The organism is Oceanobacillus sp. FSL K6-0127 (assembly GCF_037983385.1).
GTDB classification, from domain to species: Bacteria; Bacillota; Bacilli; order Bacillales; family Amphibacillaceae; genus Oceanobacillus; species Oceanobacillus profundus.
On record NZ_CP150287.1, the window covers coordinates 346,029 to 403,699 of the forward strand.

50 protein-coding genes and 2 pseudogenes (2 of these 52 cut by a window edge) are annotated in these 57,671 nt (G+C 37.2%); 22 read left to right on the forward strand and 30 right to left on the reverse strand.

The features are described 5' to 3' along the window. Positions 1 to 393 carry the 5' end (the start) of a DUF421 domain-containing protein gene (locus MHH64_RS01630; RefSeq protein WP_095310304.1) on the reverse strand. Its footprint begins 468 nt before the window's first position, so only the first 393 of its 861 coding nucleotides appear in the window; it begins with the start codon at positions 391 to 393; its stop codon lies beyond the left edge, outside the window. 95 nt (positions 394 to 488) lie between these two features. On the opposite strand from MHH64_RS01630, the gene MHH64_RS01635 reads away from it, so the two are divergent. Beyond that, on the forward strand, positions 489 to 827 hold the full coding sequence (locus MHH64_RS01635) for a DUF4363 family protein (RefSeq protein ID WP_158586181.1): 339 nt from the start codon (positions 489 to 491) through the stop codon (positions 825 to 827). A gap of 259 nt (positions 828 to 1,086) precedes the next feature. Beyond that, positions 1,087 to 2,184 carry a calcium/proton exchanger gene (gene cax / locus MHH64_RS01640; RefSeq protein ID WP_118888286.1) on the forward strand — a complete coding sequence of 366 codons (1,098 nt, stop codon included), beginning with the start codon at positions 1,087 to 1,089 and terminating at the stop codon, positions 2,182 to 2,184. A 108-nt stretch (positions 2,185 to 2,292) separates the two neighbouring features. Here cax and MHH64_RS01645 read toward each other — a convergent pair whose 3' ends face one another. Genes MHH64_RS01645 through MHH64_RS01655 form a run of 3 tightly spaced genes read right to left on the reverse strand, consistent with a single transcriptional unit; the run spans position 2,293 to position 5,316 of the window. Continuing rightward, positions 2,293 to 2,808, reverse strand: a complete 516-nt coding sequence (locus tag MHH64_RS01645) for a sigma factor (RefSeq protein WP_095310298.1) — start codon at positions 2,806 to 2,808, stop codon at positions 2,293 to 2,295. Between the two features lie 25 nt (positions 2,809 to 2,833). Continuing rightward, positions 2,834 to 4,600 carry a HAMP domain-containing sensor histidine kinase gene (locus MHH64_RS01650; protein WP_118888285.1) on the reverse strand — a complete coding sequence of 589 codons (1,767 nt, stop codon included), beginning with the start codon at positions 4,598 to 4,600 and terminating at the stop codon, positions 2,834 to 2,836. Next, positions 4,597 to 5,316 carry a response regulator transcription factor gene (locus tag MHH64_RS01655; RefSeq protein ID WP_118888284.1) on the reverse strand — a complete coding sequence of 240 codons (720 nt, stop codon included), beginning with the start codon at positions 5,314 to 5,316 and terminating at the stop codon, positions 4,597 to 4,599. The genes MHH64_RS01650 and MHH64_RS01655 overlap by 4 nt, the downstream gene beginning before the upstream one ends. Positions 5,317 to 5,468: 152 nt before the next feature. Here MHH64_RS01655 and MHH64_RS01660 point away from each other — a divergent pair, with 152 nt between their 5' ends. From MHH64_RS01660 to MHH64_RS01680, 5 genes are all read left to right on the forward strand, one after another. Then, positions 5,469 to 6,647, forward strand: coding sequence for a DUF418 domain-containing protein (locus MHH64_RS01660; protein ID WP_118888283.1), 1,179 nt, complete (start codon positions 5,469 to 5,471; stop codon positions 6,645 to 6,647). Positions 6,648 to 6,989: 342 nt separating this feature from the next. Further along, positions 6,990 to 7,994 carry a TRAP transporter substrate-binding protein gene (locus MHH64_RS01665; protein WP_187393119.1) on the forward strand — a complete coding sequence of 335 codons (1,005 nt, stop codon included), beginning with the start codon at positions 6,990 to 6,992 and terminating at the stop codon, positions 7,992 to 7,994. Next, positions 7,987 to 8,472 (forward strand): TRAP transporter small permease, encoded by a 486-nt coding sequence (locus tag MHH64_RS01670; RefSeq protein ID WP_118888282.1) that lies wholly within the window; start codon positions 7,987 to 7,989, stop codon positions 8,470 to 8,472. Before MHH64_RS01665 ends, MHH64_RS01670 begins: the two co-directional genes overlap by 8 nt. Continuing rightward, positions 8,472 to 9,767, forward strand: a complete 1,296-nt coding sequence (locus tag MHH64_RS01675) for a TRAP transporter large permease (RefSeq protein ID WP_118888281.1) — start codon at positions 8,472 to 8,474, stop codon at positions 9,765 to 9,767. The genes MHH64_RS01670 and MHH64_RS01675 overlap by 1 nt, the downstream gene beginning before the upstream one ends. A 319-nt stretch (positions 9,768 to 10,086) precedes the next feature. Next, positions 10,087 to 10,410 carry a nucleoside triphosphate pyrophosphohydrolase gene (locus MHH64_RS01680; RefSeq protein WP_095310284.1) on the forward strand — a complete coding sequence of 108 codons (324 nt, stop codon included), beginning with the start codon at positions 10,087 to 10,089 and terminating at the stop codon, positions 10,408 to 10,410. Positions 10,411 to 10,457: 47 nt separating this feature from the next. Here MHH64_RS01680 and MHH64_RS01685 read toward each other — a convergent pair whose 3' ends face one another. After that, a complete protein-coding gene (locus MHH64_RS01685) occupies positions 10,458 to 11,108 on the reverse strand; it encodes a YdeI/OmpD-associated family protein (protein WP_340002556.1) in 651 nt (216 codons plus the stop codon). A gap of 194 nt (positions 11,109 to 11,302) precedes the next feature. Between MHH64_RS01685 and MHH64_RS01690 the strand changes: the two genes are divergently transcribed. Next, entirely contained in the window at positions 11,303 to 11,674 is a 372-nt protein-coding gene (locus tag MHH64_RS01690; RefSeq protein ID WP_340002557.1) for a VOC family protein, read from the forward strand. A gap of 81 nt (positions 11,675 to 11,755) precedes the next feature. On the opposite strand, the gene MHH64_RS01695 is transcribed toward MHH64_RS01690, so the two are convergent. Together MHH64_RS01695 and MHH64_RS01700 are read right to left on the reverse strand one after the other, a co-directional pair. Then, on the reverse strand, positions 11,756 to 12,151 hold the full coding sequence (locus MHH64_RS01695) for a VOC family protein (RefSeq protein ID WP_095310280.1): 396 nt from the start codon (positions 12,149 to 12,151) through the stop codon (positions 11,756 to 11,758). Between the two features lie 226 nt (positions 12,152 to 12,377). After that, on the reverse strand, positions 12,378 to 12,764 hold the full coding sequence (locus MHH64_RS01700) for a PepSY domain-containing protein (protein ID WP_118888278.1): 387 nt from the start codon (positions 12,762 to 12,764) through the stop codon (positions 12,378 to 12,380). Between the two features lie 509 nt (positions 12,765 to 13,273). On the opposite strand from MHH64_RS01700, the gene MHH64_RS01705 reads away from it, so the two are divergent. Further along, entirely contained in the window at positions 13,274 to 13,924 is a 651-nt protein-coding gene (locus tag MHH64_RS01705) for a FusB/FusC family EF-G-binding protein (RefSeq protein ID WP_095310276.1), read from the forward strand. A gap of 68 nt (positions 13,925 to 13,992) precedes the next feature. Here MHH64_RS01705 and MHH64_RS01710 read toward each other — a convergent pair whose 3' ends face one another. Beyond that, complete coding sequence (locus MHH64_RS01710) at positions 13,993 to 14,535, reverse strand: GNAT family protein (protein ID WP_095310331.1); 543 nt, start codon at positions 14,533 to 14,535, stop codon at positions 13,993 to 13,995. Between the two features lie 118 nt (positions 14,536 to 14,653). Continuing rightward, positions 14,654 to 15,298 carry a DUF421 domain-containing protein gene (locus MHH64_RS01715; protein WP_118888277.1) on the reverse strand — a complete coding sequence of 215 codons (645 nt, stop codon included), beginning with the start codon at positions 15,296 to 15,298 and terminating at the stop codon, positions 14,654 to 14,656. Positions 15,299 to 15,555: 257 nt separating this feature from the next. On the opposite strand from MHH64_RS01715, the gene MHH64_RS01720 reads away from it, so the two are divergent. The 5 genes from MHH64_RS01720 to MHH64_RS01740 all read left to right on the forward strand — a co-directional run bounded on the left by MHH64_RS01720 (position 15,556) and on the right by MHH64_RS01740 (position 20,732). Continuing rightward, positions 15,556 to 16,530, forward strand: a complete 975-nt coding sequence (locus MHH64_RS01720; RefSeq protein ID WP_340002558.1) for a LacI family DNA-binding transcriptional regulator — start codon at positions 15,556 to 15,558, stop codon at positions 16,528 to 16,530. Between the two features lie 15 nt (positions 16,531 to 16,545). Beyond that, a complete protein-coding gene (gene rbsK, locus MHH64_RS01725) occupies positions 16,546 to 17,457 on the forward strand; it encodes a ribokinase (RefSeq protein WP_340002559.1) in 912 nt (303 codons plus the stop codon). Next, complete coding sequence (gene rihC / locus MHH64_RS01730) at positions 17,450 to 18,370, forward strand: ribonucleoside hydrolase RihC (protein ID WP_095310270.1); 921 nt, start codon at positions 17,450 to 17,452, stop codon at positions 18,368 to 18,370. The genes rbsK and rihC overlap by 8 nt, the downstream gene beginning before the upstream one ends. A 32-nt stretch (positions 18,371 to 18,402) precedes the next feature. Beyond that, the gene (gene dcuC, locus MHH64_RS01735; RefSeq protein ID WP_340002561.1) at positions 18,403 to 19,824 is read left to right on the forward strand and encodes a C4-dicarboxylate transporter DcuC; all 1,422 of its coding nucleotides are present in this window, start codon (positions 18,403 to 18,405) and stop codon (positions 19,822 to 19,824) included. A 491-nt stretch (positions 19,825 to 20,315) separates the two neighbouring features. Beyond that, a complete protein-coding gene (locus MHH64_RS01740) occupies positions 20,316 to 20,732 on the forward strand; it encodes a CBO0543 family protein (protein ID WP_340003249.1) in 417 nt (138 codons plus the stop codon). A 107-nt stretch (positions 20,733 to 20,839) separates the two neighbouring features. Here MHH64_RS01740 and MHH64_RS01745 read toward each other — a convergent pair whose 3' ends face one another. Together MHH64_RS01745 and MHH64_RS01750 are read right to left on the reverse strand one after the other, a co-directional pair. Then, positions 20,840 to 21,481: a response regulator transcription factor gene (locus MHH64_RS01745; RefSeq protein ID WP_251659893.1), complete on the reverse strand. Its 642-nt coding sequence runs from the start codon at positions 21,479 to 21,481 to the stop codon at positions 20,840 to 20,842. Then, entirely contained in the window at positions 21,482 to 22,309 is an 828-nt protein-coding gene (locus tag MHH64_RS01750) for a histidine kinase (RefSeq protein ID WP_095310264.1), read from the reverse strand. A 193-nt stretch (positions 22,310 to 22,502) separates the two neighbouring features. Here MHH64_RS01750 and MHH64_RS01755 point away from each other — a divergent pair, with 193 nt between their 5' ends. The 3 genes from MHH64_RS01755 (at position 22,503) to MHH64_RS01765 (ending at position 25,096) form a co-directional block, all read left to right on the forward strand. Further along, a complete protein-coding gene (locus tag MHH64_RS01755; RefSeq protein WP_340002562.1) occupies positions 22,503 to 23,087 on the forward strand; it encodes a copper resistance protein CopC in 585 nt (194 codons plus the stop codon). Between the two features lie 3 nt (positions 23,088 to 23,090). Next, positions 23,091 to 24,182, forward strand: a complete 1,092-nt coding sequence (locus MHH64_RS01760; RefSeq protein ID WP_340002563.1) for a CopD family protein — start codon at positions 23,091 to 23,093, stop codon at positions 24,180 to 24,182. 143 nt (positions 24,183 to 24,325) lie between these two features. Continuing rightward, complete coding sequence (locus MHH64_RS01765) at positions 24,326 to 25,096, forward strand: SDR family NAD(P)-dependent oxidoreductase (RefSeq protein ID WP_340002564.1); 771 nt, start codon at positions 24,326 to 24,328, stop codon at positions 25,094 to 25,096. A 160-nt stretch (positions 25,097 to 25,256) separates the two neighbouring features. On the opposite strand, the gene MHH64_RS01770 is transcribed toward MHH64_RS01765, so the two are convergent. Next, positions 25,257 to 26,390, reverse strand: coding sequence for a zinc-dependent alcohol dehydrogenase (locus tag MHH64_RS01770; RefSeq protein WP_340002565.1), 1,134 nt, complete (start codon positions 26,388 to 26,390; stop codon positions 25,257 to 25,259). A gap of 504 nt (positions 26,391 to 26,894) precedes the next feature. Continuing rightward, a complete protein-coding gene (locus MHH64_RS01775; RefSeq protein ID WP_340002566.1) occupies positions 26,895 to 27,314 on the reverse strand; it encodes a hypothetical protein in 420 nt (139 codons plus the stop codon). 220 nt (positions 27,315 to 27,534) lie between these two features. Here MHH64_RS01775 and MHH64_RS01780 point away from each other — a divergent pair, with 220 nt between their 5' ends. Continuing rightward, positions 27,535 to 28,101 (forward strand): LemA family protein, encoded by a 567-nt coding sequence (locus MHH64_RS01780; protein WP_339315821.1) that lies wholly within the window; start codon positions 27,535 to 27,537, stop codon positions 28,099 to 28,101. Between the two features lie 4 nt (positions 28,102 to 28,105). Next, positions 28,106 to 29,116 (forward strand): DUF3137 domain-containing protein, encoded by a 1,011-nt coding sequence (locus MHH64_RS01785; RefSeq protein ID WP_340002567.1) that lies wholly within the window; start codon positions 28,106 to 28,108, stop codon positions 29,114 to 29,116. 245 nt (positions 29,117 to 29,361) lie between these two features. On the opposite strand, the gene MHH64_RS01790 is transcribed toward MHH64_RS01785, so the two are convergent. The 8 genes and pseudogenes from MHH64_RS01790 to MHH64_RS01825 form a co-directional block, all read right to left on the reverse strand. Then, on the reverse strand, positions 29,362 to 29,877 hold the full coding sequence (locus MHH64_RS01790) for a LysM peptidoglycan-binding domain-containing protein (protein ID WP_118888272.1): 516 nt from the start codon (positions 29,875 to 29,877) through the stop codon (positions 29,362 to 29,364). 896 nt (positions 29,878 to 30,773) lie between these two features. Next, positions 30,774 to 31,307, reverse strand: a pseudogene (locus MHH64_RS01795) (N-acetyltransferase). 6 nt (positions 31,308 to 31,313) lie between these two features. Beyond that, complete coding sequence (locus MHH64_RS01800) at positions 31,314 to 33,215, reverse strand: endonuclease MutS2 (RefSeq protein WP_340002568.1); 1,902 nt, start codon at positions 33,213 to 33,215, stop codon at positions 31,314 to 31,316. A gap of 484 nt (positions 33,216 to 33,699) precedes the next feature. After that, positions 33,700 to 34,431 carry an ABC transporter permease gene (locus MHH64_RS01805; RefSeq protein WP_095310227.1) on the reverse strand — a complete coding sequence of 244 codons (732 nt, stop codon included), beginning with the start codon at positions 34,429 to 34,431 and terminating at the stop codon, positions 33,700 to 33,702. Then, positions 34,431 to 35,363 carry an ABC transporter ATP-binding protein gene (locus tag MHH64_RS01810; protein WP_340002569.1) on the reverse strand — a complete coding sequence of 311 codons (933 nt, stop codon included), beginning with the start codon at positions 35,361 to 35,363 and terminating at the stop codon, positions 34,431 to 34,433. The genes MHH64_RS01805 and MHH64_RS01810 overlap by 1 nt, the downstream gene beginning before the upstream one ends. Next, positions 35,353 to 36,105, reverse strand: coding sequence for a MerR family transcriptional regulator (locus MHH64_RS01815; RefSeq protein WP_340002570.1), 753 nt, complete (start codon positions 36,103 to 36,105; stop codon positions 35,353 to 35,355). Before MHH64_RS01815 ends, MHH64_RS01810 begins: the two co-directional genes overlap by 11 nt. A gap of 200 nt (positions 36,106 to 36,305) precedes the next feature. Continuing rightward, on the reverse strand, positions 36,306 to 38,429 hold the full coding sequence (locus tag MHH64_RS01820; RefSeq protein WP_340002571.1) for a glycoside hydrolase family 3 N-terminal domain-containing protein: 2,124 nt from the start codon (positions 38,427 to 38,429) through the stop codon (positions 36,306 to 36,308). A 99-nt stretch (positions 38,430 to 38,528) separates the two neighbouring features. After that, entirely contained in the window at positions 38,529 to 40,091 is a 1,563-nt protein-coding gene (locus MHH64_RS01825; RefSeq protein WP_340002572.1) for a glucose PTS transporter subunit IIA, read from the reverse strand. 250 nt (positions 40,092 to 40,341) lie between these two features. On the opposite strand from MHH64_RS01825, the gene MHH64_RS01830 reads away from it, so the two are divergent. Then, positions 40,342 to 41,541, forward strand: a complete 1,200-nt coding sequence (locus MHH64_RS01830; RefSeq protein ID WP_340002573.1) for an AraC family transcriptional regulator — start codon at positions 40,342 to 40,344, stop codon at positions 41,539 to 41,541. Positions 41,542 to 41,844: 303 nt separating this feature from the next. Further along, entirely contained in the window at positions 41,845 to 42,705 is an 861-nt protein-coding gene (locus MHH64_RS01835) for a hypothetical protein (RefSeq protein WP_340002574.1), read from the forward strand. Between the two features lie 173 nt (positions 42,706 to 42,878). Here MHH64_RS01835 and MHH64_RS01840 read toward each other — a convergent pair whose 3' ends face one another. From MHH64_RS01840 to MHH64_RS01850, 3 genes and pseudogenes are all read right to left on the reverse strand, one after another. Then, positions 42,879 to 45,341 (reverse strand): restriction endonuclease-like protein, encoded by a 2,463-nt coding sequence (locus MHH64_RS01840; protein WP_340002575.1) that lies wholly within the window; start codon positions 45,339 to 45,341, stop codon positions 42,879 to 42,881. Continuing rightward, positions 45,313 to 47,816: pseudogene (locus MHH64_RS01845) on the reverse strand (DUF3578 domain-containing protein). The gene MHH64_RS01840 and the pseudogene MHH64_RS01845 overlap by 29 nt, the downstream one beginning before the upstream one ends. A gap of 230 nt (positions 47,817 to 48,046) precedes the next feature. Then, the gene (locus tag MHH64_RS01850; RefSeq protein ID WP_340002576.1) at positions 48,047 to 49,564 is read right to left on the reverse strand and encodes a restriction endonuclease; all 1,518 of its coding nucleotides are present in this window, start codon (positions 49,562 to 49,564) and stop codon (positions 48,047 to 48,049) included. Positions 49,565 to 50,070: 506 nt separating this feature from the next. Between MHH64_RS01850 and MHH64_RS01855 the strand changes: the two genes are divergently transcribed. Then, positions 50,071 to 52,011, forward strand: coding sequence for a DUF2075 domain-containing protein (locus MHH64_RS01855; RefSeq protein WP_340002577.1), 1,941 nt, complete (start codon positions 50,071 to 50,073; stop codon positions 52,009 to 52,011). Between the two features lie 188 nt (positions 52,012 to 52,199). Here MHH64_RS01855 and MHH64_RS01860 read toward each other — a convergent pair whose 3' ends face one another. From MHH64_RS01860 to phnC, 6 genes are all read right to left on the reverse strand, one after another. After that, the gene (locus tag MHH64_RS01860; protein WP_340002578.1) at positions 52,200 to 53,441 is read right to left on the reverse strand and encodes a YHYH domain-containing protein; all 1,242 of its coding nucleotides are present in this window, start codon (positions 53,439 to 53,441) and stop codon (positions 52,200 to 52,202) included. A gap of 319 nt (positions 53,442 to 53,760) precedes the next feature. Further along, positions 53,761 to 54,555, reverse strand: a complete 795-nt coding sequence (gene phnX / locus MHH64_RS01865; protein WP_340002579.1) for a phosphonoacetaldehyde hydrolase — start codon at positions 54,553 to 54,555, stop codon at positions 53,761 to 53,763. Beyond that, positions 54,552 to 55,646, reverse strand: coding sequence for a 2-aminoethylphosphonate--pyruvate transaminase (locus MHH64_RS01870; protein ID WP_340002580.1), 1,095 nt, complete (start codon positions 55,644 to 55,646; stop codon positions 54,552 to 54,554). Before MHH64_RS01870 ends, phnX begins: the two co-directional genes overlap by 4 nt. 28 nt (positions 55,647 to 55,674) lie before the next feature. Continuing rightward, positions 55,675 to 56,517: an ABC transporter permease subunit gene (locus tag MHH64_RS01875; protein WP_340002581.1), complete on the reverse strand. Its 843-nt coding sequence runs from the start codon at positions 56,515 to 56,517 to the stop codon at positions 55,675 to 55,677. Then, the gene (gene phnE, locus MHH64_RS01880; RefSeq protein ID WP_340002582.1) at positions 56,517 to 57,302 is read right to left on the reverse strand and encodes a phosphonate ABC transporter, permease protein PhnE; all 786 of its coding nucleotides are present in this window, start codon (positions 57,300 to 57,302) and stop codon (positions 56,517 to 56,519) included. Before phnE ends, MHH64_RS01875 begins: the two co-directional genes overlap by 1 nt. Positions 57,303 to 57,314: 12 nt before the next feature. Next, positions 57,315 to 57,671: the final stretch of a phosphonate ABC transporter ATP-binding protein gene (phnC, locus tag MHH64_RS01885; protein WP_340002583.1), read on the reverse strand. It continues 408 nt past the right edge of the window; the window shows 357 of its 765 coding nt (coding positions 409-765); its start codon lies off the right edge, out of view; the stop codon is at positions 57,315 to 57,317.

Genomic DNA, 57,671 nt, shown 5'->3' on the forward strand with positions numbered 1-57,671 from the left:
TGATACTTTAAAAGTGCCTTTTTCTCTTAATAGCAATAATAATTCATTGACTGTTAGCAAATTCTTTTTTAAATTCTTATGCAATATCTCCCCGTTCTGTATTAAGATAGTTGCTTTACCGTCTGTAATATTAGAAAAGATTATTGATTTCATACCAACATAGGCTAAAATAATTGGAAATAACCCCCAAATCGTTAAGGACACTAGTCCGTTCACAATTTTAACGTTTTGATCAATTGACAGGGTTGCAGCTATTGAACCAATCGTTATTCCAACACAATAATCAAAAAAAGTAAGCTGTGAAATTTGCTTCTTTCCCATAACCCTAGTCATTAGTAATAATAAAAAGAAAGCAACTATTGACCGAATAAGAATCAAGACGACCTCAGGCATGATCCAATCTCCCGCCTTTCTAAAATTCAAATATATATTCGTATTATGGGCAATCTATGTATAACCATTCATCAAATACGGAGGGGCAATTAGGTATGAAAAAGATAAAAATCCTATTAGCATTTTTAGCTATTCTGCTAGCTGGCTGCACCAATCAAGTCGGAGGAGATTATTTCTTTAACCACATTGATCAGATTGAACAGGAAATAGACCAATCAAATTGGGACAAGATTGCGGTCCAAACAGATGAGTTAAAAAAGATGTACAAAAAAAATAGATGGAAAATACAGCTGCTAGGTGATGAAGGTGAGTATGAGGAACTGCATATAAGCATCAACATTCTAATCGCTGCAGTTCTGGAAGAAGATTCAACAAGCGCTAGACTTGAGCTCGCTACAGTCAGATCAATTCTAGAGGATATTTATTCTTTGTAGATAGTGCCAGTATTTTACCAAGAAAGCCCGATGGTTGATATTGTAAAAGCTGTAATATATCAGATTCCCTATAGCGTAAAAACAGGTCAAACACTGTCACTAGTCCTAAGCTAAGGTATTAAAATCCATTTGGGTTCTCTCTTCTTCTTGCTATAAATATCATCCTCCTTATCCCCCTTATTCATTATCATTCAAAACCACACACTATCTCCGTTTTCCCTAAAACCTTTTCAGAAATAAATTCCAATAAATACGGGTAATCTATAATTATCTAAATAAAGAAACGGAGGTCTTCAACATAAATAAATTATTTGCGATTTTCGTTGTCCTTGGAATACCACTTTCTATCATTGGCTCGATCTTTCATTGGTCTGCCATCATGATGTTTATCATTTATTGTTTGACAATTGTTGCCTTAGCTGGCTTTATCGGCCGTGCCACCGAGAGCCTGGCAATTGTTTTAGGGCCAAGAGCTGGTGGTCTGCTAAATGCAACCTTTGGAAATGCAGTTGAACTTATTATTTCTATTTTCGCATTAAAAGCCGGGCTTATTGGAATTGTGCTCGCTTCGTTAACAGGCTCTGTATTAGGTAACTTACTGCTTGTCGGTGGGCTATCTTTCTTTGTTGGTGGTCTGAAATATAAACGGCAATCCTTTAATATCTACGAAGCACGTCATAATGCAGGGCTGTTAATCTTTGCAGTCATTGTCGCCTTTGTAATTCCTGAGGTGTTTACACATACGATGAATGAGAAAGACACAATGGTTTTAAGTGTTGGGATTTCCATTATTTTAATCGTCCTCTATTTGGCGGCATTGTTATTTAAATTTGTCACCCACCGCGGGGTTTACCAAGCAGATGAAACACAAAGTGAAGTCGTTCATGAGGAAGAACCAGAATGGGGGAAAACAAAAGCAATCGTAATTCTGGCACTTGCAACAGTTGCCGTTGCTTATGTTTCGGAACATTTAGTGTCCACATTTGATATCGTCGGAGCGACATTTGGCTGGTCCGAATTATTTATTGGGATTATTATTGTTGCGATTGTTGGAAATGCTGCAGAGCATGCCTCAGCAATTATCATGGCGTATAAAAATAAAATGGATGTTGCGGTCGAAATTGCCGTTGGCTCCACCCTCCAAGTCGCCATGTTTGTTTTGCCGATTCTTGTTTTGCTATCCCTGTTCTTTCCGACGCCCATGCCACTCGTTTTCACATGGCCGGAATTAATCAGTATGGTGACAGCTGTGTTATTAATGATTACGTTATCCAATGACGGGGATTCCAATTGGTTTGATGGACTTGCCTTACTTGCAGCGTATGTGATTATGGGATTTGGGTTTTACTTTATTTAAGGAATTCAATTTATTTAACAGGCAAAACGTACAAAAGGCCGTAACCTTCATCTAGCTAGGGTTACGAGCCTTTTTCTCGGAAACTTCACACTTTAACTTCAACAATCTCTACCCAATACGAAATAATACGTTCTCTTTTTCAGTAGAATCCATACTCTTTAATGCTTCGCTCAGCTTCTCTCTCGCCTGATAAATAGAGGTACGCACTTCGGATTTAGTAGTATGGAGAACTTCACTAATCTCCTGGTCAGATAAGTGATACCAAGTCTCTAGAATGACAGCCACCCGTTTGTTAAAAGGAACGTGCTGCAGCAAGGGGAGAATACCTTTAGCAGAATTCACTTCGCCCGTACTAAAGCCTTCCATAAATTGTTCTTGTGTTAGACAAACCATTGATTGATATAACCATATTGAAAATTTTTTATCCTCAGTAAAATAATCATCCATGTGAGCATAAACGTACAGAAATGTCTCATTGGCAATCTCTTCCGCTTTCTCCTCGTTGCCCATCAACAAGATACAGAGATTATAAACCGATTGCTGGTAGTGCTGAACAAGCTTTTCAAACGCTTTAACATTTCCTTTCCTTACCCGCTTTATGATATGTTTTCCAATCTCCTTCAATCTTCTCCCCTCGCTTTCTTTTTCACTATGAAACTGCCCTCTTGTCTGGTACTTCTACCTGGGAAAATACCACCGTTACAATAGTTCCTGTATTTTCTTCAGATTCCACAAGGATTGAACCTTGATGCAGCTTTGCAATTTGCAATGCAATGCTCATACCAAGACCAGTACCTTCCATACTCTCTTCTGTATTCGTTCCACGATAGTACCGACTAAATAAATTCTCCTTCGTCTCCTCATCCATACCTAGACCATTATCAATCACCCTAATTTTAAGCTCTTGATTATTTGCTGTTTCATCTACGCGAATTACGACGGAGGTTCCTGGCGGGTTATGCTTCATCGCATTATAAATTAAGTTATCGATCATTCGCTCAAACAATCGTTCATTCATTTGTACAACTCGATTCGATTTCAATGGCTTAAACGAAATGGAATATTCTTGGAACGTGATGTCATTGGTAAATTTTCTTATTACCTTCTCCAAAAACGAATTAATCTCCACCGTTTGGAGTGAAACAAGTGCAGCATTATTCTTCAGTTGGAAGCTAAGGGTAAAGTCTTCAATCAGCTTTACCATATAATCACTTTTTTCATAGATTGTTTTTCCAATATCTTTTAGCTCTTGCTGGGACCACTCGTATTCTCCACTTTCTAATAATCTCCCATATCCTTCCATTGTCGTAAGTGGGGTACGCAGGTCATGGGAAATGCCTGCCATCCATTCCTCTCTCGTCTTTTCCAATTGCTCGCGTTCTTTTTTCGAAGCATCAAGCTTTTGTGCCATATCATAAAAGGCATAGAAGACTTCTCGATACAACCTGTAACGCCACTTGATCTTTCCATTTTTCCTAAAAATATGCTTCTTCTCACGCTCTGTTAAAACCTCATCATATTGGCCATTTCCCATTCTGCCTAGCCAGTTTGCAAAAACCAATAATGGATTCCCATATCTGAAACCATTCCAAATGGAAATTACAATTGTAATAAGCAGTACAATTGCTGCCGTAATAAGCAGACCGATTAACGTTGCTTGATACGTTTTTAGATTAATTTCTCCTTTATGCACATTTGGTGTATACAGAACCCATAAATCACCTGTCTCGGTATCACGATATGTCTGCTGCTTGGTCGAATACATATCTGGAGATATACCTCGTTTAAAAGCATCTAACGGTAATTCCTCTTCACGTTCTGCTTCCCCAAGCGATATTCTCTGTTCCCCATTACTCCCATAAATCTCAAGGGTTCCTTCGACCTCTAATAACTTTTCATTTACTGCAGCAGTGTCCTGCTTGGCGATCGTCCCATTATCGTTATATGTCTCAACAAGTTCATCCAGTGAGATGCCTGATTCCGGTTCATGCCCCAAAACAAATAAATAATCCGTCTCATAAAACGTCTCCAAATAAAAGGTTAGCTCATACCCCTTATAGGATTCGTTTTCTTTCATGAGCAGTAAATCATGCATACTATAATGATCCGGGAAATCATTCGGTACATTTCCAGCATCAATTACGTCACCTTGTTTATTAATGATCTGCACCCAAATATCTTCATCAAGCCCTTCACTCCACCCCTCACGCATTTCCAAGTCTCGAAATGATTCACCAGCATCCAGCATGGAAATTTCTTCAAGCATTGTATAATAATAATTATGTCCAGCTTGATCCTCTGTCATCAATCCAATGGTAAGTACTAATGTAATTGCAACAACAATTACCATTAAAATGGCAATCGAAATAAATTGAATGGAAAAATGCATAAACAGACGTCTTCTAAGCTTTTTCATCTAACATGTTCCTTCACTAGCTTGTATCCTAATCCTCGAACCGTTGTTAAATAGGTTGGCTTACTTGGATTTTCTTCAATTCTCTCTCTGATTCTTCTAATATGTACAGACACTGTATTTTCATCGACATAGTGGTCGAACCCCCATACTGCATCGAGTAGTGCTGACTTTGAAAAAACCTGATTCGGATGTTTACAAAGGTAAAGTAATAGCAAATATACCTGTGTCGGGCAGGACACAACTTTTTCATTCACGATTAGCTCCCCTGCTTGTTCATCCAGTACAAAGCGACCAAAATCATACCGCTTGGTTGGCATTGTATTTTTTTCTGCCTTTGGATGAGATTCAGTTCTTCTAAGATGCGCCTTGATTCTTGCTGCTACCTCCAATGGATTAAATGGCTTTGTTACATAGTCGTCTCCACCCGTTGCAAAACCGGTAAGGACATCCAAGTCAGAAACTCGTGCCGTCAGAAAGAGAATATACGCGCTCGTTAGCTCTCTCATTTTCGGACTGAGATCAAATCCACTGCCATCTGGAAGCATCACGTCCAAAATAATAATGTCAATAGGATGCTCCGCAACAAAGGATAATGCTTCCTTTCCTGTAAAAGCGGTATATATATGTTCAAATCCTTCTTTTCTTAACATTAACTCCAACATTTTTACGATGGCTTTTTCATCATCCACAATTAAAATATGTGTCTCATTTCCCATATTTTCCACCTCAACGACATTCTACCACGGAAAGTTTACGATTAGTTGAACAATATTAAGGAATACGTTATAAATTGTTAAGATTCTGTTCAATTACGGGAAATTTAAGACTGATACCTTAAATGTATAACGAACAGAGAGGAAGTACGTGCATGAAACGAAGAATAAGTACAATTGATGGATTAAGAGGTTTTAGTTTACTCGGAATTCTGATCGCGAATATGCTGATTTTCCAATATGGGATATTTGGCAAGGATAGTCCTGAGCATTTTCAACTATCTTCACCCGATACGGTTGCCTATGTGTGGACAAAGATTTTTGTAGAAGGAAGCTTCCTGCCTATTTTCATGTTTTTATTTGGCTATTCCTTGATTAAGCTAAAAGAAAAGCTAGAAAGAAATCAGTTAAAAGTAAAAAGACATCTCGTACGACGGTTTCTCCTATTCTTTGCGTTTGGACTGTTCCATTCCATTTTCATTTGGGAAGGGGATATCCTGGGGGCGTATAGTTTGATCGGCTTTTTAATGCTACTTTTTATAAATCGGAAAAAGAAAACCTTGCTCGTTTGGGCGATTGTGCTATTCGTCTTAACCTCTCTCATGGGATTCGGTGAGATTGAACAAACGGAAAAAGACATACAACTCATGGAATCTTATATCCTGGAGGAAACGGAGGCTTATTCAAGCGATCGTTATGCCGATGCATTCGCATTTCGACAAAGCGGAGAATTGCCTTTTGATTTACCGGAATTCTTTTATGTGCTAATGCTTGTTCTCACTCCCCTTTTAATTGCGCCACTTACGTTACTTGGAATGTACGCCGCAAAGCGCAATTGGTTTACGAATCCAAAACAGGAGAGAAAATGGTATATTCGAGGTGCAATGGGGTTTGGAATAACAGGTTTATTGCTCAAAAGCTCCCATTATATTATCCATGATCCTAGTTGGACGGAAGGTGCTTACAGTATCGGGGCAATCTTCTTAGCGCTTGGTTATATTTTCGGCTTTGCGATTCTTTATACAAAGGAAGCAGGGAAATTCCTGTCCTCCTTTGAAAAAGTCGGGCAATTATCTCTTACAAATTACCTAACACAAAGTATTATCTGTACAGTTATTTTTTATGGATATGGACTAGGGCTCTTTGCGAAGATGGGAGTTTTCCTGGGCATTCTGTTAGCGTTCGTTATTTTCGTTTTGCAAATTGTTTTCAGCCAGCTTTACTTGAAGTGCTTTAGAACGGGACCGTTTGAAAAGATCATGCGGATTGGCAGTTATTTTTCTTTGAAGGGGCAGGTGAAGCAAAAGAGAAGGAAGAAAGAAAGCGCAGCCTAAGAAAATTAGATTGAATAGTTAAAGACTTGGAATATCCAAGTCTTTTTTTGTGTCAAACCAATCCATTAAAAAGACGAACGCAGATATCTCCTGTTGGGAATAAATTTTCATTATTATCTCCTGAGGAGACATGGTTGAATTATTTCGAATATACAAGTATCATGGTTGTATAGTTTGTTTGGTTGTCAAACTATTAGCGAACATCACGACAGGGGTAATTTAACCTACTAGATGTAAGCGCTAAACTATAAATGTTATCGCTTTCGTAATTTCAACCAAAAAAAGCGTGAGAAAACCGTTCATTAGAACACACAACACGAAAAAATCCAGGGAGGGTATATGGTGAAGAAATCTGTCATTACGTTATTTACAGTATTACTATTGTTTATACTTGCAGGATGTCAAGGTGATTCTGATCAAACTAAAGCTATTGAACTGAAACTAGCGCATAACTTACCGCTTGAACACCCCGTCCATTTATCACTAGCAGAATTTGCGAGACTTGTAGAAGAAAAATCCAGCGAGGAAATAAAGGTAAAAATTTACCCAAATGCGCAATTAGGCAGTGAACGAGAAGTAATTGAATTAACACAAACCGGTGCGGTTGATTTAGCGAAAGTGAGCGCAAGTCAATTAGAAGGGTTTGAATCCGATTATTCGATTTTTAGCCTTCCATATATCTTTGAAGATTACGAAACCTATGAAAAAGTCATGAATAATGAAAAAGTAACAGATAAATTGTATAACCAAACAGAAGATATAGGCTTTATCGCGTTAACTTATTATAATGCAGGACAAAGACACCTTTATACGAAAGATAGAGAAGTACATGATGTGAACGACATGAGAGGTCTGAAAGTGCGGGTACAACCCAGTCAAACGAGCGTTCAAATGATTAATGCTTTTGGCGGGATCCCAACAGCAATGGATTATGGTGAAGTGTATACCGCTATACAATCTGGTGTTATCGATGCAGCTGAAAATAATGAAACCGCATTAGTAGGAAACAACCATGGTGAGGTTGCAAAATACTTTATGTATACTGGCCACCAAATTGTACCTGACATGTTTATCATGAATGCAACTAAATTTAATCAATTATCCGATGACCATCAACAGGTTATTAAAGAAGCTGCTCAGGAATCCACGCTATATCATGAAGATGTATGGGCAAAAACCATTGAAGAACAAACAGAGATAGCAAAGGATGAAATGGGTGTTAATTTTATTGAAGTGGATAAAACCCCATTTATCGATGCTGTGCAACCGCTTCACGAACAGTTTGCTAAGGACGAAAAGACAAAGGAAATTTACCAATTAATACAGGAGGCGAAACAAGATGAATAAAGCAAAAAAATGGGTCGACAAGCTCTTACTAAGCCTCTCCTCTCTGTTAATCATTGCCATGGTTGTGCTTTCGATTTGGCAAGTGGTAGCAAGGTATGTACTCAGCATTCCTTCCCCAGCTACCGAGGAAATAACGAGATTTATGCTTATCTGGTTTGGACTATTAGCTGCTTCCTATGTATTTGGAGCTAAAAAACATATTGCTATTCTCTTCTTTAGAGAAAAATTTGCTGCTAAAACGCAAATCTCTATCGAAAGAATAACGGACACACTAGTTATATTGGTTGCATCTATCCTTATGGTTTATGGTGGAATTAAAGTCGTCATGCTTACTATTGCCCAAACTGCTCCGGCAACGGGGATTTCAATGGCATTTGTTTACATGTCGTTACCATTAAGTGGCTTATTTATCATCTTTTACACGATCCATGGTATGTTAACCAATAAAATCAAGGAGAATCAGGAGGTGGGAGTATAATGATGGCGATTGCAGGTACGATTCTTTTTATAAGTTTTATTCTTTTATTATTAGTTGGAGCTCCCATCGCAATTGCGATTATATTAAGTTCTGTCATCACTTTTTTCACTGTGCTGCCTTTTGACGTCGCATTAATGACATCTGCCCAACGAATGATTACTGGAATTGATAACTTTACAATGCTGGCAATCCCTCTATTTGTATTAGCTGGGATTATTATGAATAACGGTGGGATTGCATTTCGTCTCGTGAACTTTGCTAAAGTATTAGTAGGTAAGTTGCCTGGATCTTTAGCACATACGAATGCTGTTGGGAATATGCTATTCGGCTCCATCGCTGGTTCTAGTGTGGCAGCCGCAGCGGCAATGGGACGGATTATGGGTCCAATGCAAGAAAAGCAAGGATACAAGAAGACATACTCAGCAGCTGTTAATATCGCATCCGCTCCAACAGGGTTGATTATTCCACCAAGCTCTGTCGTAATTGTTTATTCACTCGTCAGTGGCGGAACTTCAGTTGCTGCATTATTTATGGCTGGGTACATCCCAGGTATTCTATGGGGTATAGCAGTTATGATTGTTGCCTATTTCATGGCAAAAAAAGAAAATTACCCTGTTTCTACATTACCTAGCATTAAAGATATTTTATATATAATTGGTAGCGCTATCCCTAGTCTCTTTTTAATTGTCATTGTAATTGGTGGTATAGTTGCCGGAATATTCACCGCTACAGAAGGCGCAGCAGTTGCCGTTCTCTATTCCACGATACTAGCAATTATTTATAAGGGGCTGAAATGGAGGGATATCCCAGCTATACTAAAGGAAACCATTGAAATAACGGGGATGATTCTTTTCCTTATTACGTCATCTGCTTTATTCTCACTTGTCATGTCGTATTTAGGCTTACCAGAGGCTATTAGTAACGCATTATTATCCATAACAGAAAATCAAATTGGGATTCTCTTAATTATGATTCTAATTCTGCTTTTAGTAGGGACCTTTATGGATATTACGCCAGCAGTACTGATCTTTACTCCTATCTTTTTGCCGGTTGCAGAAACGTTCGGAATGGATCCTGTTCATTTTGGAATGATTCTATGCTTCGCCCTTTGTATTGGTAATATGACACCACCTGTTGGCAGTGCCTTATTTGTTGGAGCATCTGTAGCGAACGTAAGAATTGAACAAGTGATTGGAACATTAATTCCATACTTTGTGGCTGTCATTATCGTATTGTTACTTGTAACCTTTATTCCGCAGCTTTCCCTGTTCTTACCAAATCTATTTAATTTATAGCAGAGTCAGTTGGGTATAGATTGTTCCAAGCTGTAATATATGAAGGGGGCAGGGTCCGTTTACCTGCCCCCATTTCTTGTTCATGGACACCCTCCCTCTAGTTATCCCCTTTCCATACTGGCAAACTACTATAATTATCTTAAATTTACCCTAAAGTTTTGTAATTAAAATGAAAGGGAATGCAATAATTAATGAATCTAGCAGTGATTTACAATTCCTCAAAACGTACAGTTGAAATTGATCAATTTCCAGTATGCAGAGCGACGTGTTAAGGGAAAGTCCCCTGGTAAAAATATTAAACTAACAAAGGAGTGCTCACATGCCAACATACAACAAACTAGTTCGAGACCGAATCCCTGAAATCTTAAAAAACGCTGGCAAGGACCTAAAAACAGAAACACTAAATCATGATCGTTATATTCTTGAACTCAAGAAAAAATTAAGTGAGGAAGTAGGAGAATATCAGAGTGCTTCAACGAAGGAAGAAGAGTTGGAAGAACTGGCGGATATTTTGGAATTAGTCCATTCCCTTCTAGGTATACACGGAGCTTCTTTTGATGAATTAGAACAAATCCGGGCTGATAAAGCAGCTAAACGTGGAGGCTTTGATGAAAAAACCTTTCTAATTGAGGCTGATGATTAGAATAATGGCTAAATGGACAGCGGGGACAGATCCACTGTCCCCTATTCCTACTTCTTTTTCAATCGAAATAAATCAATCGACTTATACCCTTGAGATAAGATATCAACCATTTGCGCTTGGCGTTTATCCCGTGTTTTCTGTTGCTTCGCAGAAAAGATATAGCGAGCCCAATCTTTTTGATAACCCGGGGTTAACCCCTTGTAAAACTGGAGTTCATTTGGATAATCTCCTAAAATTCTTTCTATGTCTTTCACATTATCCTTATAATCTGCTACACACTGACTTGCAGCAGAAGACTTTTTAGTGCTCTTTTTGTCTCGTTTTAACCCTACAACAGTAAACACATCATCCATACTTACCATCCGAGAAAATTTCAAATCGCTGTTTTCCGCATATCCATCTTCGTCCACTTTCAAAGCAGGAAAGATTTCATCCCGATGCACAAAGCTTTCATAGCGCTTATTTCCCTTTTTCGGATACGCAAAAAACAAGTAGCCTTTTTCGAGTAATTGCTCTTCTTTAATGATACATCGTGTATGCTCCACCATCTCGTCAATTGTTTCTACAAAGACAAAAATCGCATCATGTTCTCCAGCCAATGTCGTTTTGTATCCATCAAAAATAGCATAATCGTCCGGCTCGCCAAGAACAGCCATGTTTACGTATTTATTTAAATTTAACTTGTTGATAATTGTCATCAAGATACCCACTCTTTCATTTAAGAATCAGCTATTAGAAGTATAACACGTCCATATAAAGATTTTAAGGATCCCCCCTGGTACGTTTTCTCTCGTAATTTGGTAAATCTTGTTTGTTTCAAATCAATCACTTATACTAAAATTATCAAAAGGTTTCGTCTATGTATTTAAGGAACAAAAGAGGAGGAAAAAGTATGAAGCTAGGCGCATTTTCTGTAAGTTTAACGGTTAAAGACATTCATGTATCAAAATCCTTTTACGAGAATCTTGGATTTGAAACACTGGGTGGGGATATTACACAAAATTGGCTTATTATGAAAAATGGAGATTGCGTAATCGGAATTTTTCAGGGCATGTTTGAGAAGAATATTTTAACCTTTAATCCTGGTTGGGATCAAAATGCAAAAAATCTCGATTCATTTACAGACGTCCGAGAGCTTCAGAAGCAGCTTAAGGAAAAAGGGATAAAATTGACAACCGAAGCCGACGTGGCAAGTGAAGGGCCTGCACATTTCACCATTGAAGATCCAGACGGAAATCAGATCCTTGTAGATCAACATCGATAGAAATACAGTAAATAAAAAAGCCTTTTGCCCAGTATCATTACATACAAAGCAAAAGGCTTACTAGGGTTATTACAATAGATGCTACTTGGCATTCTCATCTGGTTGATGGATTCCAAATATATTTCCCTCTGTATCATGATAGTAGCCTTGCCATGCCATACCGGGAAGGGCATGCTTTGGCCTTGCTACCTTGCCTCCATTATTAATAATTTTCGTATCCGTTGAATCATAATCTTCAACACCCATTGTACAAGCATAAGCATTCAAAGCCTGGTTGATTTCTGGCGAAGCACTTTGACGCTGCATCAAAGCTCCATTAATACCAAGTTCATTATCATCGCCAGTCACTGCTCCGAAGTAAGGCATCCCAGCATAGTCACTCCAATCTTCAAATGTCCATCCGAATACCTCACCATAAAACTTCTTCGCTCTTTCCATATCATCCACATGAATTTCGAAATGAATTAATCTCCCCATAGCAGCCTCCATTTTTCGTATTTGGCTTTCTTCTATCAAACTGTACGCACTAGAATTGGTGCCTCTCATTATTATTATAATGAACGCAGGGGATTATTCAACCAATATAAAAGATTATGAATATTATTTTCTTGTAAATTTTAAATTTAATGTATGTATTGGCACATCAAGAAGCCCTCTACCACATAGAGGACTTCTGAAAAGCTTTAATTTTTAGCGCTGCAACTTAATCATCATCATGTTCATTATCGTCATCTTCTTCGTCGTCTCCATCGCCGTTGTCATCATCGTCACGATCATCTTCGTCTTCACTCTCAACAGCAATTACATCTCCTGTTTCTGCATCAATTAAGATCTCATATTCATTTCCATCTCTTGCATCTACTTCCACTTCATAGAAAAGGTAGCCATCCTCATCTTCCAATTCAACTTCTTCTACCGTTCCAGGTACTCTTGTTAATGCAATCTCTTTACTTTCCTCTACCGTTATATTGACTTCCTGCAATTCCTCATAGCGATCATCCGAATCAGCCGACACAGTCATACCAGTTGCTGCAGTTCCAATCATTACAACAGCGATTGATGGAATAGCATGCTTCTTCCACTTTTTCATTTTGAATACCTCCTCGTTTTATTTTGTTACACTCCTATCCTAATCTATGAATGTAAAGAGAGTTTGAATTATCGATGTTAATCCAATTAAAAGTTATTACAGTTGTTTTAATCATTGAATTACTAGTGTGAGTGGACTTATTTTCTATTAATACAGCTGTATATAGGCTTAAGGCAGGAATTCAGACTGAAGAAGTATTTCAATATGATAACGGGTTATAAATCGAGTAATATATTTCCTTGTCTTGCGCTCAATTTGTAAATGTCAGCTATATATCATATTACAAATGAAGTTAAGCTTTCTTCTTATTCAACAAATTTCGAAAAGATGCTATACTAATAATAGTTTTCTTTCCAAGGAGGCATCAAAATGGACGCATTCTTTTGTAATGCTTACTCTAGACCACAACCTTTACAGGTCAAAGAGGTCTAGGAAACGATGATAAATAATGAATGATCTCTTTAGGCCTATACCTATATATAAAGCCTACTACAATGGAGTGATTTCAAATGGAAAAACAAACAATTCAGCCGTTTTTAACAGTCGCAAACTATCATTTTATCGAGCAGCAAATGCATAAAATTCTACAAGCACTTGCAACAACGAAAGATAAAGATGTCATCTCTGCTGTTCGTGATATTGTTGATGGTGATATTACAGCAACATTAATGCTTTCTGAGGCAGAAGAACAGCTAATCAGGCAGGTTTCCAATGTGACTAGTCGTGAACAAGGTGAAGCTTATTTAGAGCAATTAAAACCTTACGTCGTCCCTTTTAAAGCTGTCACTGCAAATGCAGTGAAAAGCCTATTTAAAAAGGAAAAAAAGCTAAAGTTGCCAAAGCTTGAAGAAATAGATTTCCAGCAGGTTTGTTACTTGGCTTGGAATGATCTGGGGACTCACCGAAGATATGTCATTATTGAACAAGATGATCAACTTAAAGCGATTAAGGGGACTTTCTCTACCAATACAATTAAAGGGGTATGTTCCATTTGTAACCGTCTATCCGATGTTAATCTATTTACTACATCTGTAAAAGGACGAGTCGCTGGTACGTTCAAAAATCATAGTAATTATATTTGTGCGGATAGCCAAGAATGTAATCAGCATGTAACGGATGTGGAAAAAATGCAAGCATTTTTTGAGCGTATGACGCAATAAAATAAATACCCGCTTATTAATAAGCGCAAAAAAGTGGATTTGAAGATGTCAAATCCACTTTTCCATAATTATTCGTAAGATAAATCTGTTTTTAACAGTGAATATATATTGATATCAACAAAGTTTCCTTTTGATTTTTCGTATTGTCTTAATGTCCCCTCAAATGTGAAGTTCAATTTTTGCAGTACGTGTATGGAATTTATATTTGCTGGTTCTACCTTTGCTTCTATTCTATTGAGCTGTAAATTTCCAAAAGCAAGGTTTATTAATGCCCGAATTCCTTCCGGTGCATAGCCCAACCCCCAATGGATTTTAGCAATATCATACCCTATTTCTGCTCGGGCGTTCTCGAAATCAATAGAATTAAAACCACACGTTCCAATAATTTCATAGGTTTTTAAATCGATCATAATGTAGCGGATCGCTTGGTTTGTCTGAGATAATTCATCGAGTAATTCAATCATTTCTTTTGCCTGTGTTTCATTTGTAAAACGAGAAATGTTCATGAATTTTGTAACATCTGCGTCAGTCCAGATGTTAAATAAGGCTGCTGAATCGGACACTTTTATTTTACGTAAATGCAACCTCTTCGTGAATAGTTCTTTTTTCAATACTTTTACCTCCAATAATTTTAAATCAGTTGGATGAAAAAATATTGCCATCTGCGCATAATTCAGTCCCTTCAACATTAGATAGCCTTATTATAGTGGTTGCTTTGAAAGACATCAACTATCGTAAATGTTCAGGTAGGGTATTTTTATGTGACTTCTTTTGTAATTCAGCAAAAATAGTTTCTTGCTGTTCGGGTGATAGTTGTTCCCTATTTAATTGTCTTGGTTGTTCATTGTACTGTATTTGTTGATGCAGCTGATTTTGTAGGTCCTCAATCAAGCCTGTTAATTGCTTAAATTCCTTCTTTGTCACTGGCTGGACATCTTCTTTCAAGACTAATCCAACCTGCCCATTCGGTTCTAATGTCGCCCATTGAACATCATCCAATCGTTGAACACCTTGTTGGCGCAATTCCATTTCTAGCTGATCAACTGTCATCCTTAACTTTTTTAAATTCTGTTCTTGTAAGATACCATTATTAATTAATACTTTCGATTTACCTGTAATAATTTTTTCGAATACATCCCCTTTGATTTGAAGAAACTCCATTACAACCAATGTCAAAACAAGGATTAGCCCAACGAGTAACGTACTCCATATATCTTCACCTGCTATTGGCTGTATAAGTAATGAACCAATTCCAATCATGATTACAGTTTGTGTGAGCGTCATTTGGGAGATTGATTTTCTACCTGCAATTCGTAATAAAAATGTTCCGCCAACGATAATGATTATGGCCTTCCATAACATAATAAATGCCATTCCAATCTGAGGTTCCCCTTCCTTTTCTTTTTAGTTTTGGTTGCAAAACCTTTTTTATACTGTTTAATCTCGCATTTTGATTACATCTAATATAGAAAATCATTGTTATAGCAATTAAATGATGAAATTATCTTTTATTTCCTATTGACTTTATAATGAAATCGCTTTATTATTTATGTAACGGGTTACACATTCCGTTTTTTATTTTTATCCGGCATGTAACCCGTTACATATATTACTTAAAAAGGAGTATGCTTATGGCAACTATTAGAGATGTTGCTAAATTAGCAAATGTTTCAGTAGCAACAGTATCTCGAGTGATAAATAAAAATGGTTATGTTAATGAAAGCACCATGCAAAGAGTTCGACAGGCGATTGAGCAATTGAACTATCGTCCAAATGATGTTGCCCGCAGTCTTTTCAAAGGTAAATCAAAGATGATTGCTTTGTTTGTTCCTGACATTATGAACCCCTTCTTCCCTGAATTAGCTCGAGCGGTGGAAGACATTTCCAATAAGCATGGCTACACATTTATTTTATGTAATACAGATAATCAGAATGATAAAGAAATAGCTTACCTTAATGCTCTTTTGCAAAAATCTATTGATGGCATCATTCTAGTTTCAAGTACGATGACACCAAATCAAGTTAAAGATATGAAAGTCCCAATGATAGCACTTGACCGAAAGATCAATCCCGATTTAATTTCTGTTACTGTAAATAACTATGAAGGAGCCAGACAGGCAGTTCAATATTTAAAAAATCAAGGCTGCAAACGAATCGCTCACGTTTCTGGCCCTGAGAATATAAGTAATGCCAGAGAACGATTTAAAGGTTATTTAGACGAAGTTAGGGATGAAGAATGGTTCCATAGTGACTTCATATGTGTAGGAAATTATGCTGTGAATGAAGCTTTTGAAGCAACAAAGAATTTGTTAAAGATGAATCCTGAAATAGACGGAATTTTTGTAGCAAATGATTTAATGGGTGTTGGTGTGTTAAAGGCTGCTGAATCGTTAAAGATTAAGATACCAAATGAGTTATCCGTTATTGGATTTGACGGGATAGAGCTGGGAAACATCACATCTCCTTCTCTAACTACTATGGCACAACCGATTTATAGTATTGGGAAAAGAGCAGCTGAGATACTTATTCAAAAGATTGAACATCCTAATACAGTTATTAAATCAGAAGAGCACAAGGTTAAATTAACTACTAGAGAATCAACATGAAAAGGAGCTAAGATGATGAACAGTCATCCCCGCGTTTGCGTTATAGGAAGCATTAATATGGATTTAGTGACTACAACTAAAAAAATACCTAAGAAAGGTGAAACTGTATTAGGAGAGAGATTTGAAACTTTTCCCGGTGGAAAAGGGGCGAATCAGGCAGTAACATCCGCTAGACTAGGGGCAGATGTATCGATGATTGGTGCAGTTGGAAACGATACCTTTGGGAAAGCCCTTCTAGAACATTTCAAATCAGAAGGTATTAGCCAAAAAGGGATTAGTATTGTACCAGACATTTCTACGGGAGTTGCAGCAATAATAGTCTCGGAAAATGACAACCGAATTATTGTTTCTCCAGGTGCTAATTCAAAAGTGAATCCCAAAATACTTGATGAAGCTCAAGACGTAATTATAGCTAGTGACATTATTCTATTACAACTTGAAATACCAATGGAAACTGTGCAATATACTGTTGAATTTGCTTATAAACATAAAATACCTGTTATTCTCAATCCTGCACCGTTTCAATTTATACCAGAAGACATATTAGAAAAAGTAACGTATCTAACACCAAATGAAGTTGAATCTGTATCACTATCTGAAATGCCATTAACAGAATCAATTAAAGAAAAAATGATTATAACCAAAGGAGAGCATGGAGTTGAATTCATATCAAAGTCAGGAGAACCGAAAACTATACCTGGATTTAAGGTAAATGTCAAAGACACAACTGGGGCTGGAGATACTTTTAACGGTGCTCTGGCAACAGAGTTAGCTAGAACAGGAGATTTAGATCAATCAATTCTGTTTGCTAATGCAGCAGCAGCTTTATCTGTAGAACGATTTGGTGCCCAAGGTGGTATTCCCGATAGGAAGGAAATTATAACCTTTATTGAAAAAGCAAAAACGAGGAGGAACGAATATGAATAAAAAACCTATAATTATTGATACAGATCCAGGAATTGATGATGCGGTGGCATTAGCAATAGCATTATTTAGCGAGGAACTGGATGTCCGCTTAATTACAACTGTTAATGGAAATGTGAGTCTTGAAAAAGTAACCTATAATATGTTACGACTTCTAAAGTTTTTTGATAAAGAAATCCCTGTTGCCAAAGGTGCCTCCACGCCATTAATCGTAGATCCAGTTGATGCAAGCGATATTCACGGTGAAACAGGGATGGATGGCTACAACTTTGAAGAACCTGATGAAAGTTTATTATTGGACGAGCACGCCGTAAATGCTATGTATAAAGAAATTATGAGTAGTAAGGAGAAAATCACGCTCCTTCCTATCGGCCCTTTAACAAATATTGCTCTGCTTTTTAAACTTTATCCTGAAGTTAAAGAAAACATAGCTGAAATTATCTTAATGGGTGGTTCGACAGGTCGCGGAAACGCTTCTGTTATGGCAGAGTTTAACATCTATGCTGATCCCGAAGCAGCGAAAATCGTATTTTCAAGCGGCTTACCAATCGTGATGGCTGGACTCGATGTCGGTATGAAAGCCTTGGTTTATCCAGAAGATAGTGAAGTACTGAAAGGAATGAATGATACTGGTAATATGATTTATCATTTATTCAAAAAATATAGAGGCGGTAGCTTTAATAGCGGACTAAAAATGTATGATAGTTGTGCAGTAGCCTATCTATTAAAACCAGATTTATTTACAACTGTAGATACCTACGTAGACGTTGAATTGAACGGCGGATTGACAAAAGGAGCTACAATAGTAGATTTAAAAGGTTATATGAAGCAAGAAAGCAATGTAAAAGTTTGTGTAGATATTAATGCACCTGCGTTTAAAAAGTGGTTAATGGAAAATTTAAGAAAATGTAAGTAAGCATTTATCCATTTTTCAGGGAGGAATCATCGATGTTGGACAACCTTATCATGTATAGCTCAGCTTTGTTAGCGGTTGCAGTAATTGTTTATATGCTTATTAAGAAAATGGACATTAAAATCCCCTTATTTCTTATGGGTATCATTTTACTATTAATTAGTATCGTAATGGGTAACGAGATTGTATTTAGTGACTTTACCCCGACCGGATCTGCACTCTTAGACCCTTTGCAAGTTGTTGTGCAGCAATTCAAGTCAACATTGTCCTCAGCAGGGCTAATTATTTTAATACTAGGTGGATATACAGCCTATATGTCATCAATCGGAGCTAACGATTTAACCGTTCAAATGTTAACAAAACCAGTTAGCAAAATAAAATCTGTCTATCTGCTAGTTCCTATTATATTTTTATTAGGTAACGTTTTATCCTTGGTTATACCAAGTGCTTCAACTCTAGCTATATTATTATTAGCAACACTTTATCCGGTAATGAAAAATGCAGGCATGTCTACTCTTAGTATAGCAGCAGTTATAGCTACTTCTGCAACAATCATTCCTACTCCACTTGGAAGTGATAATGTGGCTATTGCAGAGGAGTTAGCGAAATATGCAGCATTTAGTGATTTAACGGTTACACAATATGTTTTTAGCTACCATGCCATTGTTTCATTGCCAACCATATTATTCATGGCGATCGTTCACTACTTCTGGCAAAAGAGAATGGATAAAAAAGCTGAGATTATAGAATCTGCTAAAGAGGTTAAATTAGAAGATTTCAAGGAAATAGAAGGCAGTATATTATTTAAAACCGTCTATGCTATCTTGCCAGTTTTTCCAATTATTATTTTATTGGTATCATTTATATTAGACCTCACAACCCAGATATCTGTTTCAATTAGTGTTGAAATTGCAGTATTAATCTCATTTATCTTAGCAATCATTTGTGAGCTTATTCGCAATAAAAATAGTAAAGATGTGTTATCCAATACGGAAAAATTCTTTACAGGTATGGGCAGTATGATTTCAGTTGTGGTTCTCTTAGTAGCTGCTTCAGTATTTGTTGCAGGTTTGCAGTCTATTGGGCTGATTGACACACTGCAAGCATCAATGGAAAACATCCAAGGACAGGGCTTTGATTATGTATTACCATTGGTTCTGGTCGGATTTACCGCATTAATTGTAATACTAAGTGGAAGTGGCATTGCTTTATTCTTTGCAATGATACCACTGATGGTTCCTTTAGCCGAAGCCGCTGGAATTAATCCAATCGCAGTTAGTATTCCTATGGGACTAGCCGGAAACTTGTTTCGATCGGTTTCTCCAGTCGCTGCTGTAGTATTAATTATTGCAGCAACCCTGAAAGTCGATCCAATTAACATTATTAAGAGAACCTCCGTTCCAATCCTATCCGGTGTAATATTTATGTTTATATTGTCTATGATAATGTTTTTATAGTAGCACAAAACCCATGTATGGATTGATACGTGGGTTTTTAATTTACGGATAGATCTTTATTTCTCCATTTCTACCCCACTTTCGCCAACTAATTTCACATATAACTCTGTGTCTGGCCAACCTTCGCGAGTAATCTTCTCTCCACGGTAAAAATTCTTCAAATATCACGTTTTCACCCTTTATTTGTTGATATGGAAAGTATAAGAGGATCGTTTGAAATTACAATCAGCGTAAGTATAGAAACCGTTATAAATCTTTATACACATAAAACGTAAATAAATTACAAAAGATACTCATAAAGCAAATCAATAATGTTCGGTATAAATGGAGGCGGTTCATGAATGACATTTAAAGAAGGAATAAAACAAGTTGAGAGGATCAATGAACAGCTAATAGATGCGGATAGATTGATGTCCGAAACAGTGATTAACGCCTTTATGTTTACATGGCAATAGTGGTTTGGGATTGGACTATTTATTATTCCTTGGTTTATATGGTTTTTATTTAGAAACAGGCAAAGTACAGGCAGACTTCTTATGGGGGGATTTATCACCATCATTTTATCCTTAATGATTGACCTTATTGCCTTATCAAGCGGGCTTTGGTCTTACCCAATGATATTCTCACCTATAGGCCCATTGTTATTTCTCCCCTACCATTTTTCTTTAGTTCCTGTTGCCATTATGTTTACACTGCAAATTAAGCCAAAAGCTAATCCCCTTTTAAAAGGAGCTATATTTAGTGCCCTTGGAGCTTTCATAGGCATGAACTTTTTTGAAATGATTGATTTTTATAACCCAAAAGGATGGTCAACTATTTATGACTTTTTTATTTATCTATTCCTTTTCCTGATAGCGTATTGGTTCAGCAACATGGATGGTTTTAAAAAAATATCAGATGGCTATTGAAATCCTTTGTCTTGTTCAAGAATCGAGCACAAATCCAGAATAAGGACATTGTGCTCGTTCCTGCTTATTAGTCCAGTCATTGCCAGACCCACAGAAGGAATCTCCCATTAATCCATCAGCCCTTTCTGAAACGCATAACTCGTCAGCTGCACCCGATTATCTAAATGCAGCTTACTCAAAATGTTTTTCAGATGACTTTTCACCGTATGCTCTGAAATAAACAGGGTATCTGAAATTTCCCGATTGGACATCCCTTTCGCGACCAATTGCAGCACTTCTAACTCCCTTGTAGATAAAGGCGTATTCTCCTTTGTAACTGCTTTACTTTGTGGAAATTCCTTAAGAATTTGAAAGGCTATTTCTTTAGACATTGGGACTTCATCTACGGCAAAGGCTCTTAAATGATCGACCCATGCTTCCGACTGGATATTTTTTAATAAATAGCCCTGTGCTCCTTGTTTTAATGCATCAAACAAATCGGTGATATCATCCGAAACGGTAATCATCACAATCTTGACGTAAGGGAATTGAAGCTTGATACGTTTCGTCGCCTCTAGCCCATCCATCACCGGCATTTGAATGTCCATCAGAATAATGTCAGGCATTAATTCTTCCGTAAGCTTTATCGCTTCCTCGCCATTCTTCCCTTCTCCTACAATAAGAAGATCTTCGTGCTCCTCTAAAATTTCCCGGATGGCTTCTCTTGCATGCGCGTGATCATCCACGATTACGATTCGAAAAGGTTGCATTTAGTTTCCCTCCTTCTTTATTTCCAGGATCGTTTCATTCTCAATTTTATTAATCGAAAATTCCCATTCCATATCTATCGTTCTATCTTGAATAATCTGAAGTCCATAGCCTGTACTATCTTGAATCGTATCGTTTGTGAACCCTATTCCCCGATCCTTAATTTGGCATATCCATCCATTTTCTATTTCCTTTGCTACAATCCATACCTCATTTGTTTTTGCGTGTTTAATAACATTCATCACAGCTTCTTTTACACAGGCAAATAGCTCTACCTTCTCTTTCGATGACAATGCATCTTCTGGAATTCCCCATTCCAGCTGAACATCCATAAAATGCTGTTGTTTCAGCTCCGTTACATACTGGTAGATCGTTTCTGTCCAGCTAAACGTATCCTCATTTGGTACATATTTCAGGTTTGTAATCGCCTGACGTGTATCCTCGTGGACATGCTGTAAGGTTTGCTTTATTTTTTGAAAATCAGCATCCTGCTCCAGATCATTCTTTCTGCCAAACTTATTCATTTTAACGGACAATAGAAATAGTGATTGGGCAATGCCGTCATGTAGCTCCCTTGCGAGCTTCTCCCTCTCGATAAGCGCTGCTTTCTTAGCCCTTGCCGCTCTTAGCTCTTCTTGCATTTTTTCTAAAATGGAAAATAAATGCCGCAAAAAGACAAGCGTGACAATAAAGACTAATATAGGAGAAAGAAAGTTCCCCATGTCCATGGAAATGTATGAAAGGAGAAATTCATGCCGAACATACTCCCAAAGGGCGATTGTAATCGTTGGCAAAAATAAAATAAGCCATTTAATTTGGTTATACTTCATATCTTCACCGCATTTCTAAATATAAAATGTGTCTATATTTTATCATTTAATCACCCTTTTATAGCAAATTTCCGTTAAAATCACTCCTTCGAGGTATTATGCAAGATTTAGCATTGGATTTATAATATACACAGGTAACTCGCATCCTATTTTAGAAGTAGTTACTGAGACATGTAAGGGAGGAATTATGTTAATGAAACGAATATTTAGCGCGGCAATAGTAGTCATACTCGTAACGTGCTTTTCTACTAGCGCGTTTGCTCACTCACATATTCAAGGATCGAATCCAGCAGATGGCGATGTTGTAACAGAGCCATTGGAAGAAATTGTTCTTGAATTTGATGGTGGAATTGAACAAGGCAGTTTTATAGAGGTAACAACGACAGCAGGTGAAGCTGTGGAAGTACAAGATATCGAGATCGGTGAAGGTACATTAACAGGTACGGTTGCTGAGCCGCTTGCAAATGATGAATATCAAGTAAATTGGAGTATTATTAGTGCAGATGGTCACCCACTAGAAGGTGAATTCACATTTACCGTTGATGCCGAGGTTCCTGAAGCTGTGGAAGAGGAAGAACAGGCTGAAACAGAAACAGTTGAAGATGAAGAACCCGAAGAACAAGCGGAAACAGAAACGACCCAAGATGGTTCAGCAACAGAATCCGCTGAACAAATAGATGAAGGCGAAGGATCATCTTCCACCATGATTATGGTCATTGTTGGTTTAGCTATTCTTGCAATCGTTGGCTACATCTTATTTATGAAAAGAAAGAGATAGTAAATGGACATACTCGTAATGATTAGTCAGGTGCTATTATATGTATGCTTTGCGGTTTTAGCAGGAGGTTTTCTGCTTTTGCTTATTCCAAGCACCTATCGTCCGGACATAAAAATCGCACCGTATTACTTTTTGATCAGCGCCATCATGGTACCGATTTTTGCTTTCATTCCGGTTCTTGATACTACCTTATTTATCGCCCCACGGCTAGGGATGGGTGAAGCATTAAAAGTCGTTTTACTAACCTATACGGTTGGAAACGCGTGGAACTTTACCCTTATTGGTTCTATTTTATTAGTACTCGTAATTGTATTAATGCGGTCTATGGGAAATCGTATTTCTACTTCTATCGCATTGGCATTAACATTCGGACTCATGTTAACCATTGCTTGGTCAAGCCATGCAGGCGCTATGGAGCCATTCAAGGGAATTACCGGCCACTTTGTCCATCTAGCTGCGATCAGCATTTGGGTTGGTGTTGTACTTATTGTCGGCTGGTTTGCAACCAACCATGATAATTGGCTTACATTTTTAAGCTGGTTTTCCAAGGTCGCTATCGGCTGTTTAGTTGCTACAGGACTTAGCGGGATCCTACTGATGGATGTCATGGTCGATGGGTATACAGATTCATGGATGGTTTCGTATGGACAAGGATTATTAATCAAACACCTATTCTTGATTCCACTCGTTTTCTATGCCTTATTAAACGGCTTGGTTGTGAAATATTTCCTGTCAAAAGATGCTGCGTTTAATCCAATTCCATGGATTCGTTTAGAGGGTATTGTTTTATTTGTCGTTTTTGCGATGACAGCTTTTTTCACCCAGCAATCCCCTCCTCACGGAAATTATTTAACGGATGATGCAATATCACCTTTATTCCAGTTATTTCATGGCGGCATCATTGATTCCAGCAGCACCGTCGGCTTGACGATCAACCTAGATATCGTTTATTTCTTTTTCCTAGCTCTATTATTAGTAGGATTAATATTATTATCGATTTACAAAAAGGCATCGATAGTGGTAACTTTTCTGATAAGCTGCTTGTTCGTGGTGAATGTATATATTATGTTGATGATATCTATTGTTGTTCGGTAATAGGAATAGAGTAAGATCATATTTTGAACAGTCTTGTCAAAATATGATCTTTTTTACTCCTATGTCAAGGCTCTAATTTGTTTTACCTAGTCAAAGTGATACAATTATTGTAAGCGTTTAAACCTTTTTAGGAGGAAAGAACCATGACAAAAACAGAGAGTAAAGTAGCAATTGTAACAGGTGGAGCATCCGGTATTGGCTTAGCAATAGTACAACGATTAGTAGAAAAAGGCGTTAAGGTAGCAATTGCAGATTTAAATCAAGAAAAACTAACAGAGTTAGAAGAGTCCCATAAAGGTAATGTAATCAGTTGTGTAACCAATGTGACAAAAGAGGGCGATATTGAAGCATTAGTGAAGAAGACGGTTGAAGCATTTGGTGGGTTAGATTACGCGTTTAATGTGGCAGGCGCATCCAAAGCCGGTGCAATTGTTGACCAAAGCGAAGAAGACTGGAACTTCACTGTAGATTTATGCTTAAAAGGTGTATTTTTATCTTTAAAACATCAAGCTAAATACATGAAAGAGCATGGTGGAGGTGCAATTGTAAATGTAGCCTCTTTAAATGCACATGTACCAATGTTCTATGGTGCAGCATATTCATCCGCTAAGGCTGGGGTTGAAATGTTAACGAAGAATGCAGCATTAGAATTAGCACAGCATAACATACGAGTCAACGCAATTCTCCCAGGGCTAGTGTCAACTCCATTAACAAGTGGCTTAACGGATGTTGCGGCGATCAATGAGGCGTATATGGAGCGCATACCTATGAGGCGTGCTGCTGACCCAGATGAAATGGCAGGCCCTGCATTATTCTTAGTAAGCGATGACGCCTCATACGTTAATGGTGCAAGCCTGATTGCTGATGGCGCATGGGCTGTTAGTGGTTATCCTGATTTAAGCAAGTTCATGTGAATGTTTCAATAAAAATAACATTAAAATCCTTAAGTCGGACGATTGCAGATTAATCTTTTAGAGTATTGTTTTGTTACACTTAATAAAATAAGTCCACGGAGCGGGGTATCGCCACCGTGGACTTATTTGAACTTGCTCTTGTAGAAGTTTTACCAATTTTCTACGGTTTGAAAATCACCTTAATGGATTCATCCTCTTTCTTATCAAAAATATCATAAGCTATTGCAGCATCATCCAAATTAACGCGATGTGTAATAATATCTGTTGGATCAAACTCTTTATTCTCAATCATGTCATACAGTTTTGGCATAATGTTAATCACAGGAGCTTGTCCCATTTTCAATGAAACATTTCGAGTGAAAAAGTCGCCTAGTGGGAAGCCATTTGCCTCTGTACCATAAACACCGGTTATTTGGACCGTTCCGAACTTCCGTACAGCTTGCGATGCGGTAATGATTGGACTGATGGTTCCGAATTGATTATCGCCTTTTGATCCGAATTCTGTGTTTGGCGGAACTGTACCATCCATCCCAACACAATCAATCACAACGTCTGCTCCACCTTTTGTTTCTTCATGCAAAAGTTCGCCGATGTTTTCGTTTTCTTTAAAGTTATATGTTTCCACATTATTCGTTTTCTTCGCATGGTCTAGTCGGTGCTCTACCTGGTCGACGGTAATAACACGCTTTGCGCCTTTCAGCCAAGCGAATTTTTGAGCCATGAGCCCGATTGGACCACTCCCTAAAATTATTACCGTGTCCCCTTCTTTGACGCCCCCATGCTCCACGCTCCAATACGCAGTCGGGATGACATCCGATAAGAATAATACCTGCTCATCATCCAATTCACTATTTTTCGGAACTTTAAAGGACGTAAAATCGGCATACGGAACACGTAAATATTCTGCTTGACCACCAGGGTGATTACCGAAATCATCAGCGAATCCGAATAATCCACCTGGCTCACCATGTGGATTGGAATTATCGCATTGACTCTCCATCTGATTATTACAGAAGAAGCATTCTCCACACCCAATATTAAAAGGAATTACGACACGGTCACCTTTTTTGAGGTTTTTCACATCTGAACCAACTTCCTCAACAATACCCATCGGCTCATGACCAACGACGTAATCCTCTTTCGGGACAATTCCGCCATGATATAAGTGAAGATCTGATCCGCAGATGCCGCTCGCGGTAATTCGTACGATCATATCCGTGTTTTCCTGAATCTTGGGGGCATCAACATTTTTTGTTTCCATCGCTTTTTCACCTTGAAATGTTACGGCCTTCATTTGGTTCACATCCTTCTATCAGCATTTATAAGTTGTGTCCCCTGAATCAGACAGGAATAAACGGGATATTCTCAATCTTTCCTTCATAGACCTATCAAAGTATTCACCGTTGCAGATTAATCGGAGGAGCTTATAATTCAGGGTACTCCTTGGAGACTATTTTGATTATGAAAATGCAACGGATGAAGTAAAGGACCATGTTAAGGCTTTATTAAACAGTAATGAATACCTTTTGAAATAAAAAAATAAGTATGCTGTATAGCACACTTATTTTTTCATTCAATTCCGTGACGTTTAGTCTCTGTCTCTTTTTTTTTATAATTTTGGTAAGTGAACCAACACCCTAATAAGATAAAGAAAATCATAACAAGATTATCTACTAGAGGTGAGAACCCTAACGTAATTCTAAAAGTTACTGCTATTGCAACAAAAAACAAAAGTATGATAATTTGTTTTAGTTTAAATTTAAATTTTGATTCCATCTAATCCACTTCCTTTATTATCTTACCCGGTTGTAATACTCTTATTTTTTATTTTATAAACAGAATTGAGAAATGTTTCCGTTCCAAATTCATATTTTGTTCTAACTCCTTTACCTTGTGCTTCAGCATCTTGAAAAGTTTTTATCATATTAGCAGATGAAATGCTCTCAGCCAAAAGCATAAAACCTACAACTGGATGGGCACTTGCAATATATCTCATAACTTGGTTTGCTGTGTTATCCCTGTCTTCATAATTTTGAACGATTTCTTTAGTTTTACTTGGTGTGAAATAATAATTGATTTCATATACATCGTAGGTGACCATTCCTTCTTTTTCTTGCCTATCCGGATCTCCTGTCGCAGCTTCTACACTATTTGTAAAACTGATGTTTACACCTAGAAGTAGAGTACAGGCTAGTAAACCTACAACAAACTTTCTCAATATATTACACATCGGAATCAGCGACACATCCCTTACTACCTTTGCCTATTTTCTCTTTCACATCAAGAACTTTGACAGGATTTGCTGCTCTCCCTTTGTCAATCATCATATTGTGCAATGAGTTACTTATCTTGTGTTAGATATGAATCAAAAGTAACTGGATAGTACAAAACGATAACTATATAATAGTTGTAAATAGTAAAAAAGGAGCTGAAATTTCTTGAACATTGAACCGTGGATGATAGGCACAGCTATTGCCGTTCTTGTTTTATTATGGGCACTATTTACCTATAACCGTTTTATTTCCTTAAAAAACAGTATAGAAGAATCCTTTAAACATATTGATATTACGTTAGCACAGCGTTTTGACTCCCTCACAAGAATAGCAGAGACGATTGCCGCTTATACGAAACATGAAAGAGAAGTCCATACGGAAGTAACGAAGCTCCGCAGTCAATTTGACAACCAAAATGAGAATGAAAAAGTAAAAACGTCAAATGAACTATCAAGACTTGTAAGTGGTTTACAAGTTCAAGTCGAAAATTATCCTGAATTAAAGGCAAATGAAAATTATCTGCACTTACAGAAAAGTATTAATGAACTGGAAGAAAGGCTGGCTGCATCGAGAAGAACCTTTAACGCAAGGGTTGCGAAATTCAATACCATGTTGCAGCAGTTTCCTACAAATCTATTTAAATTCTTCATGAAACTAGAAAAAAGAGAGCTATTGCACATTGATAACAGCAAAAAGCAAGATGTTGATATAGCCAAAATTCTAAGGGGTTAACCACATGTTTTCTAGCTATGATGAAATCTCTTATCTATTAAAAGATGATATAAATGAAATGAATAAAATCAGATTCAAAACGATACTAAAGTACATATTTGGCTGGATTTTCCTTTTTGCTAGTATTATCATTCCTGCTATTTTTGGTCTCTCTATTCCTAACGCAGGTATCCAATGGCTGGCTGCTTTTATTTTTTTCTTCGGAACGATAACAAGTATTGTTAGTTTCTTTAAAACACTAGGAACGTTTCGTACGGCCTTTAAACGCAAAGTAGTAAGGAATCTGTTAAAAGCGTTATTTGAAACTGCTAACCTGCCAGAGGATAACCATAATTATGAGATGAAATGGGGATACTTCAGCCAAGGTAAAATTAATAATCTCTTAATTGGTGAATCTGGCTTATTCTATTTAAATCGGATTGATCGCGTATCTGGTGAAGATTTAATAAAGGGTAAAATAGGCTCTACTGATTTCTATTTCTCTGAACTAAAGCTCTTCAAACAAGTAAGAGACTATAGAGGAAGATCAAATACGAAGTTAAAAACAAGATATCAAGGCGTCCTGTATCTTGCAGACTTCCATAAACATTTTAAAGGGCATACCATCTTACGTGATAGAAAGCTTTTTAGTTTCCAGCATCTAAAGCGTTATTTCAGGCACCATTTCCACCGTATGCTGAGCGGAAAGAAATTAATTACGATTAAAATGGAAAATGATGAATTCAATAAGTACTTTAAAGTACGAACGACAAGTGAATTCGAAGCACGCTACATTCTTTCGGCCAACTTAATGGAAGATTTAGTTGCATTTCGAAAAAGAAATCGAAACCCAATTGATATAGCTTTTAAAAAACGATTTATCAGTTTATTTTTATACAATAAAAAGGACTATTTCGAACCGAGTATTTTTGACTCAATGGAAAAGCAGTCTAAGCTTGTTTATGATGATTTGATATTATTCTTCCGTATCATTAATGACTTGAATCTCAACACACGGATATGGAGCAAGGATTAAAAAGGGTATGGGCAGCACTGGTTCAATTGGACAGCTGTAAACATTCGTTCATCAAGCATTTCCAACAGATTCTGATGCCAGCTCAGGCAATTGTTGTCATTCCCCTGCCCTTTTTAACATAAAAAAGTTGACGAGGCTAAATTAGCCAAGTCAGCTTTATTCCAACTCCTAAATGATGAATTTTTTAAATTAAGAAATGTTCACCATCACTAAATGGAAAAGTCTACTTCTCCCCAACTGTTAATCTAATAGTGTACTTGTAAATCTTTAACGCCAAACTCTAATGCTTCATCTAAATCTTCCATATATACATCCAATCGACCTTCTGTAACAGCACTTCCTCTATCTTCACATGTAAATGTTTTATCAAAATAAGGAATATACAACTTGGTTCCGAATGATAATGAATCTGGACAGGCGATTGTTTGACCCTCCTGCACTTCCGTACCGGATGCTGTAATACCATATCCTGGATCTCCATGTTCTTTTCCAGTAGATTCATAGCCTGCTGTATAAGCAGTTACTGTAAACGTCTCTCCCTTTGCATCTGGAATGGTAAGCGTCTGACCCGCATAAATGATATCTGGGTCTGAAAGAAAAGTGTTAAATTCAAGCAATGAATCCACACTTACATTATGATTCCTTGAAATCTCGGATAAAACATCTCCTGATTGCACCGTATACTGACTGCTTGCATGTACTTCGTTCGTAAATAAGATTAATCCTAAAGTTACGAGTGTGATTAGTGTTAAGTATTTCATTGTAATGCCTCCTATGTGTAATTAATATAGAATACGCATAGCAGGGTATTTCTTCTGTAGGCTTTAATAGAATTGAAATATAGATGTAAAGGTAGGAGCTGATTTTGAGAGTGGTGTCTTTGCAGCGGGGGATGGGTGCGTTAGTTTTGGGAATGGTGTCTTTGCGGCGGGGGATGGTGCGTTAATTTTGGGAATGGTGTCTTAGCGACGGGGAATGGTGCGTTAATTTTGGGGATGGTGTCTTAGTAGCGGGAGATAGTGCGTTAATTTCGAGAATGGTGTCTTAGTAGCGGGGGATAGTGCGTTAATTTTGGGTATGGTGTCTTTGCGGCGGGGGATGGTGCGTTAATTTTGGGTATGGTGTCTTAGCAGCGGGAGATGGTGCGTTAATTTCGGGAATGGTGTCTTTGCGGCGGGGAATGGTGCGTTAATTTTGGGTATGGTGTCTTAGTAGCTGGAGATGGTGCGTTAATTTTGGGGATGGTGTCTTAGTAGCGGGAGATGGTGCGTTAATTTTGGGGATGGTGTCTTAGTAGCGGGAGATGGTGCGTTAATTTTGGGTATGGTGTCTTAGCAGTGGAGATGGTGCGTTAATTTCGAGAATGGTGTCTTTGCGGCGGGGAAGGCATATTGTTCTGTTGAAAAAGAAATTTGATAGATACATAGTTGAAATACAAATAAACTCAATAAAAAGGAAAACCCCTATCTATTTCGAATGACAGCTTCTGATTCTCCGATTCTTTCCATTTCAATTCTTGGTTGAACTGTTAACCAAGAATCTTAACAAGTCTAATCAATCCTATTGGGACGAGGATATTAATGTCGATTGATTGTCAATCCTTGTTTAAAGCCAGATTCTAAACTATTGTAGATTTAGAATCTGACTCTATGATCATTTACTCAGAAAATGCTTTCGGATAATGAACGACACCTTGAACCGTTTCAAGAGAATCTTCCGTTAGTTCTAAAGCCATAAATGCTTCGTCAGGTACTTCAAATGGCGCTTTTATATTCCATAATTGTGCTTGTTTAAATCCAAACTTTGGATAGTAGTCTTTATGCCCTAATACAATAACTGAATGATAACCAAGCGCTTTTGCTTTCTTTAACCCCTCGTGAATTCATTGGCTTCCGATTCCTTTTTTCTGATACTGAGGTACCACAGACACGGGAGCAAGTGCTAACGATTCCACCGATTGATCATTATTTACAATGGAAATTTTAGATAACAGAATGTGACCAATCATCGCCTTGTCTTCACCTATTGCGACTAATGAAAGTTCAGGAATAAATGCCTTTGATTTTCTAATTCGATTTACAAGTTGATGTTCTTTCCCGTCACTATATTGTTCATTTAAAAATGCTTGTTTTACAACTTCTTCTGTCGTTTTATAATCTTTTGGAAGTTCTTGTCTAATCATACGATTCATGTTAAATTACTCCCTGTTCTGTCGTATTTCTTTTTGGATTTTGCGAAGTGCCTTTTTCGAACCACGCTCTATATCATGCTGCATTTTTCGCGTATTGTAATCGATAAACAATGTTTCTAAATCATATCCTACTGGATATAATTCCTGCGCCTGCAGCTCTAAGGAGAGGCGCTTCACATTTACTTTCATAAATTCCCCTTTGTAGAACACGACAACATTATAGAAATTGTCTATCCCTTCATATACAATTCCAAAGTCATCATGGTCCAATAAATTTACACGATCCCCTTTTTTATATTCATACTTCTCTGTGGTTGTCTCTTTATCAATCTTTGGCTTCCTTTTCTTACTTTCAACTACACTTTCTAAACGATAGTCTTTATTTTCCATATAGTCTTTCGCTCTTTGCAGGACACTTTCTCGTATATTCATTTTTTTAGAAATCCAAAGGGCATTACTTTCCCCTGATTTACCTATCATTAACTTATACTTTGGTTCCAATGTTTCACTATTAAATTGCATTGCTGCATTCATAAAGTCATGATGCATTTCCGAAAAGCGTTTAATTTCTCCATAGTGTGTTGTCGCAACCGTGATACAACCCATATGATAAAACTCTTCTAAAATAGAAATTGCAAGTGCCGCTCCTTCATTCGGTTCCGTACCACTTCCGATTTCATCAAATAGTAAAAGTGTATGATTATTGGATCCCATCATTATTTCCGATAGGTTTTTCATATGAGATGAAAATGTACTTAGTGCATTTTCTATACTTTGGTTGTCACCAATATCTACGAAGATGTTTTCAAAAACCGAAATTTCCGTTTGCTTATCTGCGTTAATGTGAAAGCCTGACATCGTCGCCAAAGTTAATAATCCTATTGTTTTGAGGACAATCGTTTTCCCGCCAGCATTTGGTCCGGTAACAATTAAGCTACGATAATTTTCTCCGATTTCAAAATCAAGCGGTACAACTTCTCCTGATAAAAGTGGGTGTTTGCAATGAACTAATTTGATATACCCATAATCATTTAATCTGGGCTCTACTCCACCAATATGTTTGCTGAATTTTGCTTTTGCAAATACCATATCATATTGGCTGATAAGTTCGAGATTAATCTTGATCTCATACATGTTCTCTAAGATCATTCCTGATAAAGCAGCTAATATTTGATATTCCTCGATTGCTTCTTCAGCTTGCAGGCTTGCGAGTTCTCCGTTTAATTTTGTCACTGTGTTCGGTTCTATAAAGACCGTTGATCCTTTAGAAGAAACTTCAATAATTGTCCCTGGTACTTGATTTTTATAGGAAGCTTTAATTGGTATTGTATATCGATCGCCTTTCTTACTAATAAAGGTTTCTTGAATATACTTTTTATTGGTACTGCTATTTAAAAACTTATTTAAGCGCTCTTTAATTTTCTCTTCGACTGATTCAATACTTCTTCGTATTCGTCTTAATTCTTTACTTGCAGCGGAATCTACACGATTTCCTTTGATTGAATAATCAACCTCTTCTTCCACATTTTTGAACTCGGACATTGAATTCGCATACGACGCGATTACTGGTGCAAAAAATGCTTTATCCAGCATAAACTTTTTAATTTTCCTGCAGCCTCTTAAGAAATCGGATACACTAACCAATTCGCTCGGATCAAGAATCATGCCTTTTTCGAGATTTTGAAGGATATGCTCAATATTGGATACCCCGAAAAATGGCACATGGTCTACTGCATCTAATATTGCACGTGCCTCAGTCGTTTCATTTAAACGATTTTTAACTACCTTTATATCTGAGCTTGGTCTCAACTTATCTAACATTTTCTTCCCTAATCCACTTACACAATACGATTTAACTATTCCTTTTAACTCGTTATATTGCAGCTTTTCAAACGTCATCTTATTCACTTTCCATGCTCCTCACTATGACTTATTTTTATCATACATGAAGATACCTACCCATTAGACTTCAATGAAGCTTTACATAATAAAAAATAAACACAAAAAAGCTGCGGAGATACCGCAGCTTTCTTTACATTCACAAGGCATGTGTAATATGCAAATACATGGAAATAAGCTATCTAAAAAAGTATAGCTAACTCCTAATATTACACGCTTTATAAAGTATCGTAGGTATCTTCATAGGTATTGAAATAAATCCATGACTAAACGAAGGGTGTGATTTCTAAAAAATCCCCTTTAGTCCACAAATTTATTTCATTTAATTTTTCCTATTTAGAACCTACCGCACTCACAAAAAGCACCTCGAATTAATTTATCGTTTTATTCATTGAAATCTAATTAACAGTTATCATTATACAATACTCTAATAAAAATGTGAAGGTGACGTATTTTCGGGATTTAATGATAAAAAATTCACATGGGAAGCACGTCACTTCCTATTCAAAATAAATATAGCTCCACCATACCCCAGCACACACCAAATCAATAAGTTAATATAATTCCCGGCAGTCGCCTCAAAGGTAGACGCAGCGAGCGACGCCCGCATTACTTCTGCCATCGAATAAATCGGAAGTACCTGATGAAGGGCTTGAAGCCATTCTGGCAGCCGCTCCAAGGGGAAATTTACCGGTGAAAACATGAGTGCTCCAAAAACAATGACTTGTGAAAGAGCAAGGGAAGCTGTCGGTGACAAGAGATAGGAAAATCCGTAGCCAACACCAATAGATGTTAATGCAATCATGAGTAAGGCTGGAATTACCGTCCAAGAGATGTCGTACCCTGGACTAAACATGAGGTGTGCCACAATGGATGAAATGATAATTCCTGGCAGCGTGATGATTAGCCAAATAGTTGTATCTGCTCCAAGAATGACACCGCGATTAACTGGCCATGTACGCATAAATTCCATATAGCCATCTGATTTGGCAGTACCAACCTGCTGCGGTAAAATTACTAAGCCCGTAAAAATTAGAATGATCGTTGGTGCTCCTGTAGCTAGAAAAAGAATCGAATTTGTATCTGGGGCTGGGAGAAGATAGGTAAAGCCGATCACAATGCCGATGGATATCAAGATTTGAATAAGAATCATAAACACTAAAAAACCTGCGTTTCTAAGAAATTGCATCTGAAAGACGTACTTGTAATGGCTTAATACATTCATTATAATCCCACCGCCTTTTTAGAAGTCAACTCGATATAAGCATCCTCAATTGTCGCAGGAGACAAGGAATAGTCCATAATGAGCCCTAAATCAACTTGCCGCTTTGCCCATTCTATCGTTGCTGTTACTTCTTGAGGATCTATAGCAAAAAATAGTCGAGAGCCATTCTTATGAGAGGAAAGCGCCCAGCTAGGAATCTCGATATCTAACTCACTAGCTAAACTTAGTTCGATACGCATTTGGTTACTTACTGAACTTTTCACTTCAGAAGGTGTCCCTTGCGTGAGAATTCTCCCCTTATTGATGATTGCCACCCGATCAACCGCTTTTTCAGCTTCCAGCACATTATGCGTGACTAAAATAACCGAAGTGCCATCATTGGTTAGATTACGTATCACCTGCCAAAGGTAACGCCGGCGAACTGGGTCTACATCGTTTGTAGGTTCATCCAGAATCACTAATTTGCCAGGGGCAATGACTGCCATACAAAAGGCGGTTAGTCTTTTTGCACCACCCGATAATTTCTCGCCTTCCTTATTTGCCCACTCCCCCATATCCAATGCCTCAAAAAGTGTATCTAACCGCTTTGCGTCAAACTTTTTCCCTGCACGCATTTTTCCAATCAGTGTAACTGCCTGCTTCGGGGTAAGAAAACCGAGTGGTACTTGGGATTGTGGCTGGACAGAGCAAATGGATCGAGCCCTTGCTGGTGACTGAAGTACCGATTTCCCCAACAGCTGAATATCACCAGAATCAGGGGTGATTAGCCCTAAAATTTGATTCACTAACGTCGTTTTCCCCGCTCCATTCTGGCCGAGAAGCCCATATATTTCACCTTCATCAATATGAAGGGAGATATTATCATTAGCGATCATCTTGTTTTTCCGACGACCCGTAAATCCTTTTGTTACAGCCTCTACATTAAGAATCATTCGTTGACTCCCCCTTTGCAATAGCGACACGTTTAATAAAATTAATCACATCTTTGTCCATTGGATAAAATGCGATACCCTCCTGTAGGTTTTGCAGCGCTTCCCACATGCTTCCAAGCAATTCTTCATCCTGCCCAAACATTTTATCTGCTTGGTTTGCCCAGCATAGGACGAGCTGCTCCGCCTCTTCTGAGTTTGGATCAAGATGAAGGTTATCTCGGATATCACCAATAACCTTTAACCATTCCTTGATGTCTTCCTCACTCATGTTTGCAGCATTCATGTCGATAATTTTCTTCATTTCATCTTCGTTTAGGTATTCTTTATATTGCTCTAAGACATCTCCGGGATCGTGTTGATACAACTGGATAATGCTGAAAATGACTGGCCAATTGATTTCCCCTTCAAATTCAATGGAATACGCTACGCCAAGAAGGGCTTGTTCTAACATTTTTAAACGTTCCTGTTCTCGTTTAACCAGTTCTAATTGGTGTTGGATTGAGTCCTGCCAATTCGACGTTGAATTCTCCAATATATCTTTAATCTGTTCCAGCGAGAATCCCATATATTTCAATGCTAAAACACGTTCTAACTTCATCACATCATCTTCACTGTATAAACGATGCCCCCCATCCGTTTTAGATGAAGGTTTGATCAAACCAATTTCATCATAGTAATCCAGTGTTCTGACGGTTACCCCTGTGTTCTTGGATAGTTTCCCAATCGTGTATATTTTCCTCACCCCTTTTTATTTATCTTAAGTATAAAACAACACGTTACGTTTGGTTCAATAGGTAAATGTGAAAATGTTTGTTTTTTTACAATAATTTATTACCAAAAAAGAGTAAACCGTATTCTATACAATACGATTTACTCTTGCTTAATCTGCAGCTATTTAAACTCGTGGAGGGGAACTGAACCGGTCAGCCCCTCTCACTATCCTCATCCATTATACTGTAAACCATGTCCTAGTTTATACACATTTCCGTCTCTGTCTTTATAGGCATAGCTCATTCCTTCTGGCATATATTTATCCTTGTCATAGCCAGGTACATCATTTCTTGATTTACAATTACCATCTTCATCGACGGCAATCACTTCTTCACTTGCTGGTAATGTCAACGGCAGGACACCTGTTGGCTGATGGTTTCCAGCCATTACTTCAAGCTGTGCTTTGAAGAATGTATCGTACCCGGCAACCAGGGCATCTGCCAATGGTTCTACATTTCCAAGAATCCATGGCAAGATCACATTGACACTGATAATAACTTTGCCGCCGCGGCTGCGGATGTTCTCTGCTACTTTATTCAAATGCTCGATTTCACTTAACGTCGTTTCTGTATACGGAGCACCATCCAACGCTTTTAAGGGTTTATTTTCACATAAACCGAGCTCGAGAAGTCCTGGTGTTGCATTAAAATAAGTTCCAGATTTTGGCTGCAAGAACAAGATGGCGATATCCGCTTCTTCATATGCGTCCGTTAATTCAAATTGACCCAATTCCTTTGCACCAGCCAATGCTTGCTCCGTATACGTCGCAGCATGTTCTGTGTCCTTATGGTAGGCTTTCATATACACTTTTTTACCTTCCAGCTTGTCCGCTGTTAATGGCAGTGTTTCTTCTGAGTTTTTCAAAATGGTAACTGATTTTTTATGTGCTTCATACGCTGCATCCCAGTGCGCAGGTGTACTTACTACCTTATCCGCATTTTCTGGTGAGTTGTACGTACGGTCATCAAACAAACCTAATGCAAACATTTCGGTAAGCAATCTTTCATTTGCTTCATTAATACGCTTTTCACTGATCCAGCCATTATCTACTGCTGCCTTTAGGTTTTCAATGTCATTTGTATCTGCAATGATATCTGTCCCTGCATTAACCGCTTTAGCAAAACGCTCTGCGATACTTAAATCTTCAACGCCCCAGCTCATATTGTTAACAATACCGCTGTCACTGTTAACATAGCCTTTGAAGCCCAGTTTTTCGCGCAGAATATGTTGAAGGAAATAATGATTAAATGCAAATCCAACCTCTTCGAAAGGAATATCTTCGCCCTCAAATTCCTGATACACACTCTTCTTGATGCTTGGAATCGAGTAATAAGGCATGATGGAAGACGTTCCATGTTCAACAGCCGCTCTAAACGGTGGAAGATGATACTTTTCTAAACTTCCCGGAGTTGGGTAAAGGTTCCATTTCCCTTCTTTATAATGCGGGTCAAACCCATTTTCCCTTGGTCCACCGCCAGGGAAATGTTTCGTTGTCATCGCAATGCTCTCTTTGCCTAACGTTTTTCCTTGGAATGCTTCAATAATCCTGCCAATTGCGTCTGCAATAAATTCCGGGTCCTCCCCGAACGTTCCGTATGTTCGCTGCCATCTTGGATCTGTGACAACATCGGCCATATACATATAACCTTTTCTTAAACCGGTTGCATTCCATTCTTCGTGAGCTATTTTGGCAAATTCACTGATTACGGAAGCATCCTCGCCCTTTTTAATATCACCCATCGCTGCTGCTGCAAGCCCCAATGTGCCTGGCCATGTAGAAAAAATACCAATTGCATCATTCATTCCAAAGATAGATTCACCATTTTCGTTTCGTGAATTGGACGTAACGATAACTGGAATACCTAAGCGTGTTTCCTCTGCAACTTCATTCATCGTATTAATCCATTCTGCTGTTTCTGCTGGGCTAAAATTATCTCGTAAAATGAAATGACGTAAATGTCTATCCTCGATTGTATGGGTCGTTCCATATACTTTACTGGTGGCAAAGATACTTTCACCCTTTTCCACAATAGCTTCATCTAACACACCATCATGGCTTGTTTTACTTTTATCCTCTTGATAAAGACCCATCCTGCGCGTGTTAATTAGCATCATCCCAATTTTTTCATCCATATTCATTAAAGTAACTAGATTTTTCGCCCGTTCTTCCGGACTTAATCGCCAATCCTCGTAAGGGTCAAGTTTTCCATTGTTATTTAAATCTTTGAATGTTAAACCGCTTTCTTCAATAAGCTGCTTGTTTCTTACTACCAGTTTTGGTTGTTTTTGTGTCATGTGAATTTCCTCCTCTATTTTTTAATTCTGATTTGAATACGATTCAGTTAAAATAAACAGTTTCATCGTCTAATCACAGAAACCCCGTTCAACATCATATTATAGATCCAGCTTCATTAAACTGCTTTCCGATGATACAGACGCTTCTTTGGTAACATCGATATTGGTATATTCCTCTGTATTTGTAATGACAACAGGTGTGGTGATGTCATATCCAGCTTTTTCAATGTTTTTTATATCAAACTCTAATAATAGATTACCCTTTTCCACCTGATCCCCTTGCTTGACGTGTACTTTGAAATATTGCCCATTCAGCTTCACGGTATCTATACCTACGTAAATTAAAATCTCTGCGCCATTGTTTGACGTGATTCCAATCGCATGCTGTGTAGGGAATAAAGTCGTAACTTCGCCATCCGCAGGAGCGTATACTTTTCCTTCGATCGGTTGGATTGCAGCTCCTTTTCCGACTGTGTTTGTAGCAAAGAGTTGCTCATTTACTTCCGTTAAAGGGATAACATTCCCTTTTAATGGACTAGTAATTGTTTCTGGCTTGATCACTTTCAGATGAGCAGTAACATCATTTTTCCCTTGATAACCCAGTATAAATGGGAAGATTAATCCTAACACAAAGGCTACTCCGATTCCGACTAAATGCTGACTGATAGGCGAGAATGCGGGTATGGACAGGACACTTGGAAGAACAAAGTCATTCATCACGACACCAAATGCTCCATTAATTGCTCCTCCAACTGCACCGGCAATAACGACATAAATAATCGTTTTTCTGAAGCGCAAGAGAATTCCGTAGTAAATTGCCTCTGTCGTACCAGCAAGTGAACCTGGCAGAATCCCGCTTGCAGCAAGTGATTTCAGTTCATTGTCCTTCGTTTTGATAAAGATGGCGATTGCGACCGCGATTTGAGCAAATACAGCTGGTGCTGCCATGCCGATGATCGGATCAGGACCATTCGCCAGGTTGGCAATAGCAAGTGGAATGATTGTCCAGTGCAATCCTGCAATCGTAAGGAATGTCCATGTACCACCGAGAACCGCTCCTGCCAACAGTCCACTTTTATCACTAAGGAAAGTTATAATGCTACCAAGACCTTCTCCAACTAGATTACCAAAAGGACCAAAGATAAGCATCGTTAATGGAACCAGGATAACTAAAGAGATAAGCGGGTTGATAAACATTTGGATATCTTTATATATTATTTTTTTCAAAAATTTCTCTAATGCTGCATAAACAAACATGGCAATAAAAATCGGAAATACGGTTGATGAATAGTCTGCCAAGTTGACTGGTAGACCTAAAAAGTTAACGGTTTCAACACCAGCATCGACAAGGTTAATAATTTCAGGAGTTAAAAGAGCTGCTCCAATTGCTCCGCCTACATATCCATTTCCGCCTAGCTTTATTGCAATGGTAATACCAAGAAAAACGGGAAGGAAATAAAATATAGAATTCCCGGCAGCCGATAAGACAATATAGGTACCGCTTTCACTTGAAAGCCAACCAAGCTGACTTAAGACGGATAAGGCTGCTTTTAACAGACCCGCACCCGCAAGTACACCAATAATTGGCGCAAAACTTCCGGAGATCACTCCAAGAACTTTAGATAACTTCGACTCTTTTTTTTCGACATCATTCTGACTCATCGTGTTGCTCCTTTCTTTCCTACTTGAATGGAGAAGCAAGGATATTTAACATGCTATTTTCTCAACTCAAATAATGCGCTTACAAACAAAAAATTAGTACTTTTTATGAAATACAATTAATATGGATTAAAATTGTATTCTGAAATTATCTCTATTTTAAATCTACTTTTTGTTTATTCATAGGATATACTTAACATTAGACGGATAAAAGTAACACATTTGATGTATTTTTCATGAGAGAGGAAAAATAATGGTGTACTCAAAAATCGTTTCTACCGCAATAAAAATTTCGCATCTTACGCAATTAAATACATATGTAGTCGGTAAGAATGAAGATTTCATTTATCACGATGAAAAGGTCTCCATACCTGCATACATGCCGGGAGCTAAGCAAAAGGATGTCCTGGAGCTTTCTCGTAAAATGAAAGAAACAAATCAAATCTATACCTATATTAATCCTTGGGGACTATCCTATTTAGGTTATTCTTTTTTGGAAGAGGGAGACTTTTACGCTGTTATCATTGGACCATATTTTGAAGTCATTCCGGATGTATACGGGTTAGTACTGCAATACAATCTCACCATGCAAGAAAGCGCTGATTTGAGAAGTATTCTCGAAAAGGTAAACGTTGTCACCACTGAGCAAATAAGCAGTTATGAGGCAGTGCTTCAACAGTTTGAAGCGATGAAGGAAGCGGAAACAAACCCTTTGTTGATTTACTCCAAGGAAAAGAAAGGAAGAAACAAAGATAGGGATGCTAAAGTGGATGATGAGGCTGATCTCGTGACACGGAGGTACCGTATTGAAAAAGACTTTATGCATGCAGTTGAAAAAGGGAATAAAGAAGAGGCATTAAAACTAATCAGTTCAGATAATACGCTATTCTCTTTTTCCGAGCGGTTTCCCAATCAGCCCCTCCGCCGAGTAAAAAATTTAAACATCGTTTTGAATACCTTATTGCGCAGTGCCGCGAGAAACAGCAATGTACCAGCGATATTAATCCATCGTATCTCTGAACGATTTTCCTTTGAGATTGAAAATGGCGAAAATATCGCCGTGTTACGCAGCATTCAGGATGATATGATTCGAGAATACTGTGACTTAGTAAAGTCAAACTCGCTACAACATTATTCCCAGATGATACAAAAGGTAATCGAGCATTTAATGAGCTATTATGATCAGCACATTGGTAAAACCGAATTAGCTGCATTGTTTCATACGCACCCAGGAAATTTATCAAGAACGTTTAAAAAAGAAACGGGGATGACGATTACGGAATATCAGCAAGAACTTCGGATTAATCAAGCGAAGCATTTATTAAGAACAGAAAGCCTGCCTGTTGATGAGATTGCTTGGATTGTTGGGTATAAAGATGCTTCGTATTTTGGAAGGGTGTTTAAGAAAGTGACGGGGTATTCTCCTTCTGGGTATAGGGAGAGGGGTTTTTGATAGCATGTTGATTTCGAGGGCTGGTAATGAATTATAGGGAGTTTAATGAGAGGAGCATTTTAGATTTGGATGCTCCTTTGCTGTAGGGCTTTTGCTGATTGAGGCTGATGAATATTGAATTTAAATGAGCCACCTTCAGGATTTGGTTGGTATAAGTGAATTAATCTTAAAATAAGTGGAAATTTACATAAAGATAAATTTCATTGAATTAAATCTGAAAATATAATAAAATTAAATTAAATAGGTAATTAGTTTTGCTATCGACCAAACTACTAGACATATAGTATTACAAGGAGGGAGTTAATGGCAATAGAATTAGCGTTATACAAAGATGATAAGAGAAGTATTTCAGAAGAGATTGAGTTGGCTGAGCTAGCATTGAGGGGAGATTTTGAAACAGTTAAAAAAAATCTATACTGTGCTTTCGAAGGTTGTACAGCCAAAATTGAATATGTTCCAAGTGGAAAGAGAAGAGAACACTTTAAAACATGGCCCAAAAATAATCATACCCCAGAATGTGATGATTATTTTGAAAGGGATCCAATAAAAAGAAAACAAAAAAATATAGCCACTAACTCAGTCGGCTTATCTGATAACCATATTAACAATGTCCTTAAAGGTTTAATCAGATCTGTTGAAGAAACGCCGGAAGAAAAAGAAGCTAGACTAAAGAAACAAAGATCAAGGAAGAAGAATAAGAGTAACACAGTGAATACCTCTCAAAATTCCAATGATGTAGAAAACGTTCGACCAACTACTGACAATAACATCGAAAAAGTAGGAGACGGTCAAAGATCTCCAAGTATTAGAAAAAGACATAGTATTTTATTTTTAAGTGAAAATGATTTAAATACGGCTGTGGCTCTTCATGAAAAAGTCGTTTCCATATGGGTTGAAAAAAATCGAGCTAAATTTTTATTAAAAAATAATGCTAAAGAAACATATTTGTACTTTGAGGAAGAGTTTTTTGCCAATTCTTCAACAAATATAGAACAAATGCTAAGAGTAGTGAAAAACAACCTTGATAAAGGCCATGAAATAATGTTTGACGGTGTAGGAAATGTAGAAAAAAGAGACGAGGAATTATGTGTAATTATTACTAATCAGAAACATTTTAGAATAAATAAATTCCTTATCCCAGTTTATGTTTCCCAAAGCAATTAAATTATATTTCTCCTAACTGTAATAAGTTAAGAGACAAAAACAGCATTGGCAGGTCAATGCTGTTTTTATTTAGTCTATATCTCATATGGCGGTTTGATACCTGTGGTTAGGGTTGAGACCAAACTCCAATAGGAACACAATATGAGTATCCCGGGTCATTCAGTGTCCTACAATTATCTAACCTCCATAAATACAGCTAATTTCTTGAACACTTCAGATGGATTATCTCTTAGAGTGTTCAACGGAATCCTATGCTCCTTACCAAGTCGATCCTCCACCATAATATAATCTTTTCTCAAAAATAATTTCATATCTTTTATACTAAAACTTTCCACACTCTTGGCAACATCTAGACTATAATCATCAAGCACATATTTCACCCTATCAGAAAACCTCGCTAGTATCCTCCATAGAGTTCGTTCGTCCTTTGACCTCATGAACAGCTCAGGTAGTTCCTTCGCTTCTAATAAATTATTTAATCCGGTTATAACATAGTTTGAAATCCCATAACCAACTGGTTTAATATTATCTGAGAGAACATTCCATTTATCAACGACATACCAAACTTCATCTCCTACAATCCGAACTTCTTTAATTTCAGCATAGTACGTAACACCGTTGTTCTCCGCTACTTCTCTTGTTGTATATAACGCTATATATTTTGCTTCTTGCCAGTTTTTGTTTAGACGATTCGCTGATATTTTAAAGGTCCGGTCATGCAAAGCAGATTTATATTCCGTTTCATTAGATACCTTAACCACAAGCACTTTTTCTTCAATAGTAGATTCCCATTCACTCAACGTTCCTCTTGGTAGTATACCTTCTTGTTGAATTTCCTCCGGGCTTTTATCAATTAATCGCTCTACAAATTGCTCTACTATACTCGTTGCATTTGGTAGAAATGGTAAACCACCAATGTTTACTTCCTCGATGCTTTTATATAGTTTGTGTTCTTGATATATCTCCTCATTATCCCATGGAAACAATACATACGCGCCAAAAGCTTTTCTTTCAAAAGGGCCTTTTTCGTTCACAACAATGGAATCACGGTATCGATGCATTGTGTTGATATCCTCTTCCATTGGACCTGGTATTCCATGGTAATTCCGGCCATAAGTTGTACCAGCTAAAGCGAAGTCAATGCGGTATTTAGCATCAAAGACATATTGGTATTCATAGTCTTTTCCCTTTTTCTCAATGCTTAACATCGTATCTGGAACTTGTGTAATGGTTGGTAGTTTTCGTTCCCTTTTTTGATAGATGAGTGTAATCTTTTCTTTTGTTTGAGGATGACGATAAACACGTTTAGCCGTAGCATTGGGCTGTAAATTGACAAACAAGCCTCCCCGATTCACTTTAACAATATCTTGATCAACCATCTCATATTTTTTTCCTAAGATTTGTCCTAGTTTAAGGTATGTCCAATATTCGTATAACGTTGCGACATCCTTAACCGACATTTTATAGATATTTCCTTGTAAAGCTAAACCTCTTGAAACTAGCAAATATATCTGGAATGCATCTCTATAGCCAGGTTCCATTTGTAGAACTAAACTCATGACAGAGCGATCTAACTTTCCAATGTTACGCCAAGATTGGTTATTTATCTTTCCTATCAGTTTCAACTTCATCTGACTTAGAGAATTAATTATCTCCACATCAGGTGTAGCATCATATCGGCTGTTTTGTAATGTTTCTATTAAGTCTTCAAGCTTCTCTATTAAACGATTCATCATCCATTTAATAAACCGATTTTCGTGGGTATCGTACGTTAACTCCTTCTTTATATTTAGCCCACTTGTTGGCATAACACTTTTGGCACCTATCGATATACCATCTTTGACTCCTACAAAAAGATGAGGCCTCTTCTTTAAATAATGACGAGCTTTTTGATCCTGCCTACCTAACTGATCACCTCTTACTCTAGTATGAGTAGTCGTAAGCTTATGATGTGGCTGCCTTTCAATTTGGTGAATAGCTTGGAAGAGTTTATCAAAGTGAGACTCTATCAATCGAAGAAACTCACTCCTGGAAGGAGTCCCTTCTAACTTAGCCTTTGCACTAAGATAGGTTTTCTTAATGAAATGATAAGCTAAATTATAGATCTCATCGTTCACTTCCTCTAACAGCTTTTGATAATCTTTTTGATAATCTAATTTTGTTGGAAACACTTCAATTGTTACGGTTAATAATTTGTTATTGGTACACCTAATCTCAAATGTAGAGAGTCCTACTTCATTTCGAAATTGCAAATTTCCCATTAAAACATAGCTATCACCTATGTTTACTTTATCCACTGCATTTCTTAACCCTTGATGTTCATGATAAAAGTATAAATCTTTCGCTCCTTTTGGTGACACGATTAATTGGTACACACCATTTTCAAAAAAAATTGGTCTGTGGCTATACTTTTCTTGTAACTGATTATTATTTATATCAAATACTTGAACAGTTCGGATGCCTTCTCCATGAACGATTAGCCTCATTGAATCATGAAGATCAAGATTTCTATATTGCGCTAACCCTTCAAATTTTTCATGATATGGCTTTCCCTTAATTACTACTGTCATATCATCCGTTTCAATATAAAGTAATTCTACATCAGTTTTAACTGATCCAGAATGAAGTGAAGCCATCTACTAGCCTCCTCCTCATTTCTAATAATTTTTCCGTACTACTTGGATATTTTACATAAGTTAAATCTACTGTTGAATCTACATCTTCGGGAATTTCAAATGCGCAGATTTCAAGCAACCTATTCAAGACCTCACTAACTCTACTATCACTTCCAACGATTCTTGGTAGGATCTTCTGCAAAAGACAATGATCAAATGCTTGGTTAAAATCCATCAATGCTTCCTGCTGGTTATAAGCAAGGTACATACAAATCTCGTCTCTCACACGATATCCAACTTGAGCATGAATTAGTTGCAGTACATCATTAATTTTTACTAATTCTTCTGTTACACGTCTTACAAGATCTGGGTACTCGGCGAAAACATCCTTTAAATGTAGATAGTTTGCTTCTAGTACTTCTTGGTTTAATTTTACTGGATCTTTCTTCTGTACTTCTTCATATAAAAAGTCTAAATGCCCAAGCTGAATACGATCAAATTCTATAGTATTCGCTCTATCTAACACCTTTTTACTGAAAGGATGAGTTGTTTCATCCATATTTACTGTTCCAACTATATAGACATTTGAAGGAAGTGGTAAATTCACTCCTGCTATTTCCTCTGTTAATAGGTTAGATGTGGTAATTCCTCCACCCTTCCATGTGCGACTCTCCATCACACTTAAAATATCACTAAAGTAATATTCCACACGGGCTAAATTCATTTCATCGAGTAACACAATATAAGGCTTGTTCGGATTGTTAAATGCACGCATTATCACTTTCGCTAGGGGCCCTTCTTTGAAATCCCCTTTTATATCCGTATAACCTAATAAGTCAGATCCATCATTCCAATCTGGCCGCACGGGAATGAGCGTAAATTGATTGTTATCCTCCGTTGCACCAATGGATTCTGCAAACCATTGTACGATTTTCGTTTTTCCAGTTCCGGAAATCCCTGATAGAATCACAAATGGCTTTGTTTTTAAGGATAGGATAAGGTTAATTACTTCTGTTTCTTCAAAATAAAATCCTTTTCCTTTAATATATTGATAGGCATGATCTACAGTATCTTTTAACGATAAGGATTTGCCTGTTTCTTCCTCTTCTGTTATTTCTATTTTCCCTAGACTCAAAGCTATGTATTGCTCGTAGTAATTGATCATTCTTTCTAGGTCGTGCTGTAAAGTTTCCTCTGATGGTAGTTCCTTCTCATATAGAATGTATGCAGCTGCTGATAATTCATATTTCTTTGCTAATGTACTACTACCAAGTTCAATCCCATTATCCGTTGAGATATCTGGATCTATGTTTAGATTGCTGCGAATTTCTTCATTAATCCTGGCCATTTCATTTCTAGAAGACTCTGTTACTCCTTGGGCCAATGTTAAATATAGTCGCTCCATATCTTCACTAAACAAATACACAATATAATACCCCCTCTGTGTGGAGGTTGTTATATCTTTATTCATTATGGCCAACCAAGGTACAGCAGCCCAATTACCTTGCCCGACAGAACCCTTAATCTCGTATCTATCATTTGGAATAAAATTTAAACGACCAAACGCAGAGACGAGAGAGTTTCGAACGAGGGATCCCATCATATGACCTGCAATCGGATCACGTTTCGCCATTAAATATTCATTCATAACCTGTTGGAGCAACGGTCTTATTTCTTCTGCCATACTGGATTCAACTCCTCATCCACTAACTTAACACCTTTTAACCACGATACTATATTCCTTGTACGATAATCTGCAACTGACTCAAGCATCAGGTTGTCCCCTCTAGAATTTTGAACAATTTTCATACCTAAGCTTTTCAAAATATTTATCTTCTCATTCTTAGAATACGTATTTAAACCTTTTAGCAATGTATAAATCATAGACAAGTAGGGGCTTGTTAGAATCCGTCGTTGTAAAAAATCCGTTTTATTAATTGTGGTTTGATATTCGTTGATTAGTGAATCGTTTTTTTCAAACTGATCATCTAAAAATCCCAGAAGCCGCAACCCTTGTCTTGCTCTTAGCTTTGTACGTCTCATTCCCTCTTCTTGGATAGTTGAAGATATCTTTTTTGGATGATAAGTTCCTGAGATAATTTCATCCAAAAATTGTATTGTTCCACTTAAGTTCATTTCTGGTAACTGATCAGTCTTGTACTTAATATTCTGCACGGAATCTTGTCCATGTTCTGTGCTCCCCCTAGCAAATGGAAGATTCGTTAGGATTGATAGTATGTAACTTGCCTTTTCTTCGTCATCAATTTCTTCTTTGTGTACTATCTTTCTATCTAATAGTTTGGAGATCTCTGGTCGTACAGAATCATATTTGATTAACTGACTAGTTTCCTTTGCTCCGCCTTTTTCTCTCGATACGTTTGTTTGGACATACAATCCAACTGATTCTTCATTTCTAATCAAACTTGTTGGGTCACTTGGAATCGCTTTTATTTGATATAAAATTTTCAAGAAATCTAATAGCGCACCTTCTAGCAAGCTTACACCCCTAACACATTTAGAAATTCATTCAAAGTATAGCATGTTAAAAGCAAAAATTTCAGTGCCCTTCTACGCTAACTTTATAACACAAAAGGGGACTGATCCTACTTATCCCCCTGTTTTATCTCTGTTATTCCAACCTTAAAATTAATTCAAAAAGTTAATCTTAGATTATTGATTTTTAGAACTTAATTTGTTCACTAACCTCCATTTATTATAGCCTTCTATTAATTATCACTAAGAATTCTCTTAGCTTCTTTCAAATCAATTTTAGCTTTATGACCATGTCTTTGTAATAAATGCAAGAGGTTATTCCCGTTTAATAAAGTTAGAGGCTTCCCTTTAGAAAATTCATAGGCATCCGGTCCATAATCTGCCGTCGAGACTAGAATTCCCTTTGTTGCCCCTTCATTTAAAACCGTACCATATAAATCCCTCACAGCGGAAACTCCAACTACATTCGTATATCTTTTAGCTTGAATAACGATTTTCCCTCCTCGAATTGGATCTGGGTCAAATGCAACTGCATCGACACCGCCATCCCTACTTGCTCTTGTTATTTTAACCTCGCCACCAGATTGGTTAAATTCTTTTTCAAAAAGCTCCCGAATAAGTTGCTCAAAATCCTGCCAATCCATTGCAGCTAAATTTTGTGTATCGTCTAATGTATCAGCAATATCATATGCAGAAACGAATCTTGGATCATCGCGATCTAATTTAATGATAGGAGCTATAGGAGAAAGACTAGATAATTTACTACTACCGACGCCCTTTAAATTTTTAAAGCACAATTTAGGATCAATTTTTGATAAGTTAATTTCCATAAATTCTGACTTTGTTGCTTGTACAGATAAAATACAAGCATTAACCTCTTTTCCAGTTGCTTTATCAATTGAACTTACCCAACCATTAAACACAATGGATTCTATAGCATTAATTTCATCTGCTTCGTATAATTCATGAATCGACCGAAGTGTTATTTGGTAAAGTAAACCGTCATACATCTTATTAAAAGCAGCTTGAGACAAGTGCATTTCTTTAAATTCATCCCTTGATTGGATATATTTTACTTCTTTTAAATTCGGTATATCATCAGGTGATGGCAATACATAGTCGACAATTAATATTTTTGTTTCATTATTAAATTCTATATCAAATTCCTGAGGAAAAGTATCTGGGTAAACCGAATTCGACAGCACCATATCACAATAATCAACAATAGCCGCTGGAACCTCTTTAAAATACATCTCTTTTTCCAGATCGATAGCGTCATTTTTCTCTTTTTGTTGAGCCAGAAATTTTATCTTTTCCTTTTCCCACTCATTTAAATGCGCTTCATATTTCTCTAGTAATTCTTTATTTTTCAGTTCTTTTTCTTTCTTCTCTTCTTCCCATTTTTCGTAATTTATTTGAAACAATTCATTTGCACTTTCGGCTTTTTTCTCTTTTAAAGAACCAAACATCTTATCCAGTATATTAAATTTGGGTTGATATTCTAAGTCACTCTTATTCGGCTCCTTTGAAACTTCTATTACATCAGGTTTCGCAGGCTTCATTACTTCAAATTGTGAGAAGTCTTTTAAGTCCTCCCAATTAATCTTATCGTTAACGTTAAGTGTAAAAGCTAATGTGCTTTCTATTATGTTTAACTGTTCCACAGCTTCTGCTGTTAGTTGTATAGCTAAATTCTTTTTTTCCTCTTTCTCAAATGCTGATTTTTCCCGAGCAGCTTTTTTTGCTTCCATCTCTTGCTTCTTTTCCCACTTTTCTTCCCAGTCTAGCTCTTGCATAATTGCTTTTTGTCGGACTACATGAGGGTCCTTACCTTTTATTTCCCTATATTTATTTAACCCTTCATGTCTTACTTCGATTCGATACATTAAATAAACCCTCCTTTTTTATGAAAGTCTTTTATTATATTGACAAGGAATTATATCTGTATATATTTTAGCAATTATATGTCGTATTATCTAGATTTTAGTCATAGAGTGAATATAGTTGATAGTTTAATTAGTCCCTTTATTTTATATTCATTAATATACTTTTCCTGATATATAACGGCAAATCATATTCTATCAAAGAAGTCAGTGCCTCCATTGCTTAATTCAATATATGAATAACATAAATATATTGGAATAAACTTCGTTAAACATTATCCCAATTCTGTAATAACAAATTGTAAATTTAATGGTAAGATTTATTTATCTGCCAATAAAATAATTACTTATCATATTTAAGGGGACAGTTAAAAATGATTATTTACGAAGCAACGAAGACTGAGTTTATATTCGATGTTATAAATGAGCTATTAGTTGAAAGGTTATATCAATCTTATCAAGAAAAGATTGGAAGAACCTCTAAAAGCGAAATTACTTCATGGGAAAACTCACTTCAACGTATGTGTAACGTTATGCAGGATACAGAAATTCCCTCTGATGCTTCTGTCGCTATTGAATTTAAAATTCCTAATACGTCAAAACGAGTTGACTTCCTTGTAGCTGGTAATGACGGCAGCCAAGATCACGTTGTCATCGTGGAATTGAAACAATGGTCAGAAATAGAATTAATTGAAAGTAAAGATGCTGTTGTCAGCACTTTTGTTGGAGGAGGTAAGCGTTCTGTTACCCATCCTTCTTATCAAGCCTGGTCTTATGCTGCTTTAATAAGAGACTTTAACGAAAATGTCCAAGATCAACATATTGAGCTTAATCCATGTGCTTACTTACATAACTATAGAAAAACCGAGAATGACCCTTTAACAGATAACCACTATAAAGAGCATTTAACAAAAGCTCCAGTTTTTACAAAAGGTGAAATTATAAAGCTACGTAACTTTATTAAGAAATATGTAATTAAAGGAGACAGAAATCGATTAATATATGAAATTGAGCACGGAAGAATACGCCCATCAAAATCATTGCAGGATTCCTTAAGTGGTATGTTAAAAGGTAATACAGAATTTATTATGATAGATGAGCAAAAGGTCTTCTATGAAGAAGCTTTTCAATTAGCGAAAGAGAGTGTGAATAATAAAAAGAAACAAGTAATGATCATTGAGGGAGGACCGGGTACAGGTAAATCTGTAATGGCTGTTAACTTACTTGTAAATGTAATTAATGAGGGTTTAATGGCTTTATATGTCTCTAAAAATTCAGCTCCAAGAGAGGTCTATGCTTCCAAATTAAAGGGGACAATAAGGAAAACTGAGATTGATAACTTGTTTAAAGGATCCGGAAGCTTCACCACTTCCGAATTAAACGAGTTCAATGTCATCATTGTAGATGAAGCTCATCGCTTAAATGAAAAGTCCGGTTTTTATGGAAATCAAGGTGAAAATCAAATTAAAGAGCTAATAAAGGCCTCTAAATTTACAATCTTTTTCATTGACGAAAGACAAAAGGTTACATTAAAGGACATCGGTAGTATTGATTTAATTAAGAGATATGCTGCTGAAGAATTAGATGCTGAATTGATCACAGGCAAGCTATCCTCTCAATTCCGATGTGACGGTTCTGATGCTTACATTGCATGGATCGATGATGTTCTTCAAATTCGTGAAACAGCTAATGCACATGATAATGGGATAGAATATGATTTTCGTGTCTATGATGAACCACATTCTATGTTACGTGAGATCGAAAAGCTTAATCAAACCAATAACAAATCTCGTATTCTAGCAGGATATTGTTGGGAATGGCCGACAAAACAGCGTAAAAACACAAACTTTAAAGATATCATCATTCCTGAACATGACTTCGAAATTAGTTGGAACTTATCAGATAGCATTTGGGCGATTGACCAAGAATCAGTTAACGAAGCTGGCTGTATACACACGTCACAAGGCTTAGAATTTGATTATGTAGGCGTTATTATTGGTTCCGATATCACTTATAGAAATGGTCAAGTAATTACTGACTATAATAAACGTGCTAAAAGTGATCAATCATTAAGAGGAATTAAAAAAATAGCTAAGGAAAATCCTGAAAGAGCTCATGCTATTGCAGACGAAATCATACGAAACACTTATCGTACACTATTGACTCGCGGTCAAAAAGGATGTTTTATATTCTGTGTAGATCCTGAATTAAATAGGTACTTTCAGTCCCGCTTAAATAAAACGGCCAATTACTATAAAGATTTCTCACCAAGTAAATGGGACATGGTTGCCGAGAATAAAAAATTGTATGAGTAAAAATATAAACATGCTGAGTTCGATTACTGCTGAACTTAGCATGTTTATGTAGTTTATTTGTTACTATTTTAATCGATAGAAAGATAAGGTGGGTAAATTTATATACCCAACTCAAGGGCCATGATTAGCGCATCGTACAACTTGGCTTATTTAGTCTAACGGTATACAATATTGACTTTTAATCGGAACTACTCTGGCTTCCTGTGCTTTCTCCTTTTATTGATATAAAAGCCTCCTCCAGATAAAGCAATAATACCAGCACCAATACTACCAAACGTTAACATTTGCTTTTGACTTTCTTCTTTCTTAATCTCTTGTCCTTCATAAAAAAGACTGTCATAAAGAGCAGTAGCGTCTTCATTTACTTCAAATTCCTCTGGTATAAAGTATTCTTTGTTTTTATAACCATTATCGTAGGCTCTTACTTTTATTTCACTTGCGATTTCATTCGAATGGAAGCCCTCTTCATACCACTCCAATAATTCTGCTTGCTCAATTCCTTCTGGAACCTCATAATCTATACTCTTGAATGCTGATAAATAACCACTTTCTATAGTCTCCTCTTTTATTGTTTGCAAGCCATTTTCATAACCTTGCTCAAAGGATGTAATAAAAAGTTTATTAATCTCAACAGTGTCTTTATCAATAAAGTCATAACCTGTACTATATCCTAATTCAAAATGGTTTTCTTCCTCTTCATCTGAACGTTCTTTATATCCTTTTTCATAATGGGATTTGTAAATTTCACTTAATTCTCCATCTTCTTCAATCTCCTTGGGAATAACTAATTCATCTAAAGTATACCCAGATTGATACCCATCCTCCTCTACACTTATGATTTGCTTTTCACGTTGATAAGCTTTTTTATAGGACTCTTGATAAGCTGTATTCCAATCATCTGATTTCGATTCATTATTACTTACTTCATCAGATTCACCTGATCGAGCGGCCTCTTTTCCTTTAGTTCGTCCTTTCTTTTGCCCCTCTTCAGTCTCTTCTTCTTTAATCTTTTTTAGACCTTCTGCATATCCCGCGTCATAACCAGCAGCATAACCGATTCTATATCCCTCATTTTCTTTATCTGTCTTTCCACTCTTTTCATTTCTTTCATATCCATCTTCAAAGCCTTTTTCCCTTCCAGCTTCTGTTCCTTCATCCACATCGGATTGAGTATAACTAGGCTTTGGAGGTGATGGTTTACTATTACTAGAAGAGCTTGAAGAACCACTACTAGAAGAACTTGATGAGCTAGAACTTCCTCCTCCGTTGTGATAATGGTACTCCCCATATTCATACCCCCACTTTTCACAGTTCGTTCTACATGTATGACCACCATTTCCATCAGTCCTGCCAGGATGCGCCAAAATATCAGAAGTATCAAAGGCAGTTACAACAAAAAGAATTACAAATAAGTACATTACTTTCTTCACATTCATTCCCCTTACTAGAAAATATTGGTTAAAAATACATTTTATATCTTTTGACCTATCTAGTAAATAGAATTTTCCTTTACCATTAGTGAAAAATCCCTAAATTCAACAAGTGGAAATAGTAACTATTTGTTTTCACCTAAATTCCATAACACAAATACCGAACTATTATACTTATATATTTTTAAAAATAATGTATGGTAAGAGCATTTTTATACCGGTTATTCAAACCCAAGTCCCTTTCAAACCACCAAACAAAAAAGACCAGTCCCCACCGCTCTCCAAAAACGATAAGGACTGACCCCAAATCCAAACCCGCTTACTCTAAAATAAGCTGATTAATTTGCTCAATTACCCCAGGCAGCTCGCCCATTGATTTGATTGTATAATCTGCGCCATTTCGTATAAAGGTTTGTTCTGTTTTAGCTATAATTTCTTCTTGCTCCACTTCAGACAGCGCATCGAATTCAGCTTCGCTTAGACCCATTTCAGAGCTGCCAATAATAACACCTACAGCCCAAACACCTGCACTGTTCGCCTCTGCAAAATCGGGAATTGTATCCCCTACTTTTACAACGTTCCGAGCTGCTGATAATTTTAATGCTTCCATGTTTCGGTATATCATATAAGGATACGGTCTTCCTAATGAATTTGTTCCATCAGGTGTGATATAAAAATCTGGGCTATAGCCTTTTTTCGCTGCTTCTGGCACAACAACATCCATCATTTTTTGCGTGTAGCCGGAAGTGGAACCAATTTTCAGCCCTTGGCTTTTTAAGCTTTCCACAGTCTCAAGAACCTCTGGCTTCGGGTCGGTATACGTTGCTAATGTTTCCAATAGAGATGATTCAAACGCATTAAATAGGTCCTCTACATCTTGCTCATTAAATGCTCTTTCATATTTCGTTTCCCATAAACCAGAAATTCTCGGCATCTCCAGCATCGCACGAATATGATCAATTTTTAGCAGTCCCATTGGTTCTCTTGCCTCTTCTATTGTCACGTCTATTCCTGCGTTTTTAAAAATATTTACAAATGCATTTACCGGTGCAAAGCATCCGAAATCCACTGTTGTTCCTGCCCAATCAAATATTACGCCTTCAATCTTCTTCATTTTACCACCACTCCCATATATTCTTCGATTACACTGCATAATGTTTCGATATCTTCCTCATGGATTTCTCCAATGTTCCCAATTCGGAATGTATTGACTTCTGTCAGCTTTCCTGGATAAAGCACAAATCCTCTCTCTTTCACATAGAAATAAAAGTCCTCAAACCGAAAGCTGTCATGCGGGAATAGAAACGTTGTAATGATTGGTGATTGCTTTTCATCTGTTATATATGTCTGGAATCCAACCTTCGCTAATTTCTCCCGCAGTAGTTGATTATTATGCTGATAACGATGAGATCTTGCCGGAATCCCTCCTTCTGCTATTAATTCATCAATTGCTTTAGAAAATGCAGCTACAACATGGGTTGGAGATGTGTAACGCCATTTTCCATCCTTGTCCATTTCCTTCCATTGGTCGTACAAATCTAGTGATAAGCTACGAGCATTTCCTTCACACGCTTTAAGCTTATCCAGCCTAGCAATGACAAAGCCAAACCCAGGAACACCTTGGATACATTTATTCGCACTGCTAATTAAATAATCAATACCGAGAGCACGGACATCCATTTCCACTCCAGCAAAACTGCTCATCGCATCGATAATCAGTGTTTTCTCATATACTTTAGCAAGATCAGAGACCATCTCAATTGGATTTAGTATTCCTGTTGTTGTTTCACAATGAACCATGACAATATGTGTAATCTGTGGGTCCTCTTCTAAAATACATCTTAGTTCAGCTTCATCTGGATATGCATTGTATGCAACGCTATATTGCTGGTATTGCAGACCAATAGAATCAGCTATTTTGACAATACGCTCTCCATAAGCACCATTCGTTATGATTAATGCTTTATCCTGCTTTTTCAATGAAGTTATCATCACCGATTCAACTGTGAATGTACCACTTCCTTGCATTAATACAGTTGTATATTCATCAACTGTCACTCCTGCAAGGTCAAGGAGCTGCGTTCTTATTTTTTGGGTAATGTCCTTATAATCTTGATCCCATGTACAGCGATCAAAGAGCATTTCCTCTTTCACTGTAGCTGTTGTTGTTAATGGGCCTGGCGTTAAAAGCTTGTAAGAATTCATGTTTTCTGTATCCTCCTTCATTTATCACTTAATCAGAAGTTGCTGGAAAGAAACGTTTTTTCAAACGAGTTGAAACTACCTCTAATAGAATGGCAACAATGAGAATGGCGTAGGTAATAAAGCCAACCTCCCGCATATCAAAGTAGAAGCTGGAAGCCATAAATAAATCAAATCCAATTCCGCCTGCTCCAGCTGCCGCTCCCATTGCCACAGCTACACCAAAGTTGATTTCAAACCGCAAGAACACCCATGATAATAAATAGGTAAAGGTAGACGGTAAGACACCGCTTTTTACGACATGCCACCAGTTCCCACCAGTTGACCGTACCGCTCCCAAGATTCCCTTATCAACTTCTTCAAATGCTTCCGAAAATGCTTTAACTAAATATGCAATCGAATGAAATAACATACCAAGAACCGCCGCTTCACTTCCCAGCCCTGCGGCAATCGCAAAGATCAACACCCATAATACCGTTGGAACTGCCCGAATAAATGCAACAAATACGCGAATAATTCTAGTTAACCAGACAGGTGCTAGATTTGTTGCAGCCATTAAAGAAAGGAAAAAGGCAATAATGGCGCCAATAATCGTAGCTAAGAATGCTAGACTAAGCGTTATCCCAACTTGATAGATGGCTTCACTTAAACTGAAATGACTTAATGCCGGCTCAAGAAACATCACTTTCAAGTTATACGCTGTTTCCGTAATCGCTGAGCCTAATTCCAGTCCTGCATAGTTAAAGAATAGAAAGGCAATGAATGTCAAAAGGGTTAGAACAACTAATGTGCTCCTTAGGACTCGCTCACCTTTATTACCCGATTTTATATGAATACGGCCGTCTTTCTTTCGCTTTATATAGGTTGCTTCCATTATAGAATCACCTTCCGCACATAATTTGAAATAAGGTCGACAATAATAACGGTAATGACAATACATAATGTCACAAGCGCTACGGCATTATAATTTAACATCTTATAATACATATCAAAGGTATATCCGATTCCTGTCCCTGTTAAGATCCCCACCAATGTAGCATTTCGAATATTGGTTTCTACCATAAATAACACCCAGCTGATCATCTGTGGCAAACTTTGCGGAATAACAGCCTTCCCTACAATTTGGAAATAGGTAGACCCTGTTGCAGTCAATGCTTCAACAGAACTTTGGCTCGCTTCATCAATCGATTCAATAAATGCCCTTGTTAAAAACCCTACTGTCCCAACAAAGAGAGCGAGAAAGCCTGTTACGGAATTTTGCCCAAAGGAAATAAGCAAAACCAACGCCCATGCAACAACTGGGATATTTCTTGATATGGATGCAATAAAACGGGCAAATACACTTAAAAAATTATTTACTTTTGTCACTTTTGAACCGAATACCCCTAAGAAGAGAGAGACAACAGCTGCTATCGTTGTTGCCGCTATCGACATAAATGTGGTTTCAGCTAGCTTTTCCAGAATGGTTGGCAATTTATCGAGCGTTTCCTGGGTCACCATTAGATTCGAAAACATCCAGCCGATAGCTTTAGGGATTGTTGCTAACCCATCTACAAAGTTAAATGATGTAATAGCTGCTGATAAATAGGTTAGAACGATGATGATGAGAAGAAAAATTACTGTCTGCCATCTGTTTTTTCGCATCTTTTTTTCATTCACAGTCATCTCTCCTTACGCTGTTATTAAATCTTCCGTTTTGGATCCGTAAATTTTGTTAATTTGCTCTTCATAAAGTTCATGACTTGTTCCAGTAAATACAATTTCACCTTTATTTAAACCAATGATTCGGTCTGAATAATGCTGCGCCACATCCACTTGATGTAAATTCACTAAACACGTAATGCCCATTTCCGTACTGATTGATTTTAAAAGATCCATGATAACCTTAGAAGAATTCGGATCCAGTGAAGCAATCGGTTCATCACACAGGATAAGTTTTGGTTCTTGAATAAGCGCTCTGCATATCCCTACACGTTGCTGCTGACCACCACTTAATTGGTCACATCGCTTATATGCATGTTCATGAAT

Excerpts from the sequence above, each read along its gene's own strand:
- MHH64_RS01635 (WP_158586181.1), top strand. The coding sequence starts at position 489 with ATGAAAAAGATAAAAATCCTATTAGCATTTTTAGCTATTCTGCTAGCT.
- MHH64_RS01650 (WP_118888285.1), bottom strand. The coding sequence starts at position 4,600 with ATGAAAAAGCTTAGAAGACGTCTGTTTATGCATTTTTCCATTCAATTT.
- MHH64_RS01655 (WP_118888284.1), bottom strand. The coding sequence starts at position 5,316 with ATGGGAAATGAGACACATATTTTAATTGTGGATGATGAAAAAGCCATC.
- MHH64_RS01660 (WP_118888283.1), top strand. The coding sequence starts at position 5,469 with ATGAAACGAAGAATAAGTACAATTGATGGATTAAGAGGTTTTAGTTTA.
- MHH64_RS01670 (WP_118888282.1), top strand. The coding sequence starts at position 7,987 with ATGAATAAAGCAAAAAAATGGGTCGACAAGCTCTTACTAAGCCTCTCC.
- MHH64_RS01675 (WP_118888281.1), top strand. The coding sequence starts at position 8,472 with ATGATGGCGATTGCAGGTACGATTCTTTTTATAAGTTTTATTCTTTTA.
- MHH64_RS01680 (WP_095310284.1), top strand. The coding sequence starts at position 10,087 with ATGCCAACATACAACAAACTAGTTCGAGACCGAATCCCTGAAATCTTA.
- MHH64_RS01685 (WP_340002556.1), bottom strand. The coding sequence starts at position 11,108 with ATGACAATTATCAACAAGTTAAATTTAAATAAATACGTAAACATGGCT.
- MHH64_RS01690 (WP_340002557.1), top strand. The coding sequence starts at position 11,303 with ATGAAGCTAGGCGCATTTTCTGTAAGTTTAACGGTTAAAGACATTCAT.
- MHH64_RS01695 (WP_095310280.1), bottom strand. The coding sequence starts at position 12,151 with ATGGGGAGATTAATTCATTTCGAAATTCATGTGGATGATATGGAAAGA.
- MHH64_RS01700 (WP_118888278.1), bottom strand. The coding sequence starts at position 12,764 with ATGAAAAAGTGGAAGAAGCATGCTATTCCATCAATCGCTGTTGTAATG.
- MHH64_RS01705 (WP_095310276.1), top strand. The coding sequence starts at position 13,274 with ATGGAAAAACAAACAATTCAGCCGTTTTTAACAGTCGCAAACTATCAT.
- MHH64_RS01715 (WP_118888277.1), bottom strand. The coding sequence starts at position 15,298 with ATGGCATTTATTATGTTATGGAAGGCCATAATCATTATCGTTGGCGGA.
- MHH64_RS01720 (WP_340002558.1), top strand. The coding sequence starts at position 15,556 with ATGGCAACTATTAGAGATGTTGCTAAATTAGCAAATGTTTCAGTAGCA.
- rbsK (WP_340002559.1), top strand. The coding sequence starts at position 16,546 with ATGAACAGTCATCCCCGCGTTTGCGTTATAGGAAGCATTAATATGGAT.
- rihC (WP_095310270.1), top strand. The coding sequence starts at position 17,450 with ATGAATAAAAAACCTATAATTATTGATACAGATCCAGGAATTGATGAT.
- dcuC (WP_340002561.1), top strand. The coding sequence starts at position 18,403 with ATGTTGGACAACCTTATCATGTATAGCTCAGCTTTGTTAGCGGTTGCA.
- MHH64_RS01745 (WP_251659893.1), bottom strand. The coding sequence starts at position 21,481 with ATGCAACCTTTTCGAATCGTAATCGTGGATGATCACGCGCATGCAAGA.
- MHH64_RS01750 (WP_095310264.1), bottom strand. The coding sequence starts at position 22,309 with ATGAAGTATAACCAAATTAAATGGCTTATTTTATTTTTGCCAACGATT.
- MHH64_RS01755 (WP_340002562.1), top strand. The coding sequence starts at position 22,503 with ATGAAACGAATATTTAGCGCGGCAATAGTAGTCATACTCGTAACGTGC.
- MHH64_RS01760 (WP_340002563.1), top strand. The coding sequence starts at position 23,091 with ATGGACATACTCGTAATGATTAGTCAGGTGCTATTATATGTATGCTTT.
- MHH64_RS01765 (WP_340002564.1), top strand. The coding sequence starts at position 24,326 with ATGACAAAAACAGAGAGTAAAGTAGCAATTGTAACAGGTGGAGCATCC.
- MHH64_RS01770 (WP_340002565.1), bottom strand. The coding sequence starts at position 26,390 with ATGAAGGCCGTAACATTTCAAGGTGAAAAAGCGATGGAAACAAAAAAT.
- MHH64_RS01785 (WP_340002567.1), top strand. The coding sequence starts at position 28,106 with ATGTTTTCTAGCTATGATGAAATCTCTTATCTATTAAAAGATGATATA.
- MHH64_RS01790 (WP_118888272.1), bottom strand. The coding sequence starts at position 29,877 with ATGAAATACTTAACACTAATCACACTCGTAACTTTAGGATTAATCTTA.
- MHH64_RS01805 (WP_095310227.1), bottom strand. The coding sequence starts at position 34,431 with ATGAATGTATTAAGCCATTACAAGTACGTCTTTCAGATGCAATTTCTT.
- MHH64_RS01810 (WP_340002569.1), bottom strand. The coding sequence starts at position 35,363 with ATGATTCTTAATGTAGAGGCTGTAACAAAAGGATTTACGGGTCGTCGG.
- MHH64_RS01820 (WP_340002571.1), bottom strand. The coding sequence starts at position 38,429 with ATGACACAAAAACAACCAAAACTGGTAGTAAGAAACAAGCAGCTTATT.
- MHH64_RS01825 (WP_340002572.1), bottom strand. The coding sequence starts at position 40,091 with ATGAGTCAGAATGATGTCGAAAAAAAAGAGTCGAAGTTATCTAAAGTT.
- MHH64_RS01830 (WP_340002573.1), top strand. The coding sequence starts at position 40,342 with ATGGTGTACTCAAAAATCGTTTCTACCGCAATAAAAATTTCGCATCTT.
- MHH64_RS01835 (WP_340002574.1), top strand. The coding sequence starts at position 41,845 with ATGGCAATAGAATTAGCGTTATACAAAGATGATAAGAGAAGTATTTCA.
- MHH64_RS01840 (WP_340002575.1), bottom strand. The coding sequence starts at position 45,341 with ATGGCTTCACTTCATTCTGGATCAGTTAAAACTGATGTAGAATTACTT.
- MHH64_RS01850 (WP_340002576.1), bottom strand. The coding sequence starts at position 49,564 with ATGGAAGCAAAAAAAGCTGCTCGGGAAAAATCAGCATTTGAGAAAGAG.
- MHH64_RS01855 (WP_340002577.1), top strand. The coding sequence starts at position 50,071 with ATGATTATTTACGAAGCAACGAAGACTGAGTTTATATTCGATGTTATA.
- phnX (WP_340002579.1), bottom strand. The coding sequence starts at position 54,555 with ATGAAGAAGATTGAAGGCGTAATATTTGATTGGGCAGGAACAACAGTG.
- MHH64_RS01870 (WP_340002580.1), bottom strand. The coding sequence starts at position 55,646 with ATGAATTCTTACAAGCTTTTAACGCCAGGCCCATTAACAACAACAGCT.
- MHH64_RS01875 (WP_340002581.1), bottom strand. The coding sequence starts at position 56,517 with ATGGAAGCAACCTATATAAAGCGAAAGAAAGACGGCCGTATTCATATA.